The sequence below is a fragment of the Dokdonia ponticola genome (genome assembly GCF_042653865.1).
Classification (GTDB): domain Bacteria; phylum Bacteroidota; class Bacteroidia; order Flavobacteriales; family Flavobacteriaceae; genus Dokdonia; species Dokdonia ponticola.
Map to the genome: position 1 here is coordinate 57,672 of NZ_JBHSFV010000004.1, position 57,671 is coordinate 115,342.

Genomic DNA, 57,671 nt, shown 5'->3' on the forward strand with positions numbered 1-57,671 from the left:
TGTTCGTTACCTCGTGTTGTGCCTTTTTCTCTACAGCTACTTCTTCTGTAGCCTCATAGGTTGCAATGGCTGTTCCAACAGCAACGACACTATTGGGCTCAAAAAGATGCTTTTTCATAACCCCTGAAGATGGAGCGGGTACTTCATTATCAACTTTATCTGTGGCTACCTCTACCAAAATATCTCCTTCTTCAAAAGAAACTCCCTCAGCAACAAGCCAGTTTAAGATAGTTCCCTCGGTAATACTTTCACCCATCTTGGGCATTAAAAGCTGATCTTCTGCCATTTACAATCTAATTTACAATTCACTTAAAAATACTAATAAACTATATTTTAAAAGCCCTATTCTCTGCTTTATAAGATAAAACTAGAATATTATCCTTTATAAATTATATAAATAGATTTTTATTCTATATTTGATGCTCTTTCTTTCTAAAATCAGTAAACTATTAGCCATGAAGCTAGATATCACAGATCAAAAACTATTGGATTTATTACAAAAAGATTCTAATCAAACGGTGAAGTCTTTAGCTCAAAAATTAGGGAAATCTACAACACCTATTTTTGAAAGGATTAAAAAACTGGAGAAGGAAGGATTGATTAAAGGATATGCCGCACAATTAAATGCTAAAAAAATTGGGCTTAAGCAGACGGTTTTTATCGCTATCTCTTTGCAAGGTCATACCCGAAGTTATCTTGAAAAATTTGTAAAAGAAATTAATGCTTTTCCAGAAGTAGTAGAGTGCCATAGAGTAAGTGGAGGCTTTGATTATTTACTCAAACTCGTTGTTGAAGATATCGAAGCATACGAAAAATTTATTATCTCCAAGTTAACCTTACTCCCCTATTTAGGAAATGTACAAAGTCATATTGTGCTCTCTACAAGTAAAGAAACTAACGAGGTAGATCTTTCTTTTTTAGCATAAAAAAAAGTGATAACAACGCTTAGACATTATCACTTTTATACAGCTACTTTCATAATTATACTTTAGTTTTGTTTGATTTCATTTTATAACGTATATTATCTATGAATAGCATAACTAGCTCCATTTGCTAATTCTTGTAAAAAACTAGATAGTTTTTTTGTCTTTTCTCGAAGGGCTTCCAATAACTTTTTCATAATTTCTGTCTTTAAGAGTTTATAATTCATTTATACTCTATAGACGATAATTTTTGAAAAAGGTTGTGTCAATGACACGCGTAATTACCAATTAATTAACGCAAAATAGCATGCATTGTTAATTATGTTGTAAAAACTCACATTGTAGAAATAGCCATACTAATGATCAATATGTATCTTTTTTAAATTCCTGTAGTGTTCTATAAAAATCTTGCTGTTCAGGGCGGTTTTCTGGAATTTCTCTTAACGGTGCTACTTCTCTTAATGACTCATGACAATCTGTAGGAAGTTGTTGGTATAATTTTGTCCCTGCTGTTTTCCAAGCAATCATCTCATCGGTGACTTCTTTGATAATTTTTGCTGGATTTCCCACAACTAGGCTTCGGTTGGGAATAACTGTTTCGGCTTTTATAAATGCCATCGCTCCTACAATACATTCATCACCTATGTATGCATCATCCATAATAACACTGTTCATTCCGATGAGGCAATTTCTACCTAAGTTAGCACCGTGAATCACAGCACCGTGACCTATGTGTGCGCTTTCGCGAAAGCGTATAGATTTCCCAGGAAACATATGTACTGTACAATTTTCTTGAACGTTTACTCCATCTTCTAGTATAATCTCTCCCCAATCGCCTCGTATCGCAGCACCTGGGCCAATGTAGCAGTTTTTACCAATAATTACGTTCCCTGTCACAGCAGCTAATGGATGTACAAAACTAGATGAGTGTACGACGGGAATATGTCCTTTGAAACTATAAATCATAATGAGAAAGTATTGTATTTATCACCCAAATGTAATTGAAAGCTTTTAAAAATGAATAAGAGTAAAAGTTCGTTTTTGTTAATAAAAACGTTAAACCTTTGCGAAATAAATCATATTCACGTAAATATTTTCGTTATTATTACGTACCCACTTAAAACTATTCCCCCGCATGCAAATCAAAGAAAAAACCCATCCAACCAAAAAAGAGTTTTTATACGCTCTTAAATTTACAGAAGAAGATGTTATTAAAACGCGTCAAGAACAAGAATTGCGTATGCATTCTTTAAACAAAGCTTTATATTTAGGTAATGCTTTAAAGAATAAAGTTCGTATTTATTTTAGAGATTCTTTAGACAGAATTATCTATCTAGACACCACGATATGGGGCGTCACCAAAGAAGATATTATTCTAAAAAAAGGAGTAACACTCCCTATTAAGAGCATTTTAGAAATAGATTACTCTATTTAAATCGTTTAAGGGTTTCTTTTGTAAACTCACTTAAAACAAGTCGTCCAGAAATAGCAGCTCTCTCTGCGAGAAGTATATCCCAATCTTCGGTTCCTTTCCAAAGAATGGTTTTCATTTCTCGCATGGCTTCTGGATTATAAGCACAAAGGTTTTCTGCAAAGGCCTGTACTGCTTCGTCTAACGCTTTTGTACTATCATACACTTGTGCATACAATCCTTTTTGTCTTGCCCACTCGGCATCGTAAAACGTATTGGCGTCAATAGCGATTTGTGACATTCCTGTAAGTCCTAACTTACGTTCTACCGCAGGACCAACAACAAAAGGACCGATACCTACATTGAGTTCGCTCAATTTAATACTCGCAAATTTGCTTGCCATACAATAATCGGTTGCACTCGCAACACCAACGCCACCGCCTACCGTTTTTCCCTGTACACGTCCAATGATGAATTTAGGGCATTTACGCATAGCGTTGATCACATTAGCAAAGCCAGAGAAGAAGATTCTTCCAGTCTCTGCATCATTAATATTAATCAATTCCTTAAAGCTTGCTCCTGCACAAAACGTTCGATCACCACCAGATTTAAGGATGATTACTTTGACAGCCTCATTTTCTCCAGCTTCAGTGATGGTTGCTGCTAACTTTGCTAAAATATCTCCCGGCAAACTATTGTGCGCCGGATGAAAGAATTCTATGGTTGAAATTCCGTTTTCTATGTGTTGTTTTACGTGTGGGTCACTCATAATTATTTTATAATAAAGTTTCAATTTATAGGTCAATGCGCAACAAGTGCGCATTGACTACTTCACACACCAAGTGTTTCGAGCAATTTGGGTTGCTACAGCAATCCAAATTGCTCAAAATGATGATTTAAGTGTTTTCTCTCTTGAAGGTACCATTCATATTTGGTCAAATAACCAAAAACAGGGCTCTTTGCAGTTCCTTTTGGATTTTTCTTATAATAGGTTTCATATACCTCTTTAGCTTCCCAGAATTTCTTTTTTGCTGTTTCCAAATCGGGATGATGCAATTCCTCTACTGCCCCTTTCTTCATTAATGGCATCTCATAGTTTTGTGGCATCTTTTCATAATCCCACAAGGTGGCACCTACTTTATCAATATATTTTTCTGGAGTTGAGATTTCAAAATCTTGAATTTGATTTCCTGCTACGCGGTAGCTATATTCTAAATGCTCTACCATATGCTGAGATGTCATGATGCCCCATTGTGCAGTGCTTTCTTCAGTCAATTTTGACAGACACTCCTTTATTTTTTCATCGGTCATCTCTACAAACGTTGTTTGCTTTTTCTCTACCATGGTCAAAATAGTAGCTACTGCTACAAGCGCCGTTGCTTCTTCGTCTGTTTTGCCATTTTCATAGTCTACAGGTTCTGCGTCAAAAACCTCTACATACCACTTTACAATACCACTTGGATGCTCGCGACCACTCACATCACGCTCTCTTTTTTCTTTACAGGTTAAGCGTACATAAATCGTATCGTTGTGATACAACGGTCTTAAAAAGCGTATATCTTCTAACCCATAATTAGCACTTACAGGGCCTTTATTTGGATAGACAAACAATCCTGCCGCTGCCGAAATGATGAAATAGCCATGTGCCGTACGTTTCTTAAAAATGCTTCCGTCAAGACTCGTAATATCAGTATGGGCATAAAAATGATCCCATGTCAGATTTGCAAAATTCTGAATATCGGTATCCGTGAGGGTGCGTTTGTGTGTTTGTAAGCTCATTCCCGGTTTGATATCCTCATAATGATACGCAAACGGGTGTTTTTCTGCTTCTTTATAGGCTCCATTAGGTTGATAAATTCCTGTAATTTCAGTCAGACTTGTGGGACTTCCTTGCACTGCACAGCGTTGCATATAATGCTTGATTCCGCGTAACCCTCCCATTTCTTCACCACCTCCGGCACGCCCTGGGCCTCCGTGAACTAACAGCGGTAATGGAGAACCATGACCGGTGCTTTGGGGAGCACTATCTCTATTTAATGTCAATATTCTCCCATGGTGCGATGCAGCTTCTATGGTATACGCTTTCGCGAAAGCGTTATCTGCCGTCACCACAGAACTCACTAAGGATCCTTTTCCCATTTGAGCCAACTGAATCGCTTCTTCAACACCATCATAAGGCATTAAAGTACTTACAGGACCAAAAGCCTCTATCTCGTGTACTTGCGTGTTTTTAAAAGGATGGTCTTCACGAAGCAAAATCGGACTTATAAAAGCGCCTTTTTCACCATCGGCTCCTATTGCATCAATCGTGTCTAATGATCCGTACACCATCTGAGCGGTTGCAGCTATTTTTCCAATTTGTGTTTTTATCGCCTCGCGCTGGTCGTTGTTAATAAGTGCACCCATTCTCACTTCCCTGAGTTTAGGATCACCAATTACGGTACGATCAAGTTGTTTTCCTAAGGCAATCTGCACGTCCTCCATTAGGTTAGAAGGCACTAGCACGCGGCGAATAGCCGTACATTTTTGACCACACTTAGAGGTCATTTCTTTGCGAACTTCCTTAATAAAAAGATCAAACTCTGGGGTTCCTGGGACTGCATCGGGTCCAAGAATACTAGCGTTTAAACTATCTGCTTCCATCGTAAATGGAACACTCTCTTCGGTCAGTCTTGGGTGTACTTTTAACTGTCTTCCCGTATGTGCACTTCCAGTAAACGTGACCACATCTTGGCTCCCTACCGTATCTAAAATAGACGTCGTAAGCCCAGATAATAATTGCAACGCACCTGACGGAAGAATTCCGCTATTAATGATCTCTCTCACCACAGCCTCGGTTAAAAAGGCGGTTTGTGGTGCTGGTAATACCACAGCTGGCATTCCTGCCATCCAGTTAACAGCACATTTTTCTAGCATTCCCCAGACGGGGAAATTAAAGGCATTTATATGCACCGCTACCCCTTTTTTGGGAACTAAAATATGATGCGCCATAAAGCGGCCTCCACGCGATAAGTCGATAGGATCTCCCTCTACAGCATAACTCTGATCTGGAAAAAGTTTACGTAAACTGGCATTGGCAAATAGGTTCCCAAAACCTCCTTCTATATCTACCCAGCTGTCAGCACGGGTTGCTCCAGTTTTGTAGCTTACTTCATAAAAAGCCTCTTTACGTTTGTTGAGATATAGCGCTAGCTTTTTAATCATATTCCCACGTTGTTGAAAGGTCATATCGCGTAAGGCCTTTCCATGATCACGACCATATTGTAAGGCACTTGCAATGTCAAGTCCTTCGGTGCTTGTAAGCCCGATCACCTCGCCTGTGATTGCATCATACATATTGCGGGTATTGTTGTCATCACCTGCGGTCCAATGTCCGTTTATATAAGATTCTAAAATCATAAAAACTATCGTTTTTTATATGGAAACCGAAATCGAAACTAACATCGAAAACGGTATCTTTTATTTTTTTACGCTCCTACCTACTGTAGGCAGGTTCGCGAAAGCTTACTTAGTCACATTTTCAATTATCGCAGCATACCCTTGCCCTACGCCTATACACATGGTAATAAGCGCATAGCGTTTTCCGGTTTCTTTAAGCTCTAACGCCGCCGAATAGGCAATACGCGCTCCCGTTACACCTAGTGGATGCCCGATAGCAATCGAACCTCCATTAGGGTTGATACGCGGATCATTATCCTCCAATCCCCACTCACGAATACACGCCAAGGCTTGTGATGCAAATGCTTCATTCAGCTCAATCACATCCATATCTTCCATCGTTAAGCCTGCTTTTTCAAAGGCCTTATTCGATGCTTGCACGGGACCGATTCCCATGATACGAGGCTCTACTCCTACCACTGCCGAAGAAACAATCCTCGCTAATGGTTGTAATCCGTATTTCTTTACTGCCGCTTCACTTGCAATAATTGTGGCAGCTGCACCATCATTGAGTCCTGAACTATTTCCTGCGGTAACACTTCCGCCTTCTTTTTTGAAAGCGGGGCGTAATTTTGCTAATATTTCTTTGGATGTTGTTGGTTTTATAAACTCATCATCTTTAAAGATGATTGGATCTTTTTTACGCTGTGCAATCTCAACAGGAACAATTTCCTTAGCAAGTCTACCATTTGCCTGAGCTGCCGCTGCCTTCATCTGACTATTATAGGCAAAGGCATCTTGATCTTCTCTAGAGATATTGTATTTTTCAACCAAGTTCTCGGCGGTATTTCCCATGCCGTCAGTACCGTATAATTCTTGCATTTTTGGATTGATAAAACGCCATCCGAACGTAGAATCATACATCTTACTATCACCACCAAATGCTGAAGAGGGTTTTGCCATTACATACGGGCCGCGGGTCATGTTTTCTACACCTCCAGAAATAAAGAGATCTCCATCACCTGCTTTTATCGCCCGATTTGCATGAATAATTGCTGAAAGTCCGCTACTGCATAATCTATTGACTGTTTCCCCAGGTACTGTAAATGGCAATCCTGCTAATAACAAACTCATGCGAGCTACATTACGATTGTCCTCTCCTGCCTGATTAGCACAGCCCATGATGACGTCATCATACGCTTCTTTTGGTATGTTAGGATTTCGTTTTACAACTTCTCGTATCACATGAGCCCCTAAATCATCTGTGCGAACTGCGCTCAGCGTTCCTTTGTAATTTCCTATAGGAGTACGTACTCCATCTATTATGTATGCTTCTTTCATAAGTTTTTAACTCTTTATCTTTGCAGATATAATCGCCTTATTTATGGTTGCTTCATATATTCTCTCTTTGCTTTCTTCATAAAAAGTTGAAATGAGAATGGTACTCTCATCGGTATTTCTCTCACAAAAAATCATATTAATATAAGGAACTCCTTCTCTATTAATTCTTTGCTTTAAAACCAATAGTTTCTTGCCTCCAATTTCTTTGGCTGTTTGCTCTAAAATCTCTACACCTGGTTGATCCTTTTGTTTTTCAAGATCTTCTTTCATCTTCTCAAAAGAAGCAGGAACAACCATAGGCACAATACCTGCTTTTTCATCTTCTGAAAAATAAGACATCCCCTCTAATTTAGGATACAAGTTTGTATCAACATCCATGACAACCTCGGCTCCATTTAACAGTTCCAAAGTTGATTTTAATTTTTTAGCATCTTCATCTTGAGGTGCTGTAACAACTTGTGCGTAGGATATCATTGATATCAATATCATTCCAATAAGCAGTATACGTTTTTTCATTATATCTTTTATGTTATTTATTATTCACTCCAATCCTTGGTGGTTCTATACACAACACCCTTGAACAAAGCTACGAGTTCTTCACCTCTTTTCACCTCTACAATATTAAAACCTACTTTAGTTTTTTGGTGATCTACTGTTGCCTCGGCGGTTATATAATCCCCTTTTTCTAATGCCTCTATGTGATTAATACTCGTTTCTATGGAGACTGCATACTTGCCATGGGTATTTGCTGTAAATCCAAAAGCAGTATCTGCCAGTGAATAGGTAATACCTCCGTGTGCTTTTTGCATGCTATTCAGCATTTCTTCACGGATGGTCATCCCTACTTTCACATAGCCTATTTTTGATTCAAGAATCTCAATCCCAAGCCATGTACTGTACGGATCTTGAGAAAGCATTTTATGTGGGATTAATTCTCCTTTTAAGGGCATTAGGGATTTGGTATTAGGAATTAGTTCTTTCTAAAATCTTTTTTCTGAGCGATGACATCATTTTTGTTAATTCAGATAGTAGTTTTCTGTTTTCTTCATCTTGTTCAAAGTTAATATATGATCTCCTTCTGGCTTTAGAACTACAACTTACGCACTCATTAGCACTATGTATTGCATGATTAATATGTTTTACGAATTGAGCATCAGATCCCGGGTAACCTTCTGCAATATTCAAAGCTATAGAATCTGAAGCTCTTCTAAATTGAGAGGATAACGCATATAATTCGTATGCTGGAAAATTTTTAACCAGAATATCTACTGCTTCACCAAAATCCATTGCCTTTTGATATATTATTAAATCTTCAAACTTAAAATGATACTTGCTTTTCATACTAATCCCTAATACCAAATTCCTAATCCACACTAACTAGTTAAAAAACTTAACATCTTCTTTATTCATCCTTCTCAACAACGGTGAACAGCGATAACGATCTTCACGGTATTCATCATACAAAGCGTCCATTTTGGCAACACACCAATCGATTCCTTTTTCATCTGCCCACTGTAGTAATCCTTTGGGGTAGTTTACGCCTTTGGTCATGGCATTATCAATATCCGCTGCGCTTGCAATATTCCAAAATAACGCATCGGCAGCTTCATTAATAAGCATCACAAGTACGCGATCAAAAATTTGATTTCCTACTGTTTTCTCTGTATTTGGGTTTGCTTTACCGCTTCGCTCTCCCTCTGGTCGTGAATCTCCTTTTCTCGATTTCGCGAAAGCGTTATCAACCTCTTCATTCTTATAATCATAATACCCTCGTCCAGATTTACGCCCTAAATAACCCGCCTGACTATAGCGTTGCTGGGTAAAAGAGGGTTTGTATCTAGGATCTTGATAAAAAGCATTAAATACCGTTTCTGTAACGGTATAATTCACATCATTTCCTATAAAATCCATCAATTCAAACGGTCCCATTCTAAAACCTCCTATGGTTTTCATCGCCCAATCGATGGTGGCAAAATCTGCTATTCCTTCTTCATAAATTCGTAAAGCTTCTCCATAAAAGGGACGCGCCACACGATTTACGATGAAACCAGGCGTGTCTTTTGCCACAGCCACTACTTTCTTCCAGCGAGTGATTTCTGCTACACATGTATCCAAAACAGTTTGCGAAGTTTGTACGGCTGGTATCACTTCTACTAGCTTCATTAAAGGCGCTGGGTTAAAAAAGTGAATCCCGATACAACGCTCTGGTCGTTGTAGTGATGCGGCAATAGAAGCAATGGAAAGACTAGAGGTGTTGGAAGCAATGATGGCTGTATCTGACACGTAGCTCTCCAATTCTTGAAATACTTTCTTTTTGATGTCAAGATTTTCAACTATCGCTTCAATCGTTAAGTCTGCATCTGCCAATGTTTGTAAGGCATTTACATACGAGATATTCCCTTGAATCCTAATTTTCTCATGAGCGTCTATGCGTCCTTTTTCAATCAAACGATTCAAGACTTTTTCAAGTGCGACTTTTGCTTTATCTAAGGCTGCTTGATTGGTATCAAATAATTTCACCAAGCACCCAGCGGTTGCAGCTACTTGCGCGATTCCAGAACCCATGGTTCCTGCGCCGATGATTCCTACGGTATGGATTGGTAATCGGTGATTGTTGATTGTTGATTGTTGATTTTTTTCACTCATTAGTGAGGTTTATTTTTTTTTAATATCGTGTTGTCCGGCTGAGCCTGTCGAAGCGTATTACTAGTTTTAAAATAAAAACCCTTCGACAAGCTCAGGGTGACAATTATTTTAATTTCCTTTAAAATTAGGTTTTCTTTTTTCTACAAAAGCAGCAACGCCTTCGGCGTAGTCTTCACTTTGCGCAGCTTCTATTTGTAACATTGATTCTAGAGCTAGTTGTTGGGCTAGTGTATTATTCATAGATTCATTGAGCAATCGTTTGGTCATTCCCAAAGCTTTGGTTGGCATTTGTGCCAAGGTCATCGTCGTTGTTTCTATTTCTGTTTGAAAATCATCTAATGTTGTGACTTTATAGATCATGCCCATTTTCTCTGCATCGGTTGCTGATACTTTATCGCCTAACATCATTAGAGCACTTGCTTTTCCGAAACCAATCAATCGTGGCAAGAAAAAAGTACCTGCGCTATCTGGCACCAATCCTATTTTACTGAATGCCTGAATAAAACTTACTTTTTCATGCGCGATCACAATATCACAAGCGATCGCAATATTTGCTCCTGCTCCTGCTGCTACTCCATTGACGGCTGCAATAATTGGTTTTTCAATCGCTCGAATTTTTGAAATAATTGGATTATAATGTTCTTCTAATATTTTCTTGAATCCCGGGTTTAATGCTGGATCTGTAACTTCCTTAAGGTCTTGTCCTGCGCAAAACGCTTTTCCGCTTCCCGTAATGACAATGGCTCTTACAGAAGCATCGGTTGCACATGCATCAAGCTCGCTCTGAAGCGATAATGCCATCTCACGATTAAAGCTATTAAAAACCTCTGGTCGATTCAATGTGAGTGTCGCGACTCCGTTTTTTATGTCTTTGTGTATAGATTGACTCATAATCATCCCCGCGTAGGCGAGTATCTTTTTAATTATAATTATATCACTAATTTATATAGAGATTCCCGCCTTCGCGGGAATTATTTTAAACATTTAAAATAGTCAAAAGGTTCTTGACAAGTATCGCATTTAAATAATGCTTTACAGGCAGTGGATCCAAACTGACTCACCAAATGCGTTTCTGTTGATCCACAATTGGTACATTTTACAATTTTCTTATTTCCGAGTAATGCTTCTTTGTCGGCTTCTGGTGATAAAGGTGCTGCGATACCGTAATCTTCGAGGGCTTTTCGGCCTCTAGGAGTGATCCAATCGGTCGTCCATGCGGGGCTTAGGACTAAAGTTATTTTTGCTTTTTTATTCGCTTTCGCGAAAGCGGACACAATATCATCCCCGATCACATCCATCGCTGGACATCCCGAGTAGGTGGGCGTTATCTTTACATGAACCATACCATCAACCTCTATGGCTTCCCGAACCACGCCCATATCCATAATAGATAGTACGGGAATTTCTGGATCTGAAACAGACTCCAAAATAGAATGTAAATGCGGTTGTATGTTTTGTATTTCTAAAGTCATATTGATTGGAGATTAACGATTTTTGATTTTTGATTTTTGAACTTCTAGTTCTTCAATCTTCAATTAAAAATCTTCAATCGTTGATGAATTTCTCGCTTATGCGGGAATTTACCATTCCATATTAGGATAGGTGCGTTGCATGTATTGCATATCAGCAAGAATATATCCCATATGTTCTGAGTGAATTCCTTGCTTTCCGCCTTTATGAAAATAGTTCCCTTCCGGAATCGCTAGGGTTGCTTCTGTCAACACATCAGAGATCATTTTGTAATAACTATCCTTCAACTTTGACGTGTCTACTCCCACTCCTTCGGCAATCATCGCTTTATCTGCATCTGTTTGGTGAAAAAGCTCATCAGTATACATCCATAAATCGGTTACGGCTTCCTGCACACGCTCATGGCTTTCTGGGGTTCCATCACCTAATCTTCTGATCCAGTCAGAAGAAAAACGCCAGTGATAACTCACTTCTTTTATTGACTTTTTGGCAATAGCTGCAAGTGTAGCATCCGTACTTTTTTCTAATTCTTTCAGGAATAATAAATGATAAGCATCAAAAAGAAACTGTCGTACAATGGTATACCCAAAATCGGTATTGGGTTGCTCAACTAGCAATACATTTTTATACGCTCTTTCGATTCGCATAAAAGCTATCGTGTCTTCTGTTGCATTTTCATCACCAGAAACTTGTGCTGCATATTGGAAATAACTTCGCACCTGCCCAAAAAGGTCTAGAGAGATATTTGTTCCTGCAATATCGGTCTCCAAACTTGGCCCGTGACCACAGAGTTCTCCGAGACGTTGCCCTAAAATAAGGCTGTTGTCTGCGATACCGAGGATATAATCATATAAATTTTTGTTGTTCATAATATTCTGAAATCGAAACTGAAATCGAAAACCAAATCGAATTCAATTATTCTTGTTCATATTTTTTGAGGAGAGTCACTACTATTCTAATTAATTCGTCATTTTCTTGCTTGATGTTTTTAATTTCTTCGGCCTCTAAAAGCTTGCTTTTGATCTGTATATTTAAATTTCTGAGTGATTCTCGTAATTCTTTTAAAGTAATTCTTAATTTATTAGCCTTATCTCTATTTGATTTTGCACCTTCAAACTCACCAAAATTCAAAGCTGAAGAACAAGCGGAGCGTATCAGTTGTTTCGCTAAATAATCCGCTGCAAATGAAGTAGGATGGGATTTAAAGAGTAACACAACTGATGCTACGAAATCTTCAAAACGACTATCCAAATTATATTTGTTTATTAGTTTTTTCAATTTCGATTTCCTCCCACTACATGTGTTTCACCTCATCTGGTAAATCATAAAATGTAGGGTGACGATATACTTTATCTGCTGCAGGCTCAAACAATTCTCCATTGTGTTCTGGATTGCTCGCTGTAATATGACTACTCTCGACAACCCAAATACTCACGCCCTCGCTTCTGCGGGTATACACATCACGTGCATTTTCTAGCGCCATTTCTGCATCTGATGCATGAAGACTTCCAAAATGTCTATGCTCTAATCCGTTTTTGCTTCTCACGAAGACTTCCCAAAGGGGCCAGTTTTTTTTTGACATAATTATTGAAATTGAAATTGAAGCCGAAATTGAATTCGAAATTACTTCAATTGATATTTTTTATTCTTGTTACTATAATTCTAATTAACTGATCATTTTCGTCCTTCAAATCTTTTAAATCTTCATTTAAAAACAACTAAGCTTTTGTTTGAATGTTTAAATTTCTCAAAGATTCTCTTAGTTCCTTAAGACATATTCTAAGCTTGTTGATTTTATCTTTATCTGTTCCTGCTCCTAAAACTTCTCCATAATTTAGAGCTGATGAACAAGAAGATCTAATTAATTGTTTAGCTAAATAATCTCCTGCTTAGGATAAAGGTTCCTTATCATACAAAAGAATTATACTAGCTGCGAAATCTTCTAATCTTTCCGTTAAATCAAATTTCTTATCGCTCACTTTTTCAATTCAAGTTCAAGTTCTTTTTTAACTTGCTTTCGATACTTCTTTTCGCTTTTCCTTCTTCTCTGCATACGCCATAGCCGCATCGCGTACCCATGTACCTCTTTCCCATGCACCTACTCGTGCGTTCATGCGCTCTTTGTTGCAAGGTCCATGTCCTTTGACTACTTGCCAAAACTCATCCCAATCAATCTCTCCAAAGTCATAATGACCGGTTTCTTCATTCCACTTTAAATCTGGATCTGGAATTGTCAATCCTAACAAATCGGCTTGTGGTACGGTTTGATCTATAAATTGTTGACGAAGTTCGTCATTGGTTTTACGTTTGAGTTTCCATTTCATAGATTGTTCAGTATGTACCGACTCTGCATCGGTGGGTCCAAGCATCATCAGTGATGGCCACCACCATCTGTTTAGAGCATCTTGCGCCATATCTTTTTGTGCTGGGGTTCCATTAGCCAGTTTGAGCATAATCTCAAATCCTTGTCGCTGGTGGAAGCTTTCTTCTTTACACACTCTAATCATTGCACGGGCATATGGGCCATACGATGTACTGCATAATGGCACTTGATTGATAATTGCTGCACCATCTACTAGCCATCCGATCGCACCCATGTCTGCCCAGGTAATGGTTGGATAATTAAAAATTGAAGAGTATTTTGCCTTTCCAGAATGTAATTGCTCGTATAATTCATTACGAGAAATCCCTAAGGTTTCACAAGCGGAATAGAGATATAATCCGTGACCTGCCTCATCTTGCACTTTTGCCAATAAGGCTACTTTACGCCGTAAGGAAGGTGCTCTGGAAATCCAGTTTCCTTCTGGTAACATCCCCACAATTTCAGAATGTGCATGCTGACTGATCTGACGGATATGTGTCTTACGATACTTTTCTGGCATCCAGTCTTTCGGTTCAATTTTTTCATCACGAGCAATGCGTGCTTCAAAAATTTCTTCTAGGTTTTTTACTTCTTTTTCACTCATAATGTATGCCCGCGAAGGCGGGTATCTTATTAAGGGTTAACAATTCACTCTTAATCACTTCCTTTCTCTTAGAAAGCGCAACCATCTATTCTTTTTATGCTTTCGCGAAAGCGCAAGTATGCAACATACATCTACTATTTATACCTACAAGGTTGCCTTTGGCGAAACCTTGCAGGAACGCTTTTGCGAATGCTCACACATCAAAATTTACTTTTACATTATCAGACGTTGGAACTGCTTGACAACTTAATACTAAGTTCTGAGCCACCTCATCTTCTTCTAAGGCATAGTTGACTTTCATTTCAACCGTTCCTTCTTCTACTTTACATTTACACGTACTACACACACCACCTTTGCAGGCAAAGGGCAAATCTGCCCCAGCACCTAAGGCTGCATCTAGAATATTATCATACTCATCAGTCATCGTGAAGTGGAAATCTTTTCCTCCATCTACAATCGTGACTTCTACGCCTTCTACTTTTTGTTCGGCGAGTCTCGCGGTACGTAGTTTATCTTCTTCAGAAAGTCCTGTCACAAATAATTCATAATGGACTTTCTCTTTTTCTAATCCTGCAGCTACGAGCTCATCACGTATTAAAAATATCATTTCTTCGGGTCCGCAGATAAAGACTTCGTCTGTGGTATCTACAGGAATTAATGTTTTAGTGAGCGTTTGCAATTTTTCGCTGGTAAAGCGTCCATTAAACAATTCAATATCACGTTGTTCTTTAGTTAAGAAATAAAAAATTTCTAATCTTCCAAAGTACTGATTCCGTAACTGCTCTATCGCTTCCTTAAAGATAATGGATTTTACGGTTCTATTTAAATAGAATAATTTGAATGTCGCATTGGGCTCTAATGCCAAATGGGTTTTAACCATTGACAAGATAGGCGTGATCCCACTTCCAGCGGCGAAAACCACATAATTCTTTGTTGCCTCTTTTGATACAGGAACACCAAATTTTCCACTAGGCTCCATGATTTCGATCATGTCCCCTGTTTGTAGTTGCTCATTTACATAGGTAGAAAACAATCCGCCAGGTATTTGTTTTACGGCTACTTGCCACTCTTTATCGACGGGACTAGAACACAAACTATAAGATCTACGGACATCCTGACCATCGATAAGTGCTTTAAGTGTAAGGTGTTGCCCTTGTTGAAAATCAAAGGCATTTTGCAGGTTTTCAGGAATATCAAAAGTCACTACAGAACAATCTGACGTTTCTTTATAAATATCCTTCACTCGTATGGTATGAAATTGCGCCATTATACTATTTAGATAGCACAAAACTAACGATTGTTAGTTAGATTTCCAAAAAACTCACAATTCTTTAACTTTCAACTCCTTGAAGCAATATAATAGATAATCCTTCAATCAATTCATCTTTTTTAAGTTCTCCCTTTTTTGGAATCCAGAGATAGAGATTACGCAAGGTGGTAAGAATAGAATACACTAAGATTTCTGTGTTTACATCTTTTAATTCTCCTGATTCTTTTCCTTCTAAAATGATATCTCTAAATTTCTTTTCGTACCGGTTCCGAAGGTCTAAATAGTGATCTAGTTTTCCTTCTAGATGCATCCAATCATTATTAAGCGCTGCCATGCCGTAGGGGTTATCTGCGGTGAGTGTAATGTGTTGTGCAATGACAGCTTTTAATTTTGCAAGGGTATTAGTTTCTTGACCCGTAATGGCATCTATACCGCTTGTAAACTGTGTAGCGATATCTAGTATAATTTCAGAAAGGATTTGTTGTTTTGAGCTAATATGATTGTATAAACTCGCCGCTTTGATGCCCATTTCTGCCGCCAAATCTCGCATGGTCACAGCACTGTACCCTTTTTCTTTAAAAAGTCGGGCAGCGGTTTTATATATTTCTTGCTTTCGCGAAAGCGTACTCAGTTTCATACCCTGCAAGATACACTTTATGGAAGAATCGTAAAACTCTATGAAAGAAGTAATAGAAAATATTACAAAACGCTTTAATTTTGTGATCTATGAAAATTCCTGTTGCATCTAATCCATTACTAGATCGTTTGCCTCCACATTTAAGGCAATACATTAAACCTCAAAACTATGAGGATTACACTCCTATTAACCAAGCGGTATGGCGATATGTCATGCGTAAAAATGTAGATTATCTAGGAAAAGTGGCTCACGAAAGCTATCTAGACGGACTTCAAAAAACAGGAATCTCCATAGAGAGTATTCCTTCTATGTATGGGATGAATCGCATTCTTCAAGAAATAGGATGGGCAGCTGTAGCCGTAGACGGATTTATCCCTCCCAATGCATTTATGGAGTTTCAGGCCTATAAAGTGCTTGTGATTGCGAGTGATATTCGGCAATTGGAAAACATAGAATATACGCCTGCACCTGATATTATCCATGAAGGTGCAGGGCATGCACCTATTATTGCAAGTCCAGATTATGCTGAATATTTGAGGCGTTTTGGCGAAATAGGAGCCAAAGCCATTTCTAGTGCACATGACATGGAGGTGTATGAAGCAGTACGTAAATTGTCGATTTTAAAGGAAGCCGACGGTATTTCTGAAGAAGACATCAAAAATGCCGAACAACATATAGAAGAACTACAAAACAAAAAAGTAGACCCTTCTGAAATTGCATTGATTCGTAATTTACATTGGTGGACGGTTGAGTATGGACTCATAGGAACGGTAGAAGACCCAAAAATATATGGCGCAGGATTGCTTTCTTCTATAGGGGAAAGTGCTTGGTGTATGACCGATCAGGTTGAAAAACTCCCTTATTCGATAGAGGCTATTTATCAAGAATTTGATATCACCAAACCGCAACCTCAGTTATATGTGACACCCGATTTTGCGTATCTGATGAAGGTGCTCGAGGAGTTTGCTAGTACGATGGCGGTGCGTAAAGGGGGTTGGCGCGAACTCCAAAAATTAATTAATTCCAAGCAAGTTGGAACGATTGAACTAAGCACAGGGCTTCAAGTAAGTGGAGTGTTTACTCGTATGATTCAAAATGAAGATAATGAGGTGATTTATTTTGAAACCGAAGGAGAAACGGCGCTCGCTTATCGCGAAAAAGAACTCATTGGCCATGGGACTGCAAGGCACACTAATGGTTTTAGGTCGCCTCTTGGGAAGTTAAAAGGCATCAATCTTTCTATCGAAAATATGGGGCCTCGTGATTTACAAGCGTACAATTTTTATGACGGAAAACCTATTTCTTTTGAGTTTGAAAGTGGTATTACTGTAGAGGGTCTTAACGTCACAGGAATGCGTAATCTAAATGGAAAACTGATGCTCATTCAGTTTACAGAATGTACTGTCGCATACAAGAATGAAATATTATTTTCTCCAGATATGGGGGATTTTGACATGGCATTAGGACAAGAGATTTTATCTGCCTTTGCAGGTGCTGCCGATTATTTATCCTTCAAACTAGAAGAACATGTGGTAAGTTCGACAACCATAAGACCAACCCTTTCTGATGATGAAAAAAAGCTGCTAGAATACTATCAGCAGGTGCGTGATATGCGAGAGCAGAAGGCCGTTTCTCTGCCGCTTTTGTCTGTCATTTTTGAAAATCTTCAACGTAGTTATCCAAATGATTGGTTGCTTTCGTTAGAGATCTATGAACTTATGATTGAGGGTGATTCTGCTACTTCAACTACACTCGGCATAGGTTTCGCGAAAGCGGTATTAGATCATCTTACAGCTTTAAAAGAAACACGCCCCGAAGTAGCACATCTTATAGAGAATGGAATCATGCTATTGAAGAATTAATCAAGCAATGTTTCTATATCTGTGATACTTGTAATGGGTTTTTTCTCATATCGCAATGTCCACCCGAGCGAATTGGTCAGGATATAGATTTTTTGCAATTCTGAGATTAATCTGTTTTCTGCGTTTGTATATAAACTTGAGACTTCTATTTTTTCTTTCAGTGTTTTCATTACCCTGGATTTAATGATGTTATAATCTTCAGCACCAAAAGGGTTCAATAAATCTTGCTGTATATCGTAATATTCCAAATTGGGGTTAATGGTTAATTCAGGTTCTGGGATATTTACAATATATACCGTTTTTATTCCTGAATCTATACGCGTTTCTATTTTACTAAGGTCATACGAAATCGTTGCTTTGGCATTGGCTACTACTAATGCTTTTTTGGTAGCCGTCAAAATATCTACATAAAACTTTTTAGAGTCTTCATAGGTAAACACCTCTGCATATTCACCTTCAGTAACAATGAGCTTCCCTACATTTTTAAGTGTTTTTTCAATGAGTGCAGAATGCTCTTCTATGACCTTGCCTTCATTGTCCTTGAATTCACAGTATCGGAAGCTTAATAGAATAAGAAAGAGTACACCAACTCCATATAGAACTTTACGCATATCTAGGTTTTACTTGAGACTACGAAGCTACTATATTTATTGCAATAAAAAGTGACTCCTTTCGAAGTCACTTTTTAAAATCATTATAATACTTTTAGTTTAATAATTTACATTGAAAGATCCGTTGGTAATTGTTTTTATAGACTGATCTTCATTTCTCCCCGTGAAGTTAAAAGTACCTTCTATAGTACTGTCTGTAAAAGAAGTAATATTAATTTCTCCTTGTTGGCTTTCATCAAACGGGGCTACCCAAAATTTGAGTATCTGCTGGGTTACTGGCATTCACCTCTATGTATTGTCCAACAACAAAAACACTGCTATCACCACCAATAGCGTACGTTCCTTCTCTATCAAAGCCGCTAGAAACACTGACCGTAATATTGCGACTCGATGAAAACTCATTGGATGTTATTGATAAAGTCATACTTCCTCCTGCTTCCACAATTGAAGCAGAGGTTCCTAACGCATCCGATTGATAGCTTTCGCCATCTACACTCGCTGTTACGGTTCCTGAAGGCACATTTCCACTATCTCCACCATCGTCATCACTTTTACAAGATTGTACCATAATCATACTGATCGCTATCAAAGCCATCATCATTGTTTTTATTGTTTTCATTATTGAATTTTTAGTATTAGTTTCTTGTCAAAGATCTAGAAACAAGGGTTTTCAACCTATAAGGCAATTGCCCTATTCTTTTAAAATCATAGTTGTATCCGACTATGACATAAGACGTAAGGCCTAATTATCAATTACTTGACAACTGTCTGTAAATAAATAGTAAAACGAGTCCTGAATAATACCACACTACTGAAAATTGCTAAAAGCTAATATGAGGATATTCTTGCTGAAGTTTAGTGATTCGTTTTTTAAGTTTCCCAAGAAAGGTTGCATGTTCTTTACTTTTTGGATTGAAAGGACGGTGCATTAGTCCTTGTTGGATGGCGTGGACTTCTTTGAGTGTTGTTTTTGTTTTCGTACTTCGATTTGGCACTTCGACAGGCTCAGTGAGACCCTCGGCATAGACTCCAGCGTATACTTCTAGAAATTTTTCCCAGATATAATCGATTGCTTGTTGGCTAGGATGCAGCATATCTGTAGCATAAAATCGATAGTCACGTAACTCATCCATCATGAGTTCATACGCTGGGAAATAATGAGCTCCCTGCGTTTCACATACCTCGTGCACAGCCGAAATCAAGTGGGCTTTACTTCTGGTATTTTCCACAAAACCATCCTTAAGGTGTCTTACGGGAGACACGGTAAAGGTGATGTGTGCTTCGGGATTTAGGTCCTTGATCACAGTACATTGTCGGGTTAAACTTGCTACAATCTCCTGGATAGGCAACAATCCTTTTACGAACTGTTTTTGAGGTACCTTATGGCAGTTTGCTACCGCAACCCCTGTTTCTTTGTGTTGATACACCCATGCGGTTCCTAACGTAATGAATATATGAGAAGCTTCTTGTAGCGCTTTTCTGAGTTGGCGTTGCGCCTCATTCATGGTATCGATCATAGCGCCTTTAGAGCGGCTATTTAACCGACTATGGGCTATAAATGATTTCCAAACGCCTTCTAGTTCAAAAATGGTTTCTTCGCCATGACTATCATCATTATAGGCATCTTGCAACACCCGCTCAATAGCCAACGGATGAAAAAGAATTCCGTATGGATTGACAGTCGTCTGAAATTTATGATACGCTAATTTTTCTCCTATATGTTCAGCAAAACAAGATCCTAATAATAACAAGGTATTCTCATATCCAAATAGGTTAGGTGCGGATTGTAAAGGGATGTTGGTTTGTAGTTTCATAAGAATGAATTAAAAAGATATGTATTGTCATGACCCCTTCCTTCTTTTCATTTGCCCTCATGGGCAAACGAAAATCCACCTTCCCCTAAAAAGGGAAGGAGCACTTTATTTTATAACATCTATCATTCAGATGAACTGTCTATATTCTAAAAGAGAGCGCAAGCGAACGGTCTATGCTCTATTCTCTTTTTTTTTAAACTTTTACGCCTTTGCGAGAAAACCACGTTCTTAACTCACAAAACTCTTAGCAGCTTCCAAAGCAGCATCAATCCCTGCTGGATTCTTTCCTCCTGCGGTAGCAAAGAAAGGCTGTCCACCACCGCCACCTTGAATATGTTTTCCTAATTCGCGTACGACTTGTCCTGCGTTTAGATTTTTACTTGCCAAGAGTTCTTTTGAGATGTAACAACTTAATAAGGCTTTTCCGTTTTGTTCTGTTCCGAAAATAATGAATACATCTTCTTTATTTTGTCCTAGCTTAAACGCCAAGTCTTTGATCGCCCCTGCATCAAGTTCTACTTTCTTAGCTAAAAACTGAACCCCGTTAATCTCAGTAAATTCTTTCTCAAGATCACCACTTAAATTTTGTGCTTTCTCTTTAATAAGTGCCTCTACTTGCTTTTTGAGCGCTGTGTTTTCATCCATTAGATTTATAATAGCTTTCACAGGATCTTGTGCGTTTTTAAGCGTCGCTTTTACATTCTTATACGCTTCGGTTTCTGAGGTGAAATACTCTTTAGCCGCATCATTGGTAATCGCTTCTATGCGACGTATTCCTGAAGCAACGGCGCCTTCTGAGGTGATTTTAAAATGCCAAATATCTCCTGTACTCTGGACATGTGTCCCTCCACAAAGTTCCATAGATTTCCCAAAACGAATTGCTCGCACAGCATCGCCATACTTCTCGCCAAATAAAGCAATAGCACCTTCGTTGATGGCTTGGTCATAACTAATCCCTCGTTGTTCTTCCAAGGGTAAGCTTTCGCGAATGCGGGCATTGACAAAATTCTCAACTTCTTTTAATTCTTCTGCTGTTACTTTTGAAAAGTGCGAAAAATCAAAACGAAGATTTCCACTATGCACCATACTTCCTTTTTGCTCAACATGCGTACCAAGCACTTTACGCAATCCTTGGTGTAACAAATGCGTTGCGGTATGATTTGCAGAGGTGCGGAAACGTTGTTTCTCATCGACGATGGCTGTAAACGTTCCATCGGTAGATCGAGGAAGGTTTTTTGCTAAATGAATAATGAGATTATTTTCTTTTTTGGTATCCACAATATATACCACTTCGCCGTTAGGCACTTCGAGATATCCTTTATCGCCCACTTGCCCTCCACCTTCTGGATAAAAAGGGGTCAAGTTAAATACGAGCTGGTATAATTCTCCATCTTTTTCACTCTCTATTTTACGATAGCGTGTAATCTTTACAGGCGCTTGTAGGGTATCATACCCTATAAATTCCTCTTCGGCATCGTCTATTAACACCGTCCAATCTCCAGTCTCTACTTTTGCCGCATTTCTAGAGCGGTCTTTTTGTTTTTGTAATTCTGTATTAAACCCTTTTTCATCAAGTTGTAATCCTTTCTCACTTAGGATGAGCGCTGTTAGATCTATAGGAAACCCATAGGTATCATAGAGTTCAAATGCTTTTTCTCCTGAAACCGTATCGCCTTTTGTATCAGCTATCACTGTATCTAGGAGAATGAGTCCCTGATCTAGTGTACGCAAAAAAGAATGCTCTTCTTCTCGAATCACATTAGTAATAAGGTTCTTTTCTTTTTTAAGTTCTGGAAACGCATCGCCCATTTGTTTGACAAGCGTATTCACCAATTTATAAATAAAAGGTTCTTTGGTATTTAAAAATGTAAATCCGTAGCGGATCGCTCTACGTAAAATACGACGGATTACATAACCAGCACCAGTATTACTTGGCAGCTGACCATCAGCAATTGAAAAAGCAACTGCTCTCAAGTGATCTGCTACCACACGTACTGCAATATCAATCTCTTCTTGATGCCCACATTTGGAAGAGGTAATGGTTTCTATCTCTCGCATGATGGGCGTAAAGACATCAGTATCGTAATTAGATTGAACCCCTTGTAACACCATACACAAACGTTCAAAGCCCATTCCTGTATCTACATGCTGTGCTGGTAATTTTTCTAAAGATCCATCAGCAAGTCGATTAAACTGCATAAACACCAGGTTCCATATTTCGATAACCAGTGGATGATCTTCATTTACTAATGTTTTACCATCTACCGCTTTTTTATCTTCTTCAGATCGGATATCTACGTGAATCTCACTACAAGGACCACAAGGCCCTTGGGCTCCCATTTCCCAGAAATTATCTTTCTTATTTCCATTCAGAATACGATCTTCAGAAATATGATTTTTCCAAATATCATACGCTTCCTGATCGCGCTCTAATCCATCTTCTTCATCTCCTTCAAAAATGGTCACATACAGACTATCTTTATCAATTTTAAACTCCTTCGTCAGTAATTCCCATGCCCAATCAATCGCATCTTTCTTGAAATAATCCCCAAAACTCCAATTACCCAACATCTCAAACATGGTGTGATGGTAGGTATCTTTCCCTACTTCTTCCAAGTCATTATGCTTTCCAGAAACACGTAAACACTTCTGAGTATCAGTCAGTCGTGTGTTTTTGGGCACTCCATTTCCGAGGAAGTATTCTTTAAAAGGCACCATCCCAGCATTGGTAAACATCAGCGTAGGGTCATCTTTTAACACCATAGGCGCAGACGGCACAATGCTGTGCTTTTTTGATTCAAAGAATGCTAGAAATTTGGCACGTATATCTTGAGATTTCATAGAAGTAATCGTTCGAATAATTATTTTTATCTTTGGTCATATTGATATGAGTGGTACGCTTTCGCGAAAGCGCATAAAACAACACCAATATCTGGCAAAAATACACATTTTAACTTATGTCTAAGGTAAAATATTACTACGATAGCGATACGCTTTCTTACCGAAAAGTAGAGCGTAAAAAAGGACGTACGCTAGGGTTTGTTCTTCTATTTATCACGGGGTCTGCCCTGATGGGTCTTATTTTCTTAATTACGGTCTTAAACTCTGGAATAGACACGCCTAAAGAACGGAGACTAGAACGTGAAAATGAGAATCTTGCATTACAGCTTTCTATCCTAGAATCAAAAATGGATCTTGCTAGCCAAGTTTTAGAAAATATACAGGATCGTGATAATGAAATATATAGAATTTTATTGGATGCAAATCCTATCTCTGACGAGGTGCGTAAAGCGGGTTTTGGAGGAGTAAACCGATATGAAAATTTAAAAGGGTACGATAACTCAACCATGATTATAGAGAGTCACAAACGCATGGATCAGATTACAAAACAGCTAGATATTCAATCTAAATCGCTAGATGAAATCGCGAGACTCTCTGCTGACAAAGAAAAATTACTAGCAGCAATCCCTGCGATCCAACCCGTCAGTAATGAAGACTTAACACGTATGGCTTCTGGTTTTGGATATCGTACAGATCCGTTTACCAAAGCTCGTAAAAAACACTGGGGTATGGATTTTACTGCTCCAAGAGGCACCCCTGTGTACGCAACCGGTGATGGTACCATATCCCGTGCTGATGCTAATGCGTCTGGATATGGAAAACACATCCGAATCACACATGGCTACGGATATGAAAGCTTATATGCTCACTTAAATGATTACAATGTGCGCCCTGGGCAAAACGTAAAACGCGGAGATCTTATTGGGTTTGTAGGAAGTACAGGTCGATCGGAAGCACCCCATTTGCATTATGAAATTTTTAAAGATGGAGATAAAATTAATCCTATTCACTTCTATTATGGGAAGCTTTCTCCTGCAGAATTTGATGAGTTACTAAAACAATCGCAACAAGAAAATCAATCTTTAGATTAATATCTATGCACGTAGATCTTCCAGAAAAACTATACTACAGCATTGGAGAAGTCTCTAAGGCTTTTGGGGTGAATACTTCTTTGATTCGATTTTGGGAAAAAGAATTTGATGTGTTGCAACCTAAAAAAAATGCGAAAGGCAATCGTAAATTCACCCCGCAAGACATCAAGAATTTGGAGTTGATTTACCATCTTGTGAAGGAGCGAGGTTTTACACTAGAAGGTGCTAAAACGCATCTAAAAGAAGACAAAAAAGAAACGCTTACCAATTTTGATATTATCAGAAAACTAGAAAATGTAAAAGCGCAGTTGTTAGAGCTAAAGAAAAATCTTTAACTATTTTCAATAGGAAGATTTTGTACATTTCAGTATCATTCTTAATGATTTTACAGGAATGATGTAACAAAAAAGAACAAACTCAAACTAACCAGATATGAAAAAAGGATTAATCATCATAGGAATTTTAGTCATTGTAGGATTGCTAATAGGTTCATCATATAATAGCCTTGTAGATTTAGATGAAAATGTAAATGCAAAATGGAGTAATGTTGAGAGTTCATATCAACGTAGAGCAGACTTAATTCCAAATATTGTAAATACGGCACAGGCTTATGCCAAATTTGAAAAAGAAACTTTTGTAGAAGTAACAAATGCTCGCTCAAAAGCGACCTCCATACAAATAGATCCGTCTAATATCACACCAGAACAACTACAGCAATTTCAACAGGCACAACAAGGACTTTCATCTGCACTATCTAGATTATTAGCAACATTTGAGCGGTATCCTGATTTAAAAGCAAATGAAAATTTCAAAGAATTAATCAATGAATTGGAACGTACAGAAAATAGAATTGATGTAGACAGAAAAAGATTTATAGAAAGTGCTAAAGAATTAAATGCTGCTGTGCGAAGATTCCCTAAGAATATTACAGCTAGCCTATTTGGTTTTGAAAAACGTGCTTATTTTGAATCAGATGAAGGTGCTAGTAAAGCTCCTGTTGTTCCTAATTCAATTTAACTAATGGCCTCTACCGTAGAAGATTTTCTTACACAAACGGAAGAACAAGAGATTGTTGAGGCTATTCGCATGGCCGAAATCAATACCTCTGGAGAAATTCGGGTGCATCTAGAACGACATACGGATCTTGACCCTTTGACCCGTGCTAAAGAAATCTTCCACATTCTTAAAATGGACAACACCAAAGAAGAAAATGGCGTCCTTATTTACATCGCAGTAGACGATCACAGGTTTGCGATCTGTGGAGATCGTGGGATCAACCAAAAAGTACCTGCCAACTTCTGGGAAGCCACTAGAGACACCATGAGCGCTTCTTTCAAAAAAGGACACTTCAAACGAGGGATTATTGAAGGCATCCAACATGCAGGAGAATTACTAAGTGCCTACTTTCCTTGGAAACATGGTGATAACAACGAACTTTCTAACGAGATCACAACAAGCTAATGGCAGTGGTCTCTTTTATATCCAAACGTATTTATTTACGCTTCCACGGAACGACTTCGTTGTCATGCTTGAGCGCACACCTACTGTCTATATTCTTATTTTTAGGAACTACTCTTACTGTTCATGCACAGTTTGACATCCCGCCGAAACCTTCTAGAAACTCGGAACCAACAGCAGTATATGATTATATAAACTTGCTGAATACGTATCAGCAAAAATCCTTAGAACAAAAACTCATTCGCTACAGTGATACCACCTCAACACAGATTGTGGTCGTTATTATCTCTTCTACAAAAGGAGAAGATATCTCTTTTCTTGGAGCGCAATGGGGACAAAAATGGGGGATTGGTCAAGCCAATGAAGACAATGGAATTCTTATCATCGTAGCTAAAGATGATCGCAAAGTAGATATTAATACAGGCTATGGCATAGAATCTATTATCTCTGATCGTGATGCGGAGCGCATTATCAATAGGGTGATTGTTCCTGCCTTTAAAAAAGGAGATTTTTATGGAGGTCTTGATCAGGCAACCAATGAGATGATTGCGCGTCTTGAAGGCAACTTTACGGGTACTCGTGAGGATAATGACACGCTACCGGTTCGTCCTATATTGATGTTTATATTTTTTATTATTGTTCTTATTATCCTAAGTAGAAATAATCATCGTGGCGGTGGTCGTGATGGTGGCAGACGCCGTAGAGCAGGTTCTTTACTGGACGTTATCATCCTCAGTAATATGGGGCGTGGAGGTTTTGGTGGTGGCGGAAGCAGCGGTGGAAGTTTTGGCGGCGGGGGAGGCTTCGGAGGTGGTTTCGGAGGCGGCGGCTTCGGCGGCGGCGGTGCTTCTGGGGGATGGTAGTTGTAAGGTAAGAGGTTGGAAGGACGAAGTAAAACTATTTAGTAGCCGAAGATGGGCGGTGGTTGTTTACAGCTTTTTGTAATTTTTCCCTTACAAAAAGAAGTAAACTTTCCGTTACTCATTTCATCTAGATGGTAATTTGGAAGTACAAAGTACAAAGGACGAAGTAAAACTATTTAGTAGCCGAAGATGGCGGTGGTTGTTTACAGCTTTTTGTAATTTTTCCCTTACAAAAAGAAGTAAACTTTCCGTTACTCATTTCATCTAGATGGTAATTTGGAAGGACGAAGTTGGAAGTACGAAGTTGGAAAGACGAAGTAAAACTATTTAGTAGCCGAAGATGGGCGGTGGTTGTTTACAGCTTTTTGTAATTTTTCCCTTACAAAAAGAAGTAAACTTTCTGTTTCTTGCTTAATATTTCTTAAAACATTATCAATAGATACCATCTGATTTTATGAAAGAAAAATCATTAGTAAAAAAAACCACTCAAAGTATTACAGACGGAACTGACCAGCTACTTAGTCAGCTTAAAAATGGCTTTTCTAAATTAAGTGACATTGGAACTACTACTAAGAATAAATTTATCAATTATGTCAAAGAAGTTTTTGACATTTTACCTCTCATAGAAAAAGCTGGATTTCGAACAAATAGGCTTATCGTAGGAATATCCATCCCTCCTTCTGTAGAGATTCATGTGAGTCGGTTTAAAGAAGTTGACCAAAAAGAAATAGACAAGCTTCTTAAAGAATATAATGACCGAAAAATGTTTAAAATGATTCTTAAGTCCCTTCTTATGACCAATGAGTTTCAAGATAAACTATCAACCGACCAATTAGTTTTTAATGAGATATGCATCGAAATTTCAATCCCTCCTAAAGTCAGCATTAAGTACTTAAACAAAGATATTGCAGGCATTCAAAGTATAGAAACGCACTTTGATTAGAAGAACTATTTACTAAAATTGATTGTTTCATAGTTCGCTTTCGCGAAAGCATATAAAGAATAAATACCTGTGTTGAACTAGTGACACCTATCAAATGCGTATCACTCTAAACCCACATCGACCACTCGATATTCAATTTCACTCTTTTTTGCCTCAGCGCTCCCTAATGAATTAATAAAAAGCAATGCTGGGTTCATTCCTCTTTCTACTAGATAATTCCCGACAGCGATGGCACGTTGCGAAGAGATTTTTACATTGATACTATCTGGGGCATTAGAGACATAATGACTTTGTATTTGTAACCGATATCCTTTTTTTATGTAAGGTACCAACTTCCTATTAATAATTTTAAGATCCCTTTTTGAAAGCGGCTGATCAGGATTCTCCAAAGAAACGTCTAGTTTCTGATAATTGACCAAAGCACAATCTATGTCTTCCCATTTTATTTTTTTCTTATTCTCATTAAAACACTTTACATAACATTTTCCTGGTTCGGGATTTGGAGGCAGATCATAGGTTTGGGCATACACGGATGTAGTCAACATTGCAACTAGTAAAACAACATATATTTTCATATTCTTGCTTAAAACTGGCTCACCACCTTTAAATAATCTTCTCGGTTTTTTACGAAATCAAGGTCTGATATATCGATGATCTTCACGTTAAGTTGGTGTTGGGATTTTATAAAATCCAAATATCCTTGATTGATCTTTTCGAGATAAACTGCATCAATTTCTTTTTCGTAGCTACGGCCTCGTTTTTTAATATTTTTCAGGAGACGTTCTGTGTTCTGATATAAATATACATACAAATCGGGTTGTGGTAAATCACGATACATCATTTCGTGTAAACGTTTATACAACACATACTCTTCTTCTTGCAAGGTTACTTGAGAAAATATAAGGGATTTATACCGATCATAATCGGCGATCATAAAGTCTTTAAAAAGATCATATTGCCCAATATCATCTAGTAATTGCTGATATCGATCTGCCAAAAAAGACATTTCTAATGGGAACGCATATCGTTCTGGCTCTTTGTAAAATTTAGGCAAAAAAGGGTTGTCTTTATACCGCTCTAAGATAGATTTGGCATTAAACTCTTGCGAAATCATCTCAACAAGACTGGTTTTTCCTGCTCCTATATTTCCCTCTATAACGATATAATTATAATCGCCCAAAGACATCGAGTCTTTTGGATTCTTCAACCACTTAGGCTGTTTGGTAACGACACTTTCATCTGGGCAGAGCTCCAATAATTCTGAGTATGCTTTCGCGAAAGCGGTATCAGCTTCACTAGGATGTTGCAGATCTCCTGCAATATCAGCAAGTGGCTGCAATACAAATCTACGCTCACACATACGGGGATGTGGTACTTGAAGCGCAGGCGTATCAATAATCGCATCATCATACAAAAGGATATCAATATCAATAGGACGCGATTGGTATCCTACTCCTTCTTCTCGAATGCGTCCCATAGATAGCTCTATCTCTAATACTTTTTTGAGAAGTTTACTTGAAGAAAGGTTGGTATGTAAACGCATCACGCAATTATGAAAGTCAGGGCCTTCAAACCCTAATGCAGGGCTTTGATACACAGGAGATATTTTATTGACACGACCTACCTTAGTAAATAATAACCCTATGGCTTTACTGAGGTTTTCGTAGGTATTCCCTTGATTACTTCCTAATGATAAATAGATGGTGTGCAAGATGGCTAGTACGTTAACATTTATGAACAAATTAAGTAAAAGATTCTCATAATGGGTTAATTTTGGGCTTGAAGTTATTAAGAATATGAATCCAACAACATCTAGACGCTCCAGTAAAGACATACAAGTTGCTTACAGAATCTATTTTACGCTGGGGGCTCTTTTTATATGTGCCCTTGTGGTTTCTAATCTTATTTTTCAGAAATTTTTTAGTTGGAATCCTTTTGGGTGGTTCAATTTTGAAGTTTCTGTAGGGATTCTTCCCTATCCCATTACTTTTTTGATCACCGATCTTGTCAGTGAGATCTATGGAAGAAAAAAAGCAAACCAAATGGTGACTACGGGTATTTTTGCTTCTTTATTTTCGCTACTTATTGTCTACACTGCAAATGCTGTTCCAGCCATAGCAACATCTCCCGTAAGTGATGCCTTATTTACAAAAGTATTTGGTGCTACCGCGCTTGCTGTATTTGCAAGTATGACCGCTTATTTATTGGCGCAGTATGTTGATATTTATATTTATCATTTCTGGAAAAAACTAACCAAGGGAAAACATTTATGGCTCCGTAATAATTTCTCAACGTTTATTTCTCAATTTGTAGATACCGCTTCGGTTTTGCTATTATTATGCTCTTTTGAGATTCTGTCTTGGGATCTTTTTGGAACCTTGCTCATTTCAGGAGTACTCTTTAAAATCATCGTTGCTGCCTTTGACACACCTCTATTATACCTAGGCGTTTATCTGTTCAGAAAAAGATTTAACCTTGCGGAAGGCGAAGAACTCGAATTGGACGTATAACCATAAAACAATCGAATAGATATGTGGCTATTTTTATGAGCCTACCTATTTAAAAACTATAAAATTTCAACTTAATGAAACGCATTTTAAAAATTGCAGGGAGTATTCTCTTAGTGCTTATCTTACTTTTGGTCGCTTCTCCTTTTCTTTTTAGAGGAAAGTTGGAGGATTTACTCAAAAAGACGATTAATAATAACGTAAATGCGCAAGTCACTTGGGAAACTTTAGACATTAGTCTATTCAAAAACTTCCCAAATGCGACAGTGATTCTTAACGGCTTTAACGTCGTTAACAATGCGCCATTTGAAGGAGATACACTAGCGTATGGAAAAGAGCTTCGTATTGCGATGGGCGTCAAACAACTTTTTAAAAATGCTAGTGATGACCCTATAAAAGTAGATGCATTGCGACTAGATGATGCGATCATTAACATACACGTAGACTCGCTAGGCAATGCAAATTATGACATTACAAAAGAGACTGTTGCTGATCCCGCTGTCGCGAAAGAAAATACAGTCTCAACTCCTTTTACTTTTGATTTACAGCATTACGAACTCAATAATGCGACCATCAATTACCTAGATGACAGCACCAAAACCTATTTGCGTTTATCCGAAATGAACCATGAAGGAAATGGTGATTTTAGTGTCAGTCAAAGTACGCTAAAAACCGAAACTACCGCACTCGCTTCCTTTGAATTTGATGGGATTAATTATCTAGATAACGCCACTCTTGATTTGGAAGCTGATTTACAACTTGACTTAGATAACCAAAAATATACCTTTTTAGAAAACAAAGCGATCGTTCATGATCTGCCTTTACAATTTGACGGTTATGTACAGTTGATAGAAGAAGGAACTACCGTAGCTCTTTCTTTCGAAACACCTTCGTCAGATTTTAAAAACTTTTTAGCACTCATACCAAAGGAATATGCGACTAATTTAGACGGGGTTCAAACCGGTGGTGATTTTCGCGTAAGCGGAAAAATAGATGGTGATGCTACCGATACGACGATCCCCAAACTTGATATTGCGATTACCTCTACCAATGCGTCGTTTAAATATCCTGACCTTCCAAAGCAAATGAACAACATCAATATTGATGTAAAAATCAAAAATGATTCTGGGTTTGCAAATGATACCTATGTCAACATCAACTCGCTTACTTTTAAGATTGATGACGACTTGTTTTCTGCCAACGGAAAACTACGTAATCTCACCTCCAATATGTTAGTGAATTTGGCGATCAAAGGAACGCTAGATCTTGCAAATATTGAAAAGGTATATCCGCTGAATCTCAAAACGACTTTGGAGGGAAAACTCATTGCTGATATGACCACTGCTTTTGACATGGATGCCGTCGACAAACAACAATACCAACGTATTAAAAGTAGCGGTAACGCACAGTTATCTGACTTTAGTTATGTAGGAGAAGAACTTCCTAAGCCTGTGACGATCACCAATGCAGCATTGACGTTTCAACCTGGGATTATTCAACTCACCAATTTTGAAGGAAAAAGTGGTGATACCGATATTAATGCGACGGGAAGCATAGAAAACCTCATCCCTTTTTTGATGTCCAAAGAAGACTTAAAAGGACGATTTAATGTGGTATCACAGGTGTTTGATATGAATGATTTTTCTGTAACCGAAACCGTAGAGAGCGCTACCAATAAAAGCACCGCTGGCAAAACAGCCACAACCGAAGAAACATCTATAAAAATTCCAGATTTTCTAGACGCGTCTCTAAATTTTAATGCTCGTAAAGTCATTTATGACGATTTAGAACTTACCGATGTGCAAGGCACCGTAGCCATTGAAGACGAAAAAGCGTTACTGAGCAATGTGAACTCTTCTATTTTTGGAGGAAAAGCTGGGGTGTCTGGAAATGTATCTACAAAAACGGGGGTTCCTATGTTTGATATGGAGCTAGATTTGAGTAAAATTAATATTGACCAATCGTTTCAAAACATACAGCTTTTAAAGCAGCTTGCGCCTATCGCCAAAGCCTTACAAGGGTCTCTCAATACAAAAATTAGCCTAAAGGGACAGCTAGATGAAAACTTTGCCCCTATCCTTAGTACAATTGACGGAAATGCCTTTGCAGAGATTCTAACAGCAAAAGTAGATGCCTCCACAACGCCTTTACTTTCTCAACTAGATAATCAGTTGGAATTTATAGATTTTGATAAGGTAAGTCTCGATAATCTGAAAGCAGCTCTCACCTTTAAGGATGGGAAAGTAAATGTAAATCCGTTTACCATCAAAGTAAAGGATGTTGACATAGGAGTGAGTGGCGGTCACAGCTTTGACAACCAAATCGCCTACGATTTAAAGCTTGATATTCCTGCAACATATTTGGGAGGTGACGTAAGCAAATTGTTAGCGAAACTCACGGCCAAAGAGAAGGAAAATCTATCGGCGCATGTGCCTATTGCCCTTTCGGGAAATTTTACCAAGCCTGATGTGCAACTGAATTTAAAATCTGCGATTACAGACTTGACCAATCAGATTATAGAGATCCAAAAAAACCGATTGATAGAAGAAGGCACCGAACAAATTACAGACATACTCGGAGATCTCATCGGAGGTGGGAAAGACACACCAAAAGATAGCACCTCAACAACAATAGAGACAACGCCAAAACCTAAAGCAGATGAGGTCATCAAAGATATAACGGGCGACCTTTTGAATGGCTTATTTGGTGAAAAGAAGAAACAAAAAGAAATGAAAAAGGATAGTGTGGGGAATTAGGGTTTTAAATAACAGAGTATAGATGATAGCGAATAGAATATAGACAAATAGAGTAGTGTTCTATTTTAGAGTAATACGCTATTTTTAATGAGTGAACTCAATGTAAGTATTTGAAGTATTAAATTCAAAAAAAAATAAATCTCAAATTCAAGCACACTTACCCTTCATCTAGCATCTAACAAAATTCAAATATCTATTATCTAGTCTTGGGTCCTGAGTCTTGGGTCTTGGGCCTAAAAGCGAAGCGGTCTTTTTTCTCTTTTCTTTAAACGCTTTCGCGAAAGCGGAAACAACTCAATCCCGAATCTCATTGAGCTCTACATTTTTACTTGCCGCATACTTGAATCCATTTTCCCACCATTGTGCCATTTTTTCTTTATTAAAAACAAGTGAATTTGTGGTAAGTACAATAGGCGTGTAATAAAGATTGATGATAGCATCTTTATTATTTGCTGCAAACTTCCCAATGGTGATGTTTTGTTTTTCCACACGGTCAATCATAAAGGAATGCAGATTGGTAAGGAGGGAAAAAACATTTTTAGAAGGTAAATTGTTGTAATGGGTGACTTCTGTTTCTAGGATAATGACATCAATTTCGGTAGCACCTCGATCTACTGCTTCTTTGATAGGCACCATACTTCCAAAACCACCATCAGCATACTCGCAACCGTCTTTTTTTACGAGACTCATAAAAGGGATGTAATTACAAGAAATCCAGATCCAATCACAAAAATCCTCGTAAGAGGTTTCATTGATTGATTTGTATTCGGTCTCGTGTAAAGAGAGGTTAGAAACCGTGACCACAATGTCTTTTGAGCTTTGTTGAAGTTCTTCAAATTCTTCTCGGGTAAAAAACCGTCCTATGAGTTCTCGGAGGTTTCGGCTTTCGCCAAATGTTTTAGAGCCTCTTAAAAAATTGCGTAGCACCTTCCAGTGATTAATTCCTATTTGCTCTTCTCCCCAAGGGTCTTTCTTGATATTAAAAGGACAATTACTAAATATAGACGATTGATTAACGGAGGTATATATTTCTTTTATCTTGTGAATCTTACCCAATGCTAAGTGTGATATGAGTAAGCTCCCCGTAGAAGTTCCTATAAATAAGTCGTAGTTATGTCCTAACTCTTCCATTAGATATTGAGCTACACCACCTCCAAAAGCGCCCTTACTCCCCCCGCCAGAAATTACTAAAGCCCTCATAGTATCATTTTAAAAAATAGTAGACGCTCTAAGATAGTATTCCTTGCTTAGTTTACGAAATCTTACTTTTTTTATAATCTGACTCAATGGGTTTATCGCATCTCAGATCATCAATTTATTTGTTAAATAAGCTCCAATTTCGTCTTCCATTGCTTTATAGTATTTCTTTCTTAGTTGCATCATCACAAACAAGAAAACAACGCCAGTAATAAAAAACAATGATATCCCAACAGCAAATGGAAGTAATAAACGTAGGTCTAACATATTCAAATTACCAACGCATATCATCTGATCTTTATGTTGTCCCACCACTACCTGACTCATCCCGTCTGTAATACGTAGGGTCTTTTTATTTAAGAAAGCGCTCTTTACTTTATATTGAGGAAACGCTGTTTGAAGTTCTTGTTTTAAAGATTCTATAGGTATAGATTCTGTGAGTGCTATTTTCATGACTTGACTTTTCTCGGGTTCAACTATATGAGGCATTAGAACATCTAATCCACCTCTAAGCTAGAAGTATCAATCATAAAATTTTATTTTTTTTAGTGAACGTCTTATTTTTCTTAGTAAAGCATTACTAACAGGGAGGTTCGTACTTATTATAATGTTACATTATCTTACATGTTTATCAAAGTTACGTCTCGTTAACAAATCGACGATACACCAGAAAACACTTCAAAATACTCTTTTAAAATCTAAGGAGTTGATTGGATCAAAAGAAAAACACACCTCCATTACCTGTTTCTCCTTTACTTCCTAGGGTATTAAATTTCCAGCTAAAACTTAATAAGAAATATTGCTCTAGAACGGTACTTTGAACATCTTGGATAAAGTTGGCATTGGCTGTACGACGGGCATTGGTATTTTGATTCAGCACATCATATACTTTGAGTGTGACCGTGGCTTTATCTTTTAAGAAACTATAAGCCACCGTACTATTCCAAAACAAGGCGCTTTGTTGGAATCCTGGCGCTACATTTGGGTTATAACTATATTGTATCTCATTACGCCACTCCACATGTTTAGGCACAAATAATGCGGTGCTTATATTTAGATTATGTGTTAGAAAATCTTGATCTTCAAAAGCGTCTAATCCAAAAACTGTATTTGAGAGATTCAAACTATAACGGGGTCTAATCTCAAAAAGGTCTTTCCAAGTAAATGACGCATTAACACTTGGTCCTACAGATGTTGTTCTACTAGCGTATTGCACCTCATTGTTGAAGTTAATATTTCGGATGGCATTTACATTAATTCCTGCGCCATATTTTAAGGTACGTATAGAGTCTAGCTTAGAAGATTTATTATATCCACCTCCAGCATATATTTGATAATTCCCATCTACGTTTTCATAAGTAGTAGAACGCACCAAGCTTTCATCTACGATTGTTTTTGTGATGATCGCATCATTTACAATATTTCCGTTGAAGTTCATATAATAGCCTCCACCTTTTTGGAAATCATAATTATTAAATCCGCCATAAAAACTATGACTATTGGATGGGGCTAAATCTGGATTCCCCTGTATGATATTTAAAGGGTCGGATACATCTACAAACGGATTTAACTGTGTTACCTGAGGAGGACTATTGCTTAAGTTATACCCAAAATAGGAAGACATTTTTGGTGAAAAGGTATAATTGAAATAAGAAGATAATTCTACTGCTTCAAAATCTTGCGTAATATTGAATTCTGGCCTTAAAAAATCTTCATTCTCTAGTCTTCTGAAAACATAACCTGCTCCAAAACTCATATTTATTTTATCTGAATTATAGGATAGGCTTACTTCGGGCGTGGTGCGTATATTTCTTCCTGCAAAGTCTGTACTGAGTTCTAGATTAAAATCTTCAAATTGTTGTGTACCCTCATTAAAATCAAACGTGCTTCGTTTTCGAGTTCTATTATCATTACGGTATCCGAACTCTAGGTTTAGAAATAACTTCTTTGCTATTAACGGTTGTCTGTAGGTAATACCAAGGTTATAGCCATTTACACCCGCTTCTCCGTCTGTAAGCTGATTTCTATCAATGACTGAAGGCGTATCTCCAAAAATAGTTGTTTGCGATTGTATGAATTCCTCAGATTCTTGTTTATTGATCTCATTTTGTAATCTGAATTTCAGGAAAGAACCTTTGCTCCCAAATCGTTTTGTCAAGCTTATATTATTTTCAAAATTACCGCCTGTATTTAACGTACGATTATTAGCACTGGATTCATTGATACGTTCGTTTTGATCATCAATAGATTCTTCGGTGGATGAAAAACGATTCTCATTGCGATTTATCCTAAAAGTAGGTCTGATGTTTATGAGAAAGGTAGAATCTACCTTTATATTAAACGTAGCATTCACACTATGATTATCTACATTACCATCGGAGCGCGTGTTACTATTTGTGAAAAAACGTCTATCTGGAAGTATGTTCTCTCGTTCTGTACGTACCTCATCAAAAGAATTACCCCCTGAATAAAAATAATCGGCAGAGACATCTACTTTTTCTCCGATAACATCTGCATAATTTGCTCCTGCATTACGGCTATTGACAATCCCTTGACCTCCGCCAAAACCACGCCCATCTATACTAAAAGACCCATTACTACTAACAGACATAGAATTAGCACCTCCAAAGAATTTTCGTATCTCTCCAAAACTAAAACCTGCTGAGTTTAAATTATTCCCTCCACCTAAAATACTGACACGTCTATCATTGTCAAATACATTAACAATCCCTGCAAATTCAAAGCGTTCATCTGTACCGCCCCCCCCAGCGACACGACCAAAGACTCCTTTATTATTCTCTTCGGCTATGGTGAGGTTAATCGTTTTATTTTCTTTATCTCCTTCTTCACCTGCAAAGGCTTCATCATCTGTTTTTGTATCTGTAACTTGAATTTTTTCTACAATCTCTTTCGTCAGATTTCGGGTAGCAATAGTGGGATCGTCTCCAAAAAAAGGTTTTCCATTAACAAGTATTTTGTTTACTTCTTTTCCGTTTACAGTAATCTTACCGTCTTCATCAACCTCTACTCCTGGAAGTTCTTTGAGAAGGTCTTCAATGTTTGCATCTTTCTTAGTTTTAAAGGATTTTACATTAAACTCTAAGGTGTCTTTTTTTACCGTGATAGGTGCTCTACTTTTTACAACTACCTCATCCAGAGTGGAAACATTAAAATCTAAAAATATATCCCCTAGATCTACTACTGGATTTGTGAGGTCAATGGTTTTTCTATAATCTTCATAACCTACAAAAGAGATATTTACAGAGACTTCTTTTTGATTGGTTTTCCCTTCTAAGGCAAACATTCCTTTTCCATTAGTGATGGTATAAGTAATCAAAGTAGTGTCTTTGACTGTTTCCATAAAAACAGTTGCTGCCTCTAGGGGTTGTCTTGAGGTCTTGTCTTTGAGAACTCCTGTAACTTCAAAATTTTGGGCTTGTGAGTACGTACTTAAGAAAAAAAGTAATAAGATAGTAGTGGCACGTAGTAGTGTCATATAAGCGAATGGTTAATTGATTGATTGATGATGAACTAATTACTGAAACATTTTTCAGACTACGTATAGCCTTAACATAGTTTAGCAAACAATTAACATAACTAAGAAATTTCTGTTTTATTGGGTATTCTGCTTTTCTTGATCAAGAAAATTAACGAGAATTTGTTTTTCAATTATTTGAACATCATTCTGAATACTTGTAAGTTGAGCTACAACAGCAATAACAGGAAAACCATCAAATTGATGCCGTAACCAAGACTTACTCATATCCTGATTGTCTACACCTGTTGATGGGAATAAATCGTCTACTCTCTCCAAAAGAAGCGTATCATTTACAGCTATATTTTTGATAAGTGCTACGCGTACTTTTTGTATAGCCGCTAGAAAGTATCTTCCCTCTTCAGTAATTTGAGAGTTACTAAAAAAGAATGTAGTTTCCTTATCTGCTTTTTGAAAATTACCCCCTGCACTCCTTAATAGTGTGCCTTTTAGATTTTCAATATACCCATGGAAAACTAAAGTAGTTGCTCTAAGGGATGTACTTTTCAGACGAATTGAATCATTTTGAAACGTATAGATAATAGCGTCATTATCAAACTGAGTTTGACTATTTACCGTTTCTAATTTTTCATTTATTTTTTCAAAAGCATTTACAACTTCTCTATTAGAATAGATTCCAATCGTTATAAACGCTACAGTTACAACAACACCAATAATGACAATCTTACCCCAACTTTTCACGTTTATTTCTTTCTAAAATAAATAGAGATCGGAACTCCTGAAAAATCGTAGGCTTCTCTTAGTTTATTTTCTAAAAATCTACGATACGGTTCTTTAAGGTATTGCGGCAAATTACAGAACAACGCAAATTGTGGTTGTGGTGTAGGCAATTGCATACAGTACTTAATCTTAATGTATTTTCCTTTATGAGCTGGTGGAGGGAATGCCTCTATAAGTGGTAAGAAAAACTCATTAAGTTCACTTGTTTTTAAGCGACGTGTCTTATTTTGATATACTTGTACTGCCGTCTCTATCGCTTTAAAAATACGCTGCTTATTGAGAACAGAAATAAAGACAATAGGCACATCTGTAAAAGGCTCGATTTCTTGACGGATTTGTTTTTCGAAAGCTTTCATCGTTTTGGTATCTTTTTCTACCAAATCCCACTTGTTCACTAAGATGACAATTCCTTTTCGGTTACGCTCTGCCAGCCAAAAAATATTTTGAACCTGACCATCAAAACCACGTGTAGCATCTACGACCAAGAGACAGACATCTGCATGTTCTATAGCACGTACACTTCGCATTACAGAGTAAAATTCTAAATCTTCTTTTACTTTTGATTTACGACGTATTCCTGCGGTATCCACAAGATTAAACTCAAACCCAAAACGATTGTATTTTGTATCTATAGCGTCTCTTGTCGTGCCTGCGATATCTGTAACGATATAACGTTCTTCTCCTATAAGAGCATTTATAAAACTTGACTTTCCTGCATTAGGACGACCTACCACAGCAAAACGTGGGAGTTCATCTTCTTCTACTTCTTCTTTTTCTGGAAGCGCTTCTACAACAGCATCTAGTAAATCTCCTGTGCCGCTTCCATTGGTAGCGGCTATGGTATAGAAATCTCCTAAACCTAGGTTATAAAACTCTACTGCATCTGCAGCACGTTTGTTATTATCTACTTTATTAACCGCAAGAAAAACTGGTTTTTTCACTCTACGAAGCAAGTCTGCCACTTCTTCATCCATTCCTGTGATTCCATTTTCTACATCGACCATAAATATGATCGCATCAGCTTCATCAATGGCGAGCTCTACTTGTTTATCAATCTCTGCTTCAAAGACGTCATCACTTCCTATTACATATCCTCCGGTATCAATTACGGTAAATTCACGACCATTCCAGTCAGTTTTTCCGTAATGCCGATCTCTTGTCACGCCACTTACAGCATCTACAATCGCCTCACGGCGTTGAATCAAACGATTAAAAAGCGTAGATTTTCCTACATTAGGGCGACCTACGATGGCTACAATAGTACTCATGATTTATATTTAAGCTGCAAAGATAGTTTTTCTACAAACGAAATACGAAGTTCTCTTAGCGTAACTTCACCAATCGCTTTAGGTTTATCATCGTTTTAATAAGCTTGATCAATTTTTCCTTAGTTTTTAGGGTTTTGTAAGCTTTCGCGAAAGCGGACTACTAAACGCCCATGATTTTAATTATTTTCTTTTTCGGTCTTCTTTCTACGATTATTGGTGCCTTGCCACCTGGCGCATCTAATCTCGCCGTTATAAAAACTACGGTAAAAGAAAACATACATGAATCGTTAAAAATAAGCTATGGTGCTGGTGCAGGCGAAGTGGCTCTCGCATTTATAGCTTTTTCCTCAGGAATGGTCGTTCAAGAGTTTTTTGAGATGCATTTATGGATACAATTTCTAACGGCAGGAATTTTAGGGATTGCAGGTGTTTATTTTATCAAAACAAAACAGATTGAAAAAAGAGATAAGAAAAAATATAACTCTAAATACATTACTGGTTTTGCATTAAGTATCATTAATCCTCCTGTACTTATCTATTGGGTACTTATTTTTTCTGTGTTGCGAAGCTCCTTTGGCTTAGAATTAGAAAACTATTCTCTAGGATTTTTCTTATTCTTTGCAGGTGTTTTTTTAGGTAAAGTAGCAACTCTTTATAGCTACGGAAAATTAGGAACACGTATCCAGAAGAAAAAATCTCCTACAAGTTCCAGCTCGCTTAACAGAATGATTGGAGTTGTGCTAATGAGTCTTTCTTTACTACAAACAATGAAATTATTATTGTTCTAGAGATTAACTGGGGTATTACAAAATTGTCATACGTACCACATAGCCTTCCCAACTACGCACATTAAAAACCGTATCGTCTTCAAAAATAAGATATTGCCCTTTTACGCCTTTTAAAACACCTTCATACGCTGGGGTTTTGTCAAGATTTAATGTTTTTAGTTTTTTAGGATATTTTGACACTGGAAAATGAATGTGCGTTTCTTCATTATCTTCGATAAAATAAGGTTTTGCCTCTTCTGGGATATAGGCTTTTAATGCTTCTCGATATTCTATTAAGTTAACATCTTCTATGTCGTTTTTAAGCATTTTACGCCAATTAGTCTTATCTGAAACATGCTCTTTTAATGCTATTTCTGTAATCCCGGCTAGGTAGCGATTAGGTACTTCTACAATTTCTAGTGCTTCATGAGCTCCTTGATCGATCCATCGTGTTGGTATTTGCGTTTTTCTAGTAACTCCTACTTTTACATTACTAGAATTTGCGAGATATACAATGTGAGGTTGTAGTTGTACTTTTTGCTCATAAGATAGGTCCCTATCTTCAATACCAAGATGTGCTTGAGACAGTTCTGGTTTCATAACCCAGTCTGCGGCTTGTGGCACTTTGTAAAAATCGTCATAGCAATACCCTTGTCTAAATATCTTTTTATTCTCCCCACAAGCAAGACACTGATAACCAATAAATTCCATATGTATTTTCTTACCAATCAATTGATTCATTTGAAGAAAATCATCTCCCATTACCAAGTAATAATTTACGGGATTTGTGTTCTCAGTTTGCATTTTTTTGAGGACTCCTTGATACTGCATGTTATTTAAAGAATTTTAACTTTATAGGTTTTAGGAAAAAAAGCTAAATTAGCTTTGTGATATTTCCATTATAGATGGATGTAAATATACCAACTTTATGCCTATCCCTTTAGTACATTCTATTGCTTCTTGGTTTTTAAAAAAACGTATCCATCAAATGGAGCTTTTTTTAAAATACCCTCACGATGTACAGCAAGAATTACTGCATCAGCTCATAGATAAAGCTAAAGATACTGAGATTGGCAAAAAATATGCGTTTCACGAGTTAAAAAACTACGACCAATTTGCTGCGCGTCTTCCTATCTCTTCGTATGAAGATATGCAACCCCATATAGAGCGAAGTCGAAAAGGAGAAAACAATATTTTATGGCCCACGACTATTAAATGGTTTGCTCAAAGCAGCGGTACGACCAATGCAAGAAGTAAATATATTCCTGTTAGCAATGAGTCTCTCGAAAATTGTCATTATGCTGCGAGTAAAGACTTATTATGTATGTACCTCAATAACAACGAGGACTCTCAACTATTTTCTGGCAAAGGATTACGTTTAGGAGGGAGTAAAGAACTTTATGAGAATAATGGTACTGTTTACGGAGACTTATCTGCCATCTTAATAGACAATATGCCTTTTTGGGCAGAAATGAGTAGTACACCTACGAGTGATGTATCGCTCTTGAGTGATTGGGAAATAAAAATGCAAGCTATTGTAAATGAAACGATACAAACTAATGTAACGAGTCTCGCTGGTGTGCCTTCTTGGATGCTTGTATTACTTAATAATGTACTAGAAACTACGGGCAAAAATAATCTATTTGAAGTATGGCCCAACCTAGAAGTTTATTTTCACGGAGGTGTAAGCTTTGAGCCTTACCTAGATCAATACAAACAAATACTGCCAAGAGACTCTTTTAAATATTATGAAATTTACAACGCTTCTGAAGGTTTTTTTGCTATTCAAGATCAAAACAATAGCAAGGATCTTTTATTAATGCTAGATTATGGTATTTTTTATGAGTTCATTCCCATGGACGCCTATGGAACTCCTGATCAAAAGATTATTCAGCTATCCGAAGTAGAAGTTAATAAAAACTACGCGGTTGTCATCACGACTAATGCAGGTTTATGGCGTTATAAAATAGGTGACACGGTACGCTTTACATCTACAAATCCTTACCGAATACGCGTAAGTGGGCGTACAAAACATCATATTAATGTTTTTGGAGAAGAGCTTATTATCGAAAATACAGATGTCGCATTAGGTATTGCTGCTAAAGAAACCCAAAGTGAAATTGTAGACTACACAGCAGCACCCATTTTTATGAAAGGTAAAGAAAAGGGAGCGCATGAATGGATTATAGAATTTAAAAACCCACCTCAAAATCTTGAAGATTTCAACACCAAACTTGATAACGCACTTCGCTCTGTAAATAGTGATTACGATGCAAAACGATTTAACAACACTACACTAAATGCTCCTGTAGTGCATAGCGCTAGACAGGACTTATTTTATGATTGGCTTAAATTAAATAATAAGCTAGGAGGGCAACATAAAATCCCAAGGCTTTCAAATAGAAGAGACTTTGTTGAAGAGCTATTAAAACTCAACAAATAAATTTTATTTTACGCTAATGAAGTATCCCTGACTTGGGAGATATACTTTTCACAATGTCACAAGTATTATTTGATTTTTACTAAAAATCATCAATATTGTTACGGTTTACCAAGAAAAATTACTGCATTTTGACGGTTATAACAATCATCTCATCTAAAAGTCATCAAAAAATTTTTAAATCTATAGTTCCCCTTTTACTTTAGCAATGAGTTGAAGACCCCAAGTCAGATAAATTAGATTAAAATGAGATCATTAGTCAATACATTTTTTACTCTTCTACTTGTAATACAATTACAAGCACAAGTATCGTTAGACACTGACAAAGAGTTTGCATCTTCAGAACAAGAAATTGCATTTTCAAATTCAGACTCTCAAATGGGAAACAACGGGTTTAAGTTTGAAACTTTTACAACAGGTATCAATTCTAAGTATTCAGATTACGGGGTAGGCTTTTTTAAAGATAAGTTTATTTCTTTCTCAGCCAGAAAAATTGGCGCGTTAGCTAAATTAGACCCAAAAACAAATGAGCCATACACAAAATTATACTGTTCTGACATCACTTATGAATGGGATTTAAGACGCCCACTATTATTCTCACACATACTTAACAAAGGAGAGAATCTTGGAACGATTTCTTTTTCAAAAGAAGGTGATCGAATTTACTTCTCTAAGAGTTCAAAAGAAGATACCCAAACATTCCAACTCTACACAGCTATAATGAATCCAGACAATGAAGGGGAGTGGATAAACATTACAGCATTACCCTTTAATAGCACCTTATATTCAATAGAAAACCCTCATTTAAGTAAAGACGGGAGAACGCTTTATTTTTCTTCAAATATGCCTGAGGCTATTGGAGGATATGACATTTTTAAAGTAACCGTGAAGAGCGACGGGACTTACGGTGACGTAGAGCGTCTAGAAGGCTCTGTAAACACCGTTTTAGATGAAAAGTTTCCTCATACCTCCCTAGATGGGAAATACCTTTATTTCTCTTCTAACGGGCATGATAGTATGGGTGGTTTTGATATTTTTAGATCTCGTAACACATCATTCAACTATGTAGCAACTCGAAATCTTGGCAATACTATTAACTCTCTTAAAGATGAAATAGCATTTATTCCAGCAACCAAAACAATTGGATACTTTACATCAGATAGAGAGGGTGGCAAAGGAAGTTATGACATTTACAAAACAAATGAGTACATCGTTGATCAAAATGTAACAGGAATTATACGCGACACAGAAACTCAAATTCTGTTATCAAAGGCTACTGTTGTATTATTAGATGCAAACGGTGAGCAGGTTGCGACTACTAGTTCTAATCTAGATGGAGAATACACATTTCCAGTAGATGCTTTTGTTGACTATACGATTCTAGCCTATAAAGAAGGTTTTGAACGTAACTCAATATCTTTTGACACAAATACAAATTTAGTATCAACATTTGAAGCAAATATCTCTCTAGATGCAAAACCTGCTGAAATCGTAGAAACTGAAGAAAAATCTTTTATAAAAATAGACAATATTTTATTTGATTTTAATAGTGATAAAATCAAAGACATCTCTACGATTACGCTTAATACCGTCATAGCTACTTTACAAGAAAATCCAACTATCAAAATTGACATAAAAGCTCATACAGACATACAAGGAAGTAACCAATATAACTTAAAACTTTCCAAAAAGAGAGCTGCTTCTGCCATGAAGTACATACTCGGTAAAGGAATCTCAAAAGATCGACTTACTTCAGAAGGATATGGAGAATCTCAACCTTTAATAGATTGTACCATCTGCAGTGATGATCAACACGAACAGAACCGTCGTGTAGAATTTATTATTGTGAGAGATTAAAAGATTAAAACTCATAAGAATTAAAAAAACCGTCTAAAAACAATTTAGACGGTTTTTTTAATTTTAAATATAATGACGCTTAAGAAACTGCTTTTAGTTTTTTAAGAGTAGATTTATTAAGTTTCCCTTCGGCATATTCTTTTGTGACTATTAGTTCTTTTTCTGAAGAACTAGGCATTTCAAACATAGCATCTGTGAGAATAGCTTCACATAAAGATCGTAAACCACGAGCGCCTAATTTATATTCTATCGCTTTTTCTACTAGATAATCCAGCGCACCATCTGTAATACTAAAATCAATATTATCCATAATAAATAGCTTTTTATACTGTTTTACTATGGCATTTTTTGGCTCTGTAAGAATCGCCCTTAATGTACCTTTATCTAGAGGATCCATGTGTGTTAACACGGGTAAGCGTCCTATGATTTCTGGGATAAGACCAAAGTCTTTCAAATCTTTAGGAATAATATACTTAAGCATATTATTTAGATCTACTGCATTTTCATTTTTACTAGCACTAAAGCCCATTGCTTGCATATTAAGACGTTTTGTAATATGTCTCTCTATACCGTCAAAAGCTCCTCCTGCGATAAATAAAATATGCTCTGTATTTACTTCTATAAATTTTTGATCTGGGTGTTTACGTCCTCCTTTGGGTGGCACATTTACAATTGTACCCTCTAAAAGTTTTAATAAAGCTTGCTGCACTCCTTCTCCACTTACATCTCTTGTAATAGAAGGGTTATCACTCTTACGAGCTATTTTATCAATCTCGTCTATAAAAACAATACCTCGTTGCGCTTTTTCTAGGTTATAATCTGCCGCTTGTAATAGACGCGTTAATATACTTTCTACATCTTCTCCTACATATCCAGCTTCTGTAAGGACCGTAGCATCTACAATAGCAAGAGGAACATTAAGCATTTTTGCTATAGTTTTAGCGATAAGCGTTTTTCCTGTACCTGTTTGCCCAACCATGACAATATTACTTTTCTGAATTTCGATATCGTCATCATCCTTTGGTTGTAATAAACGTTTATAGTGGTTATACACCGCAACTGCCATTACTTTCTTAGTATACTCTTGCCCTATCACATACTCATCTAGAAACGTTTTAATCTCTTGTGGTTTTTTGAGCATCAGATCGCTATCTAGCTCGTTGGTGTCAACATCTTTTGACTCTTCTACAACGATACCGTGTGCTTGCTCTATACAGCGATCACATATATGTGCATCTAATCCAGCAACAAGTAAGTTTGTTTCTGGTTTTTTTCTACCACAAAACGAGCATTCTAAATCTTCTTTCGCCATGTAAACTAACTATTATTAATGAATGGTACGCTTTCGCGAAAGCGTACCATCAGAATTAATCTCTTTTTAAAATCTCATCGATCATACCATACTCCAGTGCTTTATCAGCTTTCATCCAGTAATCACGGTCACTATCTTCATATACCTTGTCATACTCTTGTCCAGAGTGCTTTGCAATAATTCTATAAAGCTCTTCTTTTAAGATTAAGATTTCTCTAGCGGTAATTTCAATATCTGTCGCTTGTCCTTGAGCGCCACCCATGGGCTGGTGAATCATCACTCTAGAGTGTGGTAATCCGCTACGCTTTCCTTTTGTTCCTGCACATAATAACACAGCTCCCATAGAGGCAGCCATTCCTGTACAGATGGTTGCGACATCTGGCTTAATAAATTGCATCGTGTCATAAATACCTAATCCGGCGTATACACTTCCTCCTGGTGAGTTGATGTATATTTGAATATCTTTTACGGCATCAGTACTTTCTAGAAATAATAGCTGTGCCTGAACGATATTAGCCACTTGGTCATTAATCCCTGTACCTAGAAAGATAATACGATCCATCATTAAACGTGAGAATACATCAAATATAGCGATGTTCATCTGGCGTTCTTCAATAATATTTGGAGTAAGCCCCATAGGTGTTACGCTACTTATGATCTTGTCGTAATAGGTAGAACTTATCCCTTGATCTTTAATTGCAAAATTTTTAAATTCTTTTCCGTAGTCCATATAGTTTATTAATACGATTTTATATTACAAAAAAACGTTTTACTCCTAAAAGTAAAACGCCTTAAAGATACTTATTTATAGACAAGTATTCTAATTGTATACTTCCTTTACAAATTCGTCAAAAGTTACCTTCTTCGTTTTAAGGTTTACATTTTCCTTAAAGAAGGTAAGCATTTTTTGATTCATGAGTTGTTCAGAAAGTCTTTTTACCTCTTCTTTGTTGCCTAGAATACGTGCCGCAATGTCTTCTAACTCTTTATCTTCTGGGTTCATCTGACCGTATTGCATCATCTGCATTTTGATCATATCCTTAGTGTATCCTTTAAGTTCATCAAAGGTTACTTGTAGGTTATTCTCTTGAATGATTTTTCCTTCTATAAGTTGGTAACGCAATCCTTTTTCAGAACGGTTATACTCTTCTGTCGCTTCTTCTAAAGTCATTGGATTCTCTCCTGAAGACTGTATCCATTTTTGAAGAAACTCTGCTGGTAGATCAAATTTTGTTGCCTCAATAAGGTGCTCAGTTACGTTATTCATCAACTGCTGGTCACTTTGCTGCTGAAATTGTCTCCCCGCATCTTCTTTCATTTTCTCCTTAAGTTCCGTTACTGTTTTTACAGCATCTTTACCATATAACTTATCAAAAAGCTCTTGATCAAACTCAGCAAGTTCTCTTGAATTTATTTCAGATATAGTGAACGTAACTTCTGCATTCAGATCTTTTGCTTCATCTTCTGTTTTCTTAAATGCATTTTGATAACTAAATGCCTCGCTGAAAAGACCTTTTGTCTTTACTGTAATCACATCCCCTACTTTTGCTCCTATAAAAGCATCTACATTTTTCTTCCCCTTAAGTTGAGCAATCTCAAACGTAGCAGTATTATCTAACTCTATAGATTCATTTACAAACACACCAGTTACCTCACTATCCTTTGCAACTTCTTGCTGGGAAGTAAGTTTACCATATTGCTTTTGTATAGTTTTTAATTGATTGTCTATGGTTTTATCGTCAGCATAAATATCATAGGCTACAATCGCTTTTTTAGGCTTCAAGTTGATATCAAACTTGGGAGCCATCCCTAGTTCAAACTCAAAGCTAAAATCATCTACACTCCAATCAAAGTTTTCTTGATTTTTTGGAAGAGGATTACCTAAAACGTCTAGTTTTTCTTCAGAAAGAAATTTACTTAAGGCATCTTGCAATAATTTATTTACCTCATCTACGCGAACTGCCATTCCGTATTGTTTCTCAACAAGTCCCATAGGAACATGTCCTTTTCTAAATCCAGGAATATTTGCAGTCTTTCGGTAGTTCTTCAAAATAGAGACTACTTTATCTTGATAATCGTCTTTTGCAATATCTACTTTGATAATCGCATTAAGTTCGTCTATTTGCTCCTTTGTAATGTTCATTCTTCTCGTAATTTAAGGGCGCAAAAATACGTATTTTTTTACACCTCAACAATGTTTTAATTTCTTCTATTCAGTTGTTTCACATCTTCTTTGAGAAATTGAAATAAAATACTTTGGAATATACTCAGTAAAATACTAAAAAGTACGGCTATCCAAAAACCATTAATCTCAAAACCTTCAATAAAATAATCTGCTAATAAAATAAGCACCCCATTTATGACCAATAAGAAAAGTCCAAACGTAACCAAAGTAATAGGCAATGTAAGAATCACTAATATAGGCCTCACAATAAGTCTTAACAAAGACAATACAATAGCCACCCAAAGGGAAGTCATAAAGCCGTCTACAGAAACACCGGGTAATACATTTGCCAAAATGAGTACTGCAATAGTCGTTAATATAATTTTTAAAATAGATTTCATCATGGGTTTAACAAAGCAAATAGAATACCAAAAAAAAAGATGCACTTATTAGTGCATCTTTTAAGGTTTTTATATACAGTAGACTGTCATTTAGTCATTACTTATAGTTATAGAAGAGAAGTTTCCAATGTCTACTCCTGGTATATTAGCTCCATACTGAGCATTAATAGCATCTAAAAGAACATTTGCTGTAAAGGCATATCCTCTAGGGGTTGGGTGAACCCCATCAAGAGAAAAACCTCCTCCGGTAACAAATGTAGAGGTTAATACACCTCCATTGTATGCTACTCCTCCATTTGCTACTTGTTGTAAAGCTGTACGTGCATCAGCAAAAGCAAGTCCATTTGCACTAGCTATAGATTGAATAGTTGCATTATAAGATGTTTGCGCCACAGTAACTCTAGCTTGTTCAGCTACCGTTAATACGAACTGATCTGCTAACGGAACTGATACACCATTAATTAATGTAGGATCATTATTTACAGTTGTTCCTAATACCCCAGCAGCAGTAAGTGGTAATAAGTCTGCACTTGTTGCCTGACGTAACTGACCTAGTAAGTTTGCTGTAGCAGCATCTAAATTTACTGGTGGTCCTTGAAGGATAGCGCTCACATCTGTAAGATCATCGTCTGTCATAATAGGAAAGTTTGCTCCTTCAATAAAGTTGATCGTACGAGACGCTGCTTCTTCTGCTGTAATAACACCAAAATTAACAAGTGTTGGTAGTACTACGGTATTGTATAATCCAAAATTATCATTTAAAAATGCCGCTGTTGGCGCGTCTAAAGGAATAGATTGTGCAGGAACTGTTGTGAAAAATGGGATAGAAGTTACATCTGGAATATTAACTAAAACACCATCGGCACCATTAGCTACAAGAGCATCTACCATTTGAGAATACGCACCAGCAAATACATTAGGATCTGTAATATCATTACTCGCATATGTAGAAGGATCAAAGTTACCTGTTTGATCTACTCCAGATCCACCAGAAGTAGCATATCCTAAAATATCATTGTTACCTATCCAAAGAGAAAAGAAAGAAGGATTTTGAGCGACAGCGTCTCCAATGACAGTTGCATCTGGAGAAGAAGCAAATCTTACAAAGTAAGGGTTTGCACTTATTGGCATTGTTGTCAAACCTCCTATATTTCCATATCCTGGAAATAATAAATCAAAGCTTCTCGCTCCTGGCACACCAACATTATTAAAAGGTCCAGAAAGGATATTAGAAACTTCTGTTGTAGATGACTGACCTATAATAGCTGGACCTGGGTTTCCATTCTCATCTGTAGCAAGTACAAAACGAGGATTAAACCCTGGCAATTGATTTCCTCCTAAAAGAAGTCCACCTACATTATCATTCATAAGCGGTTGCGAAAATGAACCCCCACCCGCAAGCGCAAATTGCTGCGCCATAATGTTAGGATACGAATTTTCTTGTCCTGTTATGTATAATGTACCATCTGCAAATCCTGCAGTTAAAGAGTTTCCTATAGACACATAGTTAGAAAAATCTGCTTCTCCACTTGTGTAAAAATTATTCTCATCAATAGGGGTGTCAAATTCTGGCTCACAAGCCACAAACCCAAATCCTAATGCAAGAACTGCTATATATTTTATATAATTTTTCATTGCTGTTTTTTTATTTAAAGTTTATAACTCAATCCAATACCCGGTGCAAATGCACTTGACTTGTAAGTACCTCCAAAAGGCGCTGGCGTTCCATCTGTTTCTGTGAAAGCATCATAAGAAGCATCAATCTCTTTGAATCGTAAGTATAAGAAAGAAGCGTCTATAGAGAACTTATCATTGATGTTGTATGTAAATCCAGCAGTAAAGCCATTAGAATCATTACGAGGTGTTTCAGGAGCAAAAAATCCTGCTTGTACTGGTGACTCATCAAAGTAATATCCTGCTCTTAAATCAAATTTCTTTGATGGAGAAAACTGAGCTCCAAAACGGTATGTACTCGCATTTTTATAATTACGTGGATTTACAGACTCTAAAGCCACGGAACCATCTGTATTTAAAAATTCAAGATCTAAAGAATCATAAGCACTCCACTCTGCATAATTATAATCAAAAGCAAATAACCACTTTTCATTAGGACGGTATGAAAGACCCACAGTCCATTCTGCTGGTAAAGGCAACGATGCAGTAAAATCAAACGTTCCATTTGCAATTGGCGAAAGTGGCGAATTAGGAAGGTTTGCAAATTCTGCTTCTCCATCTCCAGCTTCTACCTCTACATCGATCAATGAGCGGTAGTTAAATCCTAACTTCCACTTATCTTGATTATCTAAATTAAGCATAGCACCCACTGTCCAACCAAACTCCACGATACCGCCTGCATCTATCGTTACATTAGATCTGTTACCATCTAAATCTGTTAAATTCCTGCTTAAGTTACGATTAAAGTTTACAGAGCCTATGGCAAGAATAGGTCCTCCGCCAATACTAAATCTATCTTCTACTACTTCCCATGAAAATGATGGTTGAACGTAGATTGCTTGTAATTCTATATTATTCACAAGATGTGATCCAGCCCAATCTGTAGGATACTCTACAGTACTCCCATAAGGAGTATATACTGCAAGACCTAATGCAAATTTTTCAGTTAATTTATAACTTGCATACAAATACAATGGTGTACCTACTGGACTATCTGTTTGTGATGTTTGTCCAAATTGCTCATTTTGGAATGCCACATCCGAAAAAACACCAAATCCTCCTACAGAGATATTCAATTTATTTTCTAAGTGAACTAATCCTGCAGGGTTAAAAAATGCCAACTCTGCATTATTCACTACTGCAACTCCTGTATGTCCCATAGCCAATGCTCTGTTACCCTGAAGACTCACACGGTATCCACCAGCATAAGTAACAGCACAAACTAGCATAAGTACGAATACACTTACTACTTTTTTCATATAATTAATTTAGGTTAAGATTTAATAATGTTTTCTCAATAGAAAGCACACAAAAATAGGATATTTTTAAGTTTTTACAATTTATTAACGCACTTTATTATGCATACATAGTAAAATTTTCAGATTTCAGTTATAAGAATGCCATTACTTCGGCATAAAATTGTGTAGGATTCTCAGCATGTAACCAATGGCCTGCCCCAGGGATTGTTACTAATTTTGCTTTCGCGAAAGCGGAAAAAATCGTATTTTCATCTTCATCAAGAATATAATTGGAAGCACCACCTCTTATAAACAAGGTAGGCTTTTCAAAATGATGATTAGGAGGTAATGCCTCACCAATACGTTCAATTTGATTTGTTAAGACAGGAAGATTCACTCTAAGACCCAACATTCCTTTCTCAACCCAATAGAGATTTTTTAATAAAAATAAACGCACTCCAACGTCCTTAATATATTTTGACAAAAAGGCATCTGCTTCTTTTCTTCCTTTTAAAGCTTCTTTATTGTTAGATAATGCAGATAGCCCTTCGAGTATGGTTTGATGATGTTGAGGGTAAAATTTGGGTGCAATATCTGCTATGATCAGTTTTGAAACTAATTCTGCGTACATAGTTGCAAAAAGCATAGCTGTCTTACCTCCCATAGAATGACCTATTACATTTATAGAGGAGAGTCCTTTTTCTTTACAATACGCCTTAAGATCATTTGCCATAAGTTCATAGTTAAATTCTTCACTATGAAAACTCCGTCCATGATTGCGCTGATCTACAAGGTGTACTTCATATCCTTGTTCTGCAAATTGCCTAGCAAGTGTTTTCCAATTATCACCCATACCCAGGAAGCCATGTAAAATAATGAGCGGTTTTCCCTCTCCTATGATATTAGCGTGCAAAATCATGAACTTAATTTTTTAAGATATTGCGCAATAACACGTTCAAAACCTTCGTATAATGCTTCTGAAATCAGTGCATGCCCTATAGACACTTCTAATAAATCGGGAATACTGTTTTTAAAATACTCAATATTTTCTAAGGAAAGGTCGTGCCCTGCATTGATCCCTAATCCTAATTCACTTGCAACAAAGGCACTATCGATGTAAGGACGAATAGCTTCTTCTTTATTTGTGGGATACAATGTTGCATAACTTTCTGTATATAATTCTATACGATCTGTTCCTGTCGCTTTTGCACCCTCTATCATCTTTTGTACTGGATCTATAAATATAGACGTACGTATTCCTTGACTTTTAAAAGTAGCTATGACTTCTTGCAAAAATGATTTGTGTTTTATGGTGTCCCATCCTGCATTACTCGTAATGGCATCTACAGCATCTGGAACTAACGTTACTTGTGTAGGCTTTACTTCTAATACAAGGTCTATAAATTTTTGAACTGGATTTCCTTCTATATTAAACTCAGTAGAGACTACTTTTTTTAAATCGCGGGCATCTTGATATCGAATATGTCGCTCATCAGGTCTTGGATGAATAGTGATTCCTTGTGCTCCAAATTTTTCAAGATCCATAGAAACTTGAACTAAATTTGGTACATTTCCTCCACGTGCATTACGAAGGGTTGCTATTTTATTTACGTTTACACTTAATTTTGTCATGCTAAAATGGTATAAATTTTGAATACAAAAATACGAAGACCCTATCGCTAGCCGAGTTATTTTTCATTATTTTGCAATATGAATATTACAGATTTTATAATTAACGATATCAAACCTGTTTCTGAAAAGGATCCCATAGGTGATGTACAAACGATCTTTAGCCAGACAACACTCTCCCATGTCCCTATCCATAGAGATTCTATATATGTAGGATGCCTCGCTGAAAACGACACGCATTGCTACGATGCAGCTTGTGTCATTTCTGATTATTCACATGCATATGAACATTTTTTTGTTAGATATGAAACAAACTGGCTAGATATACTTGAAACATTTGCTCAAAATAGTGCTAATATCATGCCTGTACTTGATGAGAATAACACCTACATTGGTTATTACGAACTAGCAGATGTTATGAATTTCTTTAACAACACTCCATTTATAAGTGAACCTGGGAGTGTAGTGATTATAGAAAAAGGGATACAAGACTACTCTTTTAGTGAGATAAGTCAGATTGTAGAATCTAATGATGGTAAGATGTGGGGGGGCTTTATTTCTAAAATTGAAAATGATGTTGCTCAAATCTCAATTAAAATTGGGCGTTCTAATTTTAATGACATCCTTGCGGCATTTAGAAGATACAGTTACAATGTTGTGTCTAGTCATCATGAGGACACTTTTATCAAAAATCTAAGAGAACGTTCTGAATACCTTGAAAAATATCTAAATATATAAGTCCATGAAAATAGGCATTTATGGTCAGTTTTATCATCAAGAAGCAGCACAGTATGTGCAACATTTGCTAGATATTTTAGATAAAAAGAAGATAGAAGTTATTATTGAAAAGAATTTTCTAAATCTTATTCACGAACACGAAGCTATTGACAAGAATTATAGACACTTTAGCACGTTTGAAGAACTAGACACAAGTTATGATTTGTTTTTTAGTATAGGAGGAGATGGCACTATACTTAAAACTGTAACATATATAAGAGATCTTTCAATTCCGATAGTAGGAATTAATACAGGAAGATTAGGTTTTTTAGCCACTATCAAGAAAAAAAAGATTTCCGATTCGATTGAAAAAATACTTGCGGGTCATTATACAATATCTAAACGAAGTTTATTAGAGGTAACAATAGATAATGATGCGACTATTTTTGGAGATATTAATTTTGCACTCAATGAAATTGTAGTAAGCCGTAAAAACACTACATCTATGATTTCTATAGCGACACATCTAAATGGAGAGTCACTTACTAATTATTGGGCAGATGGACTTATCGTTTCTACACCCACTGGCTCCACTGGATATTCATTAAGCTGCGGAGGACCTGTTATCATACCTCATACATCTAGTCTTATTCTTACCCCTATAGCGCCTCACAATTTGAACGCAAGACCTCTTGTTATACCAGATGACACTATAATAACTTTGAAGGTATCTGGTAGAGAAAAACAACATTTAATTTCATTAGACTCAAGAATAGCCACTTTAGACAACGAAACAACCATTACTTTGAAAAAAGCGTCATTTGCCATACACTTAATTAATTTGGAAGGTGAAAGCTTTTTAAAAACTCTAAGAGAAAAACTACTTTGGGGAGAAGATAAACGTAACTAGGCAATAATTTTCAATAAACATTGTTAACTCTGTGTGTAGTGAAGACACATTTTTGACACTCTTTTAACTAAAAGAGTTACATCTCAAAGATCATTATTTTGATAGAATGGCCTCCACACGCACATTATTGTTATATTTGCAAACTTTTACAGCTATATGAGGTATTTGACGATTGTAATAATCGCCATGTTTTTAGGCTTTAACGCTCAAGCGCAAACGTACGAAGTAGGTTTGTATGCTGGAGGGTCAAATTTTATAGGAGATGTTGGATCAACAAGTTACATTGCTCCAAACTCCCCTGTCATAGGTGGTATTTTTAAATGGAATCGTAGTACGAGACATTCTTTTAGATTTACTGCGCTTTTCACACAATTAGAGAGCGCAGATTCACAAAGTGATGAATCAAGAAGACAACTTCGAGGGTATTCTTTTAAAAATAGCGTAAAAGAAGTTTCATTAGGTCTAGAATATACATTCTGGGATTTTGATATGTTTAATGATAGAAATCCTTCTACACCCTATTTATATACAGGGTTTACATATTTTAATCACGATGAGCTAGCCCTTAATGGCAACAATGTTCAGAAAACTGGTACCTCCTGGGATTTTGCAATCCCTATGGTTCTAGGATACAAAGCTGTGATTGGCGGAAAATTTGTACTTGCTTTTGAAGTAGGAGCAAGATATGCCTTAACAGACAACCTAGATGGCAGTGCTCCTGAAGAGGATGCCAACGGAACATTACGTTTTGGAAATATAAATAATGATGACTGGTATATGTTTACAGGATTTACCTTGACTTATACCTTTGGACGCAAACCATGTTTTTGCGCATTCTAATAATGAGATGGACGTTTTAGATCAAATTAACCGCGATAAATTACCCCGACACATTGCTGTGATTATGGATGGTAATGGTCGTTGGGCAAAAAAACAAGGGTTACTGCGAGCTGCCGGTCATAAAAAAGGTACACAAGCGGTAAGGGAGACTGTAGAAGGATGTGCCGAAATTGGCATTGAATATCTAACCCTTTATGCATTTTCTACCGAAAATTGGAATCGCCCGAAAAATGAAGTAGATGTTTTGATGAATTTACTCGTATCTTCCTTAAAAAAGGAAATCAAAACACTTCAAAAGAATGATGTTTCTTTAAGAGCCATAGGTAATATTGAAACATTACCTAAGAAAGCCCAGAAAGAGCTAAGAGAAGTCATACAACAAACTAAAGATAACAAAAGATTAAGAGTTACATTGGCCTTAAGCTATGGAGCTCGTGAAGAAATTCTTAAAACCGTAAAAGAAATAAGTCTTAAAGTTAAAAATAACATAATTTCTACTGATGAAATTGATGAGTCTTATATTAATAAGCATCTTTACACCCATGACATGCCAGATGTTGATTTACTAATAAGAACAAGTGGAGAACAACGTGTGAGTAATTTTTTATTATGGCAAATAGCATATGCAGAGTTTTACTTTACAGATGTATTATGGCCTGATTTTAAGAAAACAGATTTACATGAAGCTATTTACAATTACCAGAAAAGAGAACGAAGATTTGGAAAGACAAGTGAACAAATTAAATAACTTAATAAATCAGAGCTTGATATTAAAAAAAATTACTTTTGTACTACTATTATTAACAACTATAGTTGCACAAGCTCAGAGAGATTTACCTCTAGATCCTGAAGTTAAGTACGAGATCGGTAATATTACGGTAACAGGGACTTCCACCTATAACGAAAACACAGTAATCACTTTTACTGGTTTACGCGCTGGAGAACGTTTATATCTGCCAGGAGAGAAAATAAGTAATGTTATAAAAAAATTATGGGATCTAGAATTATTCTCAGATATTAATTTATACGTAACAGATATAAGGGGTGATGTTGTTGACCTTCAACTTGACATTAAAGAAGTTCCTGAACTTAATGAAATTAAGTTCAAGGGAATTAAAGAAAAGAAAGGAACTACTTTCATCAAAGATAATGGCTTAAACAAAGGTGCTAAAGTCACCGAAAACCTTATCACAACTACAAAAAACTACATTGAAAATACCTACAAGAAAAAAGGATATTTTAATGCTAAAACTTTTATAAATGTAATTCCAAAAGAGGACTCTACATCAAAAAATAAAGTGAATCTAGTTGTCAATATTGATAAGGGCTCTAGAGTAAAAATAGATAAGATTATATTTGAAGGAAGCGAAAAGCTAAAAGCAAAGAAACTTAGGAACGCTATGAAAAATACGAAGAGAAAAAACTTCTTTCGTATCTATAAACGTTCCAAATACATACAATCTGATTATGAAGATGACAAAAAATCTGTCATCAATAAATATAAAGAAAATGGATATCGAGATGCACGCATCATATCAGATACCATCATAAAAAATGATAATGATGATATCACGATAAAACTAAAGATTGAAGAAGGAAAGAAATACTATATAGGAGATATAGATTTTATAGGAAATACAGTATTCTCTGACGCTACACTCTTAAGACGTTTAGGATTGAAGAAAGGAGATACTTATAATGGAGTCTTATTAAAAGAACGTGTACAAAAAGAAGGAGATCCTGATGCAGATGACCTTGCAAACCTATATCAAAACAATGGCTATTTATTTTCGAACATCAATGCCGTAGAAACAGGCGTAGATCAAGACACCATTAATTTTGAAGTTCGAATTTCTGAAGGTAAACTTGCTTATTTTAATAGAATAGAGGTCAAAGGAAATGACAAAACAAAAGATAAAGTTATTTACAGAGAACTTCTTACAAGACCAGGACAGCAATATAGTAAACAAGCAGTTGTAACGACCATTCGTAGGTTAGGTCAGCTTGGTTTCTTTGATCCACAACAATTGACTCCTGAGTTTAAAAACTTTGATCAAATAGGAGGTACTGTAGATTTAGAATACAATGTTGTAGAACAAGGCGCAAGTCAGATAGAACTACAAGGTGGTTTTGGTGGAGGTGGTTTTGTAGGTACCCTAGGATTATCCTTTAATAACTTCTCTATTCAGAATA

At 36.8% G+C, this 57,671-nt stretch carries 57 protein-coding genes and 1 pseudogene (2 of these 58 cut by a window edge); 19 read left to right on the plus strand and 39 right to left on the minus strand.

What is annotated here, in order from left to right; all coding sequences use genetic code 11:
* Positions 1–286, minus strand: the 5' end (the start) of a protein-coding gene (locus ACFO3O_RS08265; protein WP_379978126.1) for a dihydrolipoamide acetyltransferase family protein. 1,025 nt of this gene lie to the left of the window's left edge; only the first 286 of its 1,311 coding nucleotides appear in the window; it begins with the start codon at positions 284–286; its stop codon lies beyond the left edge, outside the window.
* A gap of 169 nt (positions 287–455) precedes the next feature.
* On the opposite strand from ACFO3O_RS08265, the gene ACFO3O_RS08270 reads away from it, so the two are divergent.
* Positions 456–926: an Lrp/AsnC family transcriptional regulator gene (locus tag ACFO3O_RS08270; protein WP_379978127.1), complete on the plus strand. Its 471-nt coding sequence runs from the start codon at positions 456–458 to the stop codon at positions 924–926.
* Positions 927–1,286: 360 nt separating this feature from the next.
* Here ACFO3O_RS08270 and ACFO3O_RS08275 read toward each other — a convergent pair whose 3' ends face one another.
* A complete protein-coding gene (locus ACFO3O_RS08275; protein ID WP_379978128.1) occupies positions 1,287–1,889 on the minus strand; it encodes an acyltransferase in 603 nt (200 codons plus the stop codon).
* A gap of 169 nt (positions 1,890–2,058) precedes the next feature.
* On the opposite strand from ACFO3O_RS08275, the gene ACFO3O_RS08280 reads away from it, so the two are divergent.
* Complete coding sequence (locus tag ACFO3O_RS08280; protein ID WP_379978129.1) at positions 2,059–2,358, plus strand: hypothetical protein; 300 nt, start codon at positions 2,059–2,061, stop codon at positions 2,356–2,358.
* On the opposite strand, the gene ACFO3O_RS08285 is transcribed toward ACFO3O_RS08280, so the two are convergent.
* The 16 genes and pseudogenes from ACFO3O_RS08285 to ACFO3O_RS08360 form a co-directional block, all read right to left on the minus strand.
* Positions 2,351–3,103, minus strand: a complete 753-nt coding sequence (locus ACFO3O_RS08285) for an enoyl-CoA hydratase/isomerase family protein (protein WP_379978130.1) — start codon at positions 3,101–3,103, stop codon at positions 2,351–2,353. The two genes, ACFO3O_RS08280 and ACFO3O_RS08285, sit on opposite strands and share 8 nt — an antisense overlap.
* Before the next feature lie 95 nt (positions 3,104–3,198).
* Positions 3,199–5,733, minus strand: a complete 2,535-nt coding sequence (gene paaZ / locus ACFO3O_RS08290; RefSeq protein ID WP_379978131.1) for a phenylacetic acid degradation bifunctional protein PaaZ — start codon at positions 5,731–5,733, stop codon at positions 3,199–3,201.
* A gap of 105 nt (positions 5,734–5,838) precedes the next feature.
* Positions 5,839–7,053: a 3-oxoadipyl-CoA thiolase gene (gene pcaF, locus ACFO3O_RS08295; protein WP_379978132.1), complete on the minus strand. Its 1,215-nt coding sequence runs from the start codon at positions 7,051–7,053 to the stop codon at positions 5,839–5,841.
* A 6-nt stretch (positions 7,054–7,059) separates the two neighbouring features.
* Entirely contained in the window at positions 7,060–7,569 is a 510-nt protein-coding gene (locus ACFO3O_RS08300; RefSeq protein WP_379978133.1) for a hypothetical protein, read from the minus strand.
* A 20-nt stretch (positions 7,570–7,589) separates the two neighbouring features.
* On the minus strand, positions 7,590–8,003 hold the full coding sequence (locus ACFO3O_RS08305; RefSeq protein ID WP_379978134.1) for a PaaI family thioesterase: 414 nt from the start codon (positions 8,001–8,003) through the stop codon (positions 7,590–7,592).
* Between the two features lie 13 nt (positions 8,004–8,016).
* Positions 8,017–8,394, minus strand: coding sequence for a four helix bundle protein (locus ACFO3O_RS08310; RefSeq protein ID WP_379978135.1), 378 nt, complete (start codon positions 8,392–8,394; stop codon positions 8,017–8,019).
* 36 nt (positions 8,395–8,430) lie between these two features.
* On the minus strand, positions 8,431–9,699 hold the full coding sequence (locus ACFO3O_RS08315) for a 3-hydroxyacyl-CoA dehydrogenase NAD-binding domain-containing protein (protein WP_379978136.1): 1,269 nt from the start codon (positions 9,697–9,699) through the stop codon (positions 8,431–8,433).
* Positions 9,700–9,807: 108 nt separating this feature from the next.
* On the minus strand, positions 9,808–10,590 hold the full coding sequence (locus tag ACFO3O_RS08320; protein WP_379978137.1) for an enoyl-CoA hydratase-related protein: 783 nt from the start codon (positions 10,588–10,590) through the stop codon (positions 9,808–9,810).
* An 80-nt stretch (positions 10,591–10,670) separates the two neighbouring features.
* The gene (gene paaD, locus ACFO3O_RS08325; protein ID WP_379978138.1) at positions 10,671–11,171 is read right to left on the minus strand and encodes a 1,2-phenylacetyl-CoA epoxidase subunit PaaD; all 501 of its coding nucleotides are present in this window, start codon (positions 11,169–11,171) and stop codon (positions 10,671–10,673) included.
* Between the two features lie 108 nt (positions 11,172–11,279).
* Positions 11,280–12,038 (minus strand): 1,2-phenylacetyl-CoA epoxidase subunit PaaC, encoded by a 759-nt coding sequence (paaC, locus tag ACFO3O_RS08330; protein WP_379978139.1) that lies wholly within the window; start codon positions 12,036–12,038, stop codon positions 11,280–11,282.
* Positions 12,039–12,084: 46 nt separating this feature from the next.
* A complete protein-coding gene (locus ACFO3O_RS08335) occupies positions 12,085–12,420 on the minus strand; it encodes a four helix bundle protein (RefSeq protein ID WP_379978140.1) in 336 nt (111 codons plus the stop codon).
* Positions 12,421–12,463: 43 nt separating this feature from the next.
* Entirely contained in the window at positions 12,464–12,751 is a 288-nt protein-coding gene (gene paaB, locus ACFO3O_RS08340; RefSeq protein ID WP_379978141.1) for a 1,2-phenylacetyl-CoA epoxidase subunit PaaB, read from the minus strand.
* A 136-nt stretch (positions 12,752–12,887) separates the two neighbouring features.
* Positions 12,888–13,034: pseudogene (locus tag ACFO3O_RS08345) on the minus strand (four helix bundle protein); the annotation flags it as partial.
* Positions 13,035–13,175: 141 nt separating this feature from the next.
* A complete protein-coding gene (gene paaA, locus ACFO3O_RS08350; protein WP_379978142.1) occupies positions 13,176–14,135 on the minus strand; it encodes a 1,2-phenylacetyl-CoA epoxidase subunit PaaA in 960 nt (319 codons plus the stop codon).
* Positions 14,136–14,328: 193 nt separating this feature from the next.
* Positions 14,329–15,402 carry a 1,2-phenylacetyl-CoA epoxidase subunit PaaE gene (gene paaE / locus ACFO3O_RS08355; protein ID WP_379978143.1) on the minus strand — a complete coding sequence of 358 codons (1,074 nt, stop codon included), beginning with the start codon at positions 15,400–15,402 and terminating at the stop codon, positions 14,329–14,331.
* A gap of 64 nt (positions 15,403–15,466) precedes the next feature.
* On the minus strand, positions 15,467–16,042 hold the full coding sequence (locus ACFO3O_RS08360) for a TetR/AcrR family transcriptional regulator (protein WP_379978144.1): 576 nt from the start codon (positions 16,040–16,042) through the stop codon (positions 15,467–15,469).
* An 89-nt stretch (positions 16,043–16,131) separates the two neighbouring features.
* Here ACFO3O_RS08360 and ACFO3O_RS08365 point away from each other — a divergent pair, with 89 nt between their 5' ends.
* Complete coding sequence (locus ACFO3O_RS08365) at positions 16,132–17,904, plus strand: aromatic amino acid hydroxylase (protein WP_379978145.1); 1,773 nt, start codon at positions 16,132–16,134, stop codon at positions 17,902–17,904.
* On the opposite strand, the gene ACFO3O_RS08370 is transcribed toward ACFO3O_RS08365, so the two are convergent.
* The 5 genes from ACFO3O_RS08370 to alaS all read right to left on the minus strand — a co-directional run bounded on the left by ACFO3O_RS08370 (position 17,901) and on the right by alaS (position 23,170).
* Entirely contained in the window at positions 17,901–18,515 is a 615-nt protein-coding gene (locus tag ACFO3O_RS08370) for a DUF4230 domain-containing protein (protein WP_379978146.1), read from the minus strand. The two genes, ACFO3O_RS08365 and ACFO3O_RS08370, sit on opposite strands and share 4 nt — an antisense overlap.
* 99 nt (positions 18,516–18,614) lie before the next feature.
* Positions 18,615–18,797 carry a DUF6252 domain-containing protein gene (locus ACFO3O_RS08375; RefSeq protein WP_379978147.1) on the minus strand — a complete coding sequence of 61 codons (183 nt, stop codon included), beginning with the start codon at positions 18,795–18,797 and terminating at the stop codon, positions 18,615–18,617.
* Complete coding sequence (locus ACFO3O_RS08380; protein ID WP_379978148.1) at positions 18,751–19,134, minus strand: hypothetical protein; 384 nt, start codon at positions 19,132–19,134, stop codon at positions 18,751–18,753. Before ACFO3O_RS08380 ends, ACFO3O_RS08375 begins: the two co-directional genes overlap by 47 nt.
* Before the next feature lie 202 nt (positions 19,135–19,336).
* Entirely contained in the window at positions 19,337–20,329 is a 993-nt protein-coding gene (locus ACFO3O_RS08385; RefSeq protein WP_379978149.1) for a GSCFA domain-containing protein, read from the minus strand.
* A 228-nt stretch (positions 20,330–20,557) separates the two neighbouring features.
* Positions 20,558–23,170, minus strand: coding sequence for an alanine--tRNA ligase (gene alaS / locus ACFO3O_RS08390; protein ID WP_379978150.1), 2,613 nt, complete (start codon positions 23,168–23,170; stop codon positions 20,558–20,560).
* A gap of 116 nt (positions 23,171–23,286) precedes the next feature.
* Here alaS and ACFO3O_RS08395 point away from each other — a divergent pair, with 116 nt between their 5' ends.
* The 6 genes from ACFO3O_RS08395 to ACFO3O_RS08420 all read left to right on the plus strand — a co-directional run bounded on the left by ACFO3O_RS08395 (position 23,287) and on the right by ACFO3O_RS08420 (position 27,525).
* Positions 23,287–24,261, plus strand: coding sequence for a M23 family metallopeptidase (locus ACFO3O_RS08395; RefSeq protein ID WP_379978151.1), 975 nt, complete (start codon positions 23,287–23,289; stop codon positions 24,259–24,261).
* Positions 24,262–24,266: 5 nt separating this feature from the next.
* Positions 24,267–24,596 (plus strand): MerR family transcriptional regulator, encoded by a 330-nt coding sequence (locus ACFO3O_RS08400; protein ID WP_379978152.1) that lies wholly within the window; start codon positions 24,267–24,269, stop codon positions 24,594–24,596.
* 97 nt (positions 24,597–24,693) lie between these two features.
* Positions 24,694–25,278: a LemA family protein gene (locus ACFO3O_RS08405; RefSeq protein ID WP_379978153.1), complete on the plus strand. Its 585-nt coding sequence runs from the start codon at positions 24,694–24,696 to the stop codon at positions 25,276–25,278.
* Positions 25,279–25,281: 3 nt separating this feature from the next.
* A complete protein-coding gene (locus tag ACFO3O_RS08410) occupies positions 25,282–25,722 on the plus strand; it encodes a TPM domain-containing protein (RefSeq protein WP_379978154.1) in 441 nt (146 codons plus the stop codon).
* Positions 25,722–26,582: a TPM domain-containing protein gene (locus tag ACFO3O_RS08415; protein WP_379978155.1), complete on the plus strand. Its 861-nt coding sequence runs from the start codon at positions 25,722–25,724 to the stop codon at positions 26,580–26,582. Before ACFO3O_RS08410 ends, ACFO3O_RS08415 begins: the two co-directional genes overlap by 1 nt.
* Positions 26,583–27,036: 454 nt before the next feature.
* Positions 27,037–27,525, plus strand: coding sequence for a hypothetical protein (locus tag ACFO3O_RS08420; protein ID WP_379978156.1), 489 nt, complete (start codon positions 27,037–27,039; stop codon positions 27,523–27,525).
* 101 nt (positions 27,526–27,626) lie between these two features.
* Here ACFO3O_RS08420 and ACFO3O_RS08425 read toward each other — a convergent pair whose 3' ends face one another.
* Entirely contained in the window at positions 27,627–28,100 is a 474-nt protein-coding gene (locus tag ACFO3O_RS08425) for an OmpA family protein (RefSeq protein ID WP_379978157.1), read from the minus strand.
* An 8-nt stretch (positions 28,101–28,108) separates the two neighbouring features.
* Positions 28,109–29,359 (minus strand): 2-amino-4-hydroxy-6-hydroxymethyldihydropteridine diphosphokinase, encoded by a 1,251-nt coding sequence (gene folK, locus ACFO3O_RS08430; RefSeq protein ID WP_379978158.1) that lies wholly within the window; start codon positions 29,357–29,359, stop codon positions 28,109–28,111.
* Between folK and ACFO3O_RS08435 the strand changes: the two genes are divergently transcribed.
* A complete protein-coding gene (locus ACFO3O_RS08435; protein WP_379978159.1) occupies positions 29,322–30,035 on the plus strand; it encodes a queuosine precursor transporter in 714 nt (237 codons plus the stop codon). The genes folK and ACFO3O_RS08435 overlap by 38 nt on opposite strands.
* Before the next feature lie 74 nt (positions 30,036–30,109).
* Complete coding sequence (locus ACFO3O_RS08440) at positions 30,110–32,788, plus strand: AsmA family protein (RefSeq protein ID WP_379978160.1); 2,679 nt, start codon at positions 30,110–30,112, stop codon at positions 32,786–32,788.
* A gap of 294 nt (positions 32,789–33,082) precedes the next feature.
* Here ACFO3O_RS08440 and ACFO3O_RS08445 read toward each other — a convergent pair whose 3' ends face one another.
* The 5 genes from ACFO3O_RS08445 to der form a co-directional block, all read right to left on the minus strand.
* Complete coding sequence (locus tag ACFO3O_RS08445) at positions 33,083–33,988, minus strand: patatin-like phospholipase family protein (RefSeq protein ID WP_379978161.1); 906 nt, start codon at positions 33,986–33,988, stop codon at positions 33,083–33,085.
* A gap of 102 nt (positions 33,989–34,090) precedes the next feature.
* Complete coding sequence (locus ACFO3O_RS08450; RefSeq protein WP_379978162.1) at positions 34,091–34,438, minus strand: hypothetical protein; 348 nt, start codon at positions 34,436–34,438, stop codon at positions 34,091–34,093.
* A 262-nt stretch (positions 34,439–34,700) separates the two neighbouring features.
* Positions 34,701–37,481: an outer membrane beta-barrel protein gene (locus tag ACFO3O_RS08455; RefSeq protein WP_379978163.1), complete on the minus strand. Its 2,781-nt coding sequence runs from the start codon at positions 37,479–37,481 to the stop codon at positions 34,701–34,703.
* A 117-nt stretch (positions 37,482–37,598) separates the two neighbouring features.
* Positions 37,599–38,222, minus strand: coding sequence for a hypothetical protein (locus ACFO3O_RS08460; protein ID WP_379978164.1), 624 nt, complete (start codon positions 38,220–38,222; stop codon positions 37,599–37,601).
* A gap of 2 nt (positions 38,223–38,224) precedes the next feature.
* A complete protein-coding gene (gene der, locus ACFO3O_RS08465; RefSeq protein WP_379978165.1) occupies positions 38,225–39,529 on the minus strand; it encodes a ribosome biogenesis GTPase Der in 1,305 nt (434 codons plus the stop codon).
* A 170-nt stretch (positions 39,530–39,699) separates the two neighbouring features.
* Between der and ACFO3O_RS08470 the strand changes: the two genes are divergently transcribed.
* Complete coding sequence (locus tag ACFO3O_RS08470) at positions 39,700–40,317, plus strand: LysE family transporter (protein ID WP_379978166.1); 618 nt, start codon at positions 39,700–39,702, stop codon at positions 40,315–40,317.
* 15 nt (positions 40,318–40,332) lie between these two features.
* Here ACFO3O_RS08470 and ACFO3O_RS08475 read toward each other — a convergent pair whose 3' ends face one another.
* Positions 40,333–41,127: a DUF2797 domain-containing protein gene (locus tag ACFO3O_RS08475; protein ID WP_379978167.1), complete on the minus strand. Its 795-nt coding sequence runs from the start codon at positions 41,125–41,127 to the stop codon at positions 40,333–40,335.
* A gap of 97 nt (positions 41,128–41,224) precedes the next feature.
* Here ACFO3O_RS08475 and ACFO3O_RS08480 point away from each other — a divergent pair, with 97 nt between their 5' ends.
* Together ACFO3O_RS08480 and ACFO3O_RS08485 are read left to right on the plus strand one after the other, a co-directional pair.
* Positions 41,225–42,739 carry a GH3 auxin-responsive promoter family protein gene (locus ACFO3O_RS08480; RefSeq protein ID WP_379978168.1) on the plus strand — a complete coding sequence of 505 codons (1,515 nt, stop codon included), beginning with the start codon at positions 41,225–41,227 and terminating at the stop codon, positions 42,737–42,739.
* 243 nt (positions 42,740–42,982) lie between these two features.
* Positions 42,983–44,593: an OmpA family protein gene (locus ACFO3O_RS08485; protein ID WP_379978169.1), complete on the plus strand. Its 1,611-nt coding sequence runs from the start codon at positions 42,983–42,985 to the stop codon at positions 44,591–44,593.
* Positions 44,594–44,672: 79 nt separating this feature from the next.
* On the opposite strand, the gene clpX is transcribed toward ACFO3O_RS08485, so the two are convergent.
* The 8 genes from clpX to ACFO3O_RS08525 form a co-directional block, all read right to left on the minus strand.
* Positions 44,673–45,905: an ATP-dependent Clp protease ATP-binding subunit ClpX gene (gene clpX / locus ACFO3O_RS08490; protein ID WP_379978170.1), complete on the minus strand. Its 1,233-nt coding sequence runs from the start codon at positions 45,903–45,905 to the stop codon at positions 44,673–44,675.
* A 55-nt stretch (positions 45,906–45,960) separates the two neighbouring features.
* The gene (gene clpP / locus ACFO3O_RS08495; RefSeq protein ID WP_379978171.1) at positions 45,961–46,635 is read right to left on the minus strand and encodes an ATP-dependent Clp endopeptidase proteolytic subunit ClpP; all 675 of its coding nucleotides are present in this window, start codon (positions 46,633–46,635) and stop codon (positions 45,961–45,963) included.
* 90 nt (positions 46,636–46,725) lie between these two features.
* The gene (tig, locus tag ACFO3O_RS08500) at positions 46,726–48,048 is read right to left on the minus strand and encodes a trigger factor (RefSeq protein ID WP_379978172.1); all 1,323 of its coding nucleotides are present in this window, start codon (positions 48,046–48,048) and stop codon (positions 46,726–46,728) included.
* Between the two features lie 56 nt (positions 48,049–48,104).
* Positions 48,105–48,470: a phage holin family protein gene (locus tag ACFO3O_RS08505; protein ID WP_379978332.1), complete on the minus strand. Its 366-nt coding sequence runs from the start codon at positions 48,468–48,470 to the stop codon at positions 48,105–48,107.
* Positions 48,471–48,560: 90 nt separating this feature from the next.
* Complete coding sequence (locus tag ACFO3O_RS08510) at positions 48,561–50,105, minus strand: G-D-S-L family lipolytic protein (protein ID WP_379978173.1); 1,545 nt, start codon at positions 50,103–50,105, stop codon at positions 48,561–48,563.
* Positions 50,106–50,119: 14 nt separating this feature from the next.
* Positions 50,120–51,403: an OmpP1/FadL family transporter gene (locus tag ACFO3O_RS08515; RefSeq protein WP_379978174.1), complete on the minus strand. Its 1,284-nt coding sequence runs from the start codon at positions 51,401–51,403 to the stop codon at positions 50,120–50,122.
* Positions 51,404–51,533: 130 nt separating this feature from the next.
* Positions 51,534–52,301: an alpha/beta fold hydrolase gene (locus tag ACFO3O_RS08520; RefSeq protein WP_379978175.1), complete on the minus strand. Its 768-nt coding sequence runs from the start codon at positions 52,299–52,301 to the stop codon at positions 51,534–51,536.
* Positions 52,298–53,014: a pyridoxine 5'-phosphate synthase gene (locus tag ACFO3O_RS08525; protein ID WP_379978176.1), complete on the minus strand. Its 717-nt coding sequence runs from the start codon at positions 53,012–53,014 to the stop codon at positions 52,298–52,300. Before ACFO3O_RS08525 ends, ACFO3O_RS08520 begins: the two co-directional genes overlap by 4 nt.
* A 78-nt stretch (positions 53,015–53,092) precedes the next feature.
* On the opposite strand from ACFO3O_RS08525, the gene ACFO3O_RS08530 reads away from it, so the two are divergent.
* The 5 genes from ACFO3O_RS08530 to bamA all read left to right on the plus strand — a co-directional run.
* Positions 53,093–53,749, plus strand: a complete 657-nt coding sequence (locus ACFO3O_RS08530) for a CBS domain-containing protein (protein ID WP_379978177.1) — start codon at positions 53,093–53,095, stop codon at positions 53,747–53,749.
* 4 nt (positions 53,750–53,753) lie between these two features.
* Positions 53,754–54,638, plus strand: coding sequence for an NAD kinase (locus ACFO3O_RS08535; RefSeq protein WP_379978178.1), 885 nt, complete (start codon positions 53,754–53,756; stop codon positions 54,636–54,638).
* 156 nt (positions 54,639–54,794) lie between these two features.
* Complete coding sequence (gene porG, locus ACFO3O_RS08540; RefSeq protein WP_379978179.1) at positions 54,795–55,478, plus strand: type IX secretion system protein PorG; 684 nt, start codon at positions 54,795–54,797, stop codon at positions 55,476–55,478.
* A 7-nt stretch (positions 55,479–55,485) separates the two neighbouring features.
* A complete protein-coding gene (locus ACFO3O_RS08545; protein WP_379978180.1) occupies positions 55,486–56,226 on the plus strand; it encodes an isoprenyl transferase in 741 nt (246 codons plus the stop codon).
* Positions 56,159–57,671: the 5' portion of an outer membrane protein assembly factor BamA gene (bamA, locus tag ACFO3O_RS08550; protein ID WP_379978181.1), read on the plus strand. Its footprint extends 1,151 nt past the window's final position; the window shows 1,513 of its 2,664 coding nt (coding positions 1–1,513); it begins with the start codon at positions 56,159–56,161; its stop codon lies off the right edge, out of view. Before ACFO3O_RS08545 ends, bamA begins: the two co-directional genes overlap by 68 nt.

Coding starts and splice junctions, on each gene's coding strand:
- ACFO3O_RS08270 (WP_379978127.1), top strand. CDS start 456: ATGAAGCTAGATATCACAGATCAAAAACTATTGGATTTATTACAAAAA.
- ACFO3O_RS08275 (WP_379978128.1), bottom strand. CDS start 1,889: ATGATTTATAGTTTCAAAGGACATATTCCCGTCGTACACTCATCTAGT.
- ACFO3O_RS08280 (WP_379978129.1), top strand. CDS start 2,059: ATGCAAATCAAAGAAAAAACCCATCCAACCAAAAAAGAGTTTTTATAC.
- ACFO3O_RS08285 (WP_379978130.1), bottom strand. CDS start 3,103: ATGAGTGACCCACACGTAAAACAACACATAGAAAACGGAATTTCAACC.
- paaZ (WP_379978131.1), bottom strand. CDS start 5,733: ATGATTTTAGAATCTTATATAAACGGACATTGGACCGCAGGTGATGAC.
- pcaF (WP_379978132.1), bottom strand. CDS start 7,053: ATGAAAGAAGCATACATAATAGATGGAGTACGTACTCCTATAGGAAAT.
- ACFO3O_RS08300 (WP_379978133.1), bottom strand. CDS start 7,569: ATGAAAAAACGTATACTGCTTATTGGAATGATATTGATATCAATGATA.
- ACFO3O_RS08305 (WP_379978134.1), bottom strand. CDS start 8,003: ATGCCCTTAAAAGGAGAATTAATCCCACATAAAATGCTTTCTCAAGAT.
- ACFO3O_RS08310 (WP_379978135.1), bottom strand. CDS start 8,394: ATGAAAAGCAAGTATCATTTTAAGTTTGAAGATTTAATAATATATCAA.
- ACFO3O_RS08315 (WP_379978136.1), bottom strand. CDS start 9,699: ATGAGTGAAAAAAATCAACAATCAACAATCAACAATCACCGATTACCA.
- ACFO3O_RS08320 (WP_379978137.1), bottom strand. CDS start 10,590: ATGAGTCAATCTATACACAAAGACATAAAAAACGGAGTCGCGACACTC.
- paaD (WP_379978138.1), bottom strand. CDS start 11,171: ATGACTTTAGAAATACAAAACATACAACCGCATTTACATTCTATTTTG.
- paaC (WP_379978139.1), bottom strand. CDS start 12,038: ATGAACAACAAAAATTTATATGATTATATCCTCGGTATCGCAGACAAC.
- paaB (WP_379978141.1), bottom strand. CDS start 12,751: ATGTCAAAAAAAAACTGGCCCCTTTGGGAAGTCTTCGTGAGAAGCAAA.
- paaA (WP_379978142.1), bottom strand. CDS start 14,135: ATGAGTGAAAAAGAAGTAAAAAACCTAGAAGAAATTTTTGAAGCACGC.
- paaE (WP_379978143.1), bottom strand. CDS start 15,402: ATGGCGCAATTTCATACCATACGAGTGAAGGATATTTATAAAGAAACG.
- ACFO3O_RS08360 (WP_379978144.1), bottom strand. CDS start 16,042: ATGAAACTGAGTACGCTTTCGCGAAAGCAAGAAATATATAAAACCGCT.
- ACFO3O_RS08365 (WP_379978145.1), top strand. CDS start 16,132: ATGAAAATTCCTGTTGCATCTAATCCATTACTAGATCGTTTGCCTCCA.
- ACFO3O_RS08370 (WP_379978146.1), bottom strand. CDS start 18,515: ATGCGTAAAGTTCTATATGGAGTTGGTGTACTCTTTCTTATTCTATTA.
- ACFO3O_RS08375 (WP_379978147.1), bottom strand. CDS start 18,797: ATGCCAGTAACCCAGCAGATACTCAAATTTTGGGTAGCCCCGTTTGAT.
- ACFO3O_RS08380 (WP_379978148.1), bottom strand. CDS start 19,134: ATGAAAACAATAAAAACAATGATGATGGCTTTGATAGCGATCAGTATG.
- ACFO3O_RS08385 (WP_379978149.1), bottom strand. CDS start 20,329: ATGAAACTACAAACCAACATCCCTTTACAATCCGCACCTAACCTATTT.
- alaS (WP_379978150.1), bottom strand. CDS start 23,170: ATGAAATCTCAAGATATACGTGCCAAATTTCTAGCATTCTTTGAATCA.
- ACFO3O_RS08395 (WP_379978151.1), top strand. CDS start 23,287: ATGTCTAAGGTAAAATATTACTACGATAGCGATACGCTTTCTTACCGA.
- ACFO3O_RS08400 (WP_379978152.1), top strand. CDS start 24,267: ATGCACGTAGATCTTCCAGAAAAACTATACTACAGCATTGGAGAAGTC.
- ACFO3O_RS08405 (WP_379978153.1), top strand. CDS start 24,694: ATGAAAAAAGGATTAATCATCATAGGAATTTTAGTCATTGTAGGATTG.
- ACFO3O_RS08410 (WP_379978154.1), top strand. CDS start 25,282: ATGGCCTCTACCGTAGAAGATTTTCTTACACAAACGGAAGAACAAGAG.
- ACFO3O_RS08415 (WP_379978155.1), top strand. CDS start 25,722: ATGGCAGTGGTCTCTTTTATATCCAAACGTATTTATTTACGCTTCCAC.
- ACFO3O_RS08420 (WP_379978156.1), top strand. CDS start 27,037: ATGAAAGAAAAATCATTAGTAAAAAAAACCACTCAAAGTATTACAGAC.
- ACFO3O_RS08425 (WP_379978157.1), bottom strand. CDS start 28,100: ATGAAAATATATGTTGTTTTACTAGTTGCAATGTTGACTACATCCGTG.
- ACFO3O_RS08435 (WP_379978159.1), top strand. CDS start 29,322: ATGAATCCAACAACATCTAGACGCTCCAGTAAAGACATACAAGTTGCT.
- folK (WP_379978158.1), bottom strand. CDS start 29,359: ATGTCTTTACTGGAGCGTCTAGATGTTGTTGGATTCATATTCTTAATA.
- ACFO3O_RS08440 (WP_379978160.1), top strand. CDS start 30,110: ATGAAACGCATTTTAAAAATTGCAGGGAGTATTCTCTTAGTGCTTATC.
- ACFO3O_RS08445 (WP_379978161.1), bottom strand. CDS start 33,988: ATGAGGGCTTTAGTAATTTCTGGCGGGGGGAGTAAGGGCGCTTTTGGA.
- ACFO3O_RS08450 (WP_379978162.1), bottom strand. CDS start 34,438: ATGAAAATAGCACTCACAGAATCTATACCTATAGAATCTTTAAAACAA.
- ACFO3O_RS08455 (WP_379978163.1), bottom strand. CDS start 37,481: ATGACACTACTACGTGCCACTACTATCTTATTACTTTTTTTCTTAAGT.
- der (WP_379978165.1), bottom strand. CDS start 39,529: ATGAGTACTATTGTAGCCATCGTAGGTCGCCCTAATGTAGGAAAATCT.
- ACFO3O_RS08470 (WP_379978166.1), top strand. CDS start 39,700: ATGATTTTAATTATTTTCTTTTTCGGTCTTCTTTCTACGATTATTGGT.
- ACFO3O_RS08475 (WP_379978167.1), bottom strand. CDS start 41,127: ATGCAGTATCAAGGAGTCCTCAAAAAAATGCAAACTGAGAACACAAAT.
- ACFO3O_RS08480 (WP_379978168.1), top strand. CDS start 41,225: ATGCCTATCCCTTTAGTACATTCTATTGCTTCTTGGTTTTTAAAAAAA.
- ACFO3O_RS08485 (WP_379978169.1), top strand. CDS start 42,983: ATGAGATCATTAGTCAATACATTTTTTACTCTTCTACTTGTAATACAA.
- clpX (WP_379978170.1), bottom strand. CDS start 45,905: ATGGCGAAAGAAGATTTAGAATGCTCGTTTTGTGGTAGAAAAAAACCA.
- clpP (WP_379978171.1), bottom strand. CDS start 46,635: ATGGACTACGGAAAAGAATTTAAAAATTTTGCAATTAAAGATCAAGGG.
- tig (WP_379978172.1), bottom strand. CDS start 48,048: ATGAACATTACAAAGGAGCAAATAGACGAACTTAATGCGATTATCAAA.
- ACFO3O_RS08505 (WP_379978332.1), bottom strand. CDS start 48,470: ATGAAATCTATTTTAAAAATTATATTAACGACTATTGCAGTACTCATT.
- ACFO3O_RS08510 (WP_379978173.1), bottom strand. CDS start 50,105: ATGAAAAATTATATAAAATATATAGCAGTTCTTGCATTAGGATTTGGG.
- ACFO3O_RS08515 (WP_379978174.1), bottom strand. CDS start 51,403: ATGAAAAAAGTAGTAAGTGTATTCGTACTTATGCTAGTTTGTGCTGTT.
- ACFO3O_RS08520 (WP_379978175.1), bottom strand. CDS start 52,301: ATGATTTTGCACGCTAATATCATAGGAGAGGGAAAACCGCTCATTATT.
- ACFO3O_RS08525 (WP_379978176.1), bottom strand. CDS start 53,014: ATGACAAAATTAAGTGTAAACGTAAATAAAATAGCAACCCTTCGTAAT.
- ACFO3O_RS08530 (WP_379978177.1), top strand. CDS start 53,093: ATGAATATTACAGATTTTATAATTAACGATATCAAACCTGTTTCTGAA.
- ACFO3O_RS08535 (WP_379978178.1), top strand. CDS start 53,754: ATGAAAATAGGCATTTATGGTCAGTTTTATCATCAAGAAGCAGCACAG.
- porG (WP_379978179.1), top strand. CDS start 54,795: ATGAGGTATTTGACGATTGTAATAATCGCCATGTTTTTAGGCTTTAAC.
- ACFO3O_RS08545 (WP_379978180.1), top strand. CDS start 55,486: ATGGACGTTTTAGATCAAATTAACCGCGATAAATTACCCCGACACATT.